The organism is Nocardioides sp., from assembly GCF_025964975.1.
Classification (GTDB): Bacteria; Actinomycetota; Actinomycetes; order Propionibacteriales; family Nocardioidaceae; genus Nocardioides.
In genome coordinates, this window is record NZ_JAOPXV010000180.1 from 1 (window position 1) to 51,486 (window position 51,486).

Annotated in this window: 47 protein-coding genes and 1 pseudogene; 21 read left to right on the plus strand and 27 right to left on the minus strand. The window is 70.9% G+C overall.

All coding sequences use genetic code 11. From position 1 onward, the window contains the following. The 8 genes from JWN68_RS13685 to JWN68_RS13720 form a co-directional block, all read right to left on the minus strand. A partial coding sequence (locus tag JWN68_RS13685) for a DUF1295 domain-containing protein (RefSeq protein ID WP_297739822.1) occupies positions 1 to 395 on the minus strand: 395 nt, incomplete at its 3' end. Between the two features lie 21 nt (positions 396 to 416). Then, positions 417 to 1,718: a cyclopropane-fatty-acyl-phospholipid synthase family protein gene (locus tag JWN68_RS13690; RefSeq protein WP_297739824.1), complete on the minus strand. Its 1,302-nt coding sequence runs from the start codon at positions 1,716 to 1,718 to the stop codon at positions 417 to 419. Then, the gene (locus JWN68_RS13695) at positions 1,715 to 3,127 is read right to left on the minus strand and encodes a cyclopropane-fatty-acyl-phospholipid synthase family protein (RefSeq protein WP_297739826.1); all 1,413 of its coding nucleotides are present in this window, start codon (positions 3,125 to 3,127) and stop codon (positions 1,715 to 1,717) included. The genes JWN68_RS13690 and JWN68_RS13695 overlap by 4 nt, the downstream gene beginning before the upstream one ends. Then, positions 3,124 to 5,127, minus strand: a complete 2,004-nt coding sequence (locus JWN68_RS13700; protein WP_297739828.1) for an FAD-dependent oxidoreductase — start codon at positions 5,125 to 5,127, stop codon at positions 3,124 to 3,126. Before JWN68_RS13700 ends, JWN68_RS13695 begins: the two co-directional genes overlap by 4 nt. Continuing rightward, positions 5,124 to 5,834: an anti-sigma factor gene (locus JWN68_RS13705; protein WP_297739830.1), complete on the minus strand. Its 711-nt coding sequence runs from the start codon at positions 5,832 to 5,834 to the stop codon at positions 5,124 to 5,126. The genes JWN68_RS13700 and JWN68_RS13705 overlap by 4 nt, the downstream gene beginning before the upstream one ends. Then, positions 5,831 to 6,457, minus strand: a complete 627-nt coding sequence (sigK, locus tag JWN68_RS13710) for an ECF RNA polymerase sigma factor SigK (protein ID WP_297739832.1) — start codon at positions 6,455 to 6,457, stop codon at positions 5,831 to 5,833. The genes JWN68_RS13705 and sigK overlap by 4 nt, the downstream gene beginning before the upstream one ends. A 35-nt stretch (positions 6,458 to 6,492) precedes the next feature. Further along, positions 6,493 to 7,176: a fasciclin domain-containing protein gene (locus tag JWN68_RS13715; protein ID WP_297739833.1), complete on the minus strand. Its 684-nt coding sequence runs from the start codon at positions 7,174 to 7,176 to the stop codon at positions 6,493 to 6,495. Positions 7,177 to 7,380: 204 nt separating this feature from the next. After that, positions 7,381 to 8,889: a molybdopterin-dependent oxidoreductase gene (locus JWN68_RS13720; RefSeq protein ID WP_297739835.1), complete on the minus strand. Its 1,509-nt coding sequence runs from the start codon at positions 8,887 to 8,889 to the stop codon at positions 7,381 to 7,383. Between the two features lie 69 nt (positions 8,890 to 8,958). On the opposite strand from JWN68_RS13720, the gene JWN68_RS13725 reads away from it, so the two are divergent. Next, a complete protein-coding gene (locus JWN68_RS13725; protein ID WP_297739837.1) occupies positions 8,959 to 9,705 on the plus strand; it encodes an enoyl-CoA hydratase-related protein in 747 nt (248 codons plus the stop codon). 116 nt (positions 9,706 to 9,821) lie between these two features. Here the strand turns inward: JWN68_RS13725 and JWN68_RS13730 are convergent, their stop codons facing one another. Beyond that, on the minus strand, positions 9,822 to 10,250 hold the full coding sequence (locus JWN68_RS13730) for a hypothetical protein (RefSeq protein ID WP_297739839.1): 429 nt from the start codon (positions 10,248 to 10,250) through the stop codon (positions 9,822 to 9,824). A gap of 473 nt (positions 10,251 to 10,723) precedes the next feature. On the opposite strand from JWN68_RS13730, the gene JWN68_RS13735 reads away from it, so the two are divergent. From JWN68_RS13735 to JWN68_RS13755, 5 genes are all read left to right on the plus strand, one after another. After that, entirely contained in the window at positions 10,724 to 12,901 is a 2,178-nt protein-coding gene (locus JWN68_RS13735) for a UvrD-helicase domain-containing protein (protein WP_297739841.1), read from the plus strand. A gap of 160 nt (positions 12,902 to 13,061) precedes the next feature. Then, the gene (locus JWN68_RS13740) at positions 13,062 to 14,993 is read left to right on the plus strand and encodes a chorismate-binding protein (protein ID WP_297739843.1); all 1,932 of its coding nucleotides are present in this window, start codon (positions 13,062 to 13,064) and stop codon (positions 14,991 to 14,993) included. Between the two features lie 86 nt (positions 14,994 to 15,079). Continuing rightward, entirely contained in the window at positions 15,080 to 16,807 is a 1,728-nt protein-coding gene (locus JWN68_RS13745) for a sulfatase-like hydrolase/transferase (protein WP_297739845.1), read from the plus strand. A gap of 25 nt (positions 16,808 to 16,832) precedes the next feature. Beyond that, positions 16,833 to 17,393, plus strand: coding sequence for an aminodeoxychorismate/anthranilate synthase component II (locus JWN68_RS13750; RefSeq protein WP_297739847.1), 561 nt, complete (start codon positions 16,833 to 16,835; stop codon positions 17,391 to 17,393). Positions 17,394 to 17,460: 67 nt separating this feature from the next. After that, the gene (locus JWN68_RS13755; protein WP_297739849.1) at positions 17,461 to 18,738 is read left to right on the plus strand and encodes an anthranilate synthase component I family protein; all 1,278 of its coding nucleotides are present in this window, start codon (positions 17,461 to 17,463) and stop codon (positions 18,736 to 18,738) included. 23 nt (positions 18,739 to 18,761) lie between these two features. Here the strand turns inward: JWN68_RS13755 and JWN68_RS13760 are convergent, their stop codons facing one another. Together JWN68_RS13760 and JWN68_RS13765 are read right to left on the minus strand one after the other, a co-directional pair. Next, the gene (locus JWN68_RS13760; RefSeq protein WP_297739851.1) at positions 18,762 to 20,150 is read right to left on the minus strand and encodes a HAMP domain-containing sensor histidine kinase; all 1,389 of its coding nucleotides are present in this window, start codon (positions 20,148 to 20,150) and stop codon (positions 18,762 to 18,764) included. After that, positions 20,150 to 20,839, minus strand: a complete 690-nt coding sequence (locus JWN68_RS13765) for a response regulator transcription factor (protein ID WP_297739853.1) — start codon at positions 20,837 to 20,839, stop codon at positions 20,150 to 20,152. Before JWN68_RS13765 ends, JWN68_RS13760 begins: the two co-directional genes overlap by 1 nt. A gap of 104 nt (positions 20,840 to 20,943) precedes the next feature. Here JWN68_RS13765 and JWN68_RS13770 point away from each other — a divergent pair, with 104 nt between their 5' ends. The 6 genes from JWN68_RS13770 to JWN68_RS13795 all read left to right on the plus strand — a co-directional run bounded on the left by JWN68_RS13770 (position 20,944) and on the right by JWN68_RS13795 (position 26,758). Continuing rightward, positions 20,944 to 21,624, plus strand: a complete 681-nt coding sequence (locus tag JWN68_RS13770; RefSeq protein ID WP_297739855.1) for a GAF domain-containing protein — start codon at positions 20,944 to 20,946, stop codon at positions 21,622 to 21,624. A gap of 197 nt (positions 21,625 to 21,821) precedes the next feature. Continuing rightward, entirely contained in the window at positions 21,822 to 23,060 is a 1,239-nt protein-coding gene (locus JWN68_RS13775; protein ID WP_297739857.1) for a glycosyltransferase, read from the plus strand. Beyond that, positions 23,057 to 24,124 (plus strand): glycosyltransferase family 4 protein, encoded by a 1,068-nt coding sequence (locus JWN68_RS13780; RefSeq protein ID WP_297739859.1) that lies wholly within the window; start codon positions 23,057 to 23,059, stop codon positions 24,122 to 24,124. Before JWN68_RS13775 ends, JWN68_RS13780 begins: the two co-directional genes overlap by 4 nt. Beyond that, positions 24,121 to 25,152 carry a glycosyltransferase gene (locus JWN68_RS13785; protein ID WP_297739861.1) on the plus strand — a complete coding sequence of 344 codons (1,032 nt, stop codon included), beginning with the start codon at positions 24,121 to 24,123 and terminating at the stop codon, positions 25,150 to 25,152. Before JWN68_RS13780 ends, JWN68_RS13785 begins: the two co-directional genes overlap by 4 nt. After that, positions 25,149 to 25,985 (plus strand): galactosyltransferase-related protein, encoded by an 837-nt coding sequence (locus tag JWN68_RS13790; RefSeq protein WP_297739863.1) that lies wholly within the window; start codon positions 25,149 to 25,151, stop codon positions 25,983 to 25,985. Before JWN68_RS13785 ends, JWN68_RS13790 begins: the two co-directional genes overlap by 4 nt. Before the next feature lie 302 nt (positions 25,986 to 26,287). Beyond that, the gene (locus JWN68_RS13795; protein WP_297739865.1) at positions 26,288 to 26,758 is read left to right on the plus strand and encodes a hypothetical protein; all 471 of its coding nucleotides are present in this window, start codon (positions 26,288 to 26,290) and stop codon (positions 26,756 to 26,758) included. Between the two features lie 45 nt (positions 26,759 to 26,803). Here JWN68_RS13795 and JWN68_RS13800 read toward each other — a convergent pair whose 3' ends face one another. From JWN68_RS13800 to JWN68_RS13815, 4 genes are all read right to left on the minus strand, one after another. Next, on the minus strand, positions 26,804 to 27,667 hold the full coding sequence (locus JWN68_RS13800) for a fructosamine kinase family protein (RefSeq protein ID WP_297739867.1): 864 nt from the start codon (positions 27,665 to 27,667) through the stop codon (positions 26,804 to 26,806). After that, positions 27,664 to 28,161, minus strand: coding sequence for a low molecular weight protein-tyrosine-phosphatase (locus tag JWN68_RS13805; RefSeq protein WP_297739869.1), 498 nt, complete (start codon positions 28,159 to 28,161; stop codon positions 27,664 to 27,666). The genes JWN68_RS13800 and JWN68_RS13805 overlap by 4 nt, the downstream gene beginning before the upstream one ends. Before the next feature lie 2 nt (positions 28,162 to 28,163). Beyond that, entirely contained in the window at positions 28,164 to 28,550 is a 387-nt protein-coding gene (locus JWN68_RS13810) for a phage holin family protein (protein WP_297739871.1), read from the minus strand. A 486-nt stretch (positions 28,551 to 29,036) separates the two neighbouring features. Further along, positions 29,037 to 29,660 (minus strand): UdgX family uracil-DNA binding protein, encoded by a 624-nt coding sequence (locus JWN68_RS13815; RefSeq protein WP_297739873.1) that lies wholly within the window; start codon positions 29,658 to 29,660, stop codon positions 29,037 to 29,039. Between the two features lie 63 nt (positions 29,661 to 29,723). On the opposite strand from JWN68_RS13815, the gene JWN68_RS13820 reads away from it, so the two are divergent. Together JWN68_RS13820 and hisC are read left to right on the plus strand one after the other, a co-directional pair. Continuing rightward, a complete protein-coding gene (locus JWN68_RS13820; RefSeq protein ID WP_297739875.1) occupies positions 29,724 to 30,269 on the plus strand; it encodes a VanZ family protein in 546 nt (181 codons plus the stop codon). Positions 30,270 to 30,279: 10 nt separating this feature from the next. Continuing rightward, entirely contained in the window at positions 30,280 to 31,353 is a 1,074-nt protein-coding gene (gene hisC / locus JWN68_RS13825; protein WP_297739877.1) for a histidinol-phosphate transaminase, read from the plus strand. A 32-nt stretch (positions 31,354 to 31,385) separates the two neighbouring features. On the opposite strand, the gene JWN68_RS13830 is transcribed toward hisC, so the two are convergent. Together JWN68_RS13830 and JWN68_RS13835 are read right to left on the minus strand one after the other, a co-directional pair. Then, positions 31,386 to 32,675: an MFS transporter gene (locus JWN68_RS13830; protein ID WP_297739879.1), complete on the minus strand. Its 1,290-nt coding sequence runs from the start codon at positions 32,673 to 32,675 to the stop codon at positions 31,386 to 31,388. Beyond that, the gene (locus JWN68_RS13835; protein WP_297739882.1) at positions 32,672 to 33,232 is read right to left on the minus strand and encodes a helix-turn-helix domain-containing protein; all 561 of its coding nucleotides are present in this window, start codon (positions 33,230 to 33,232) and stop codon (positions 32,672 to 32,674) included. The genes JWN68_RS13830 and JWN68_RS13835 overlap by 4 nt, the downstream gene beginning before the upstream one ends. 129 nt (positions 33,233 to 33,361) lie before the next feature. On the opposite strand from JWN68_RS13835, the gene JWN68_RS13840 reads away from it, so the two are divergent. Then, entirely contained in the window at positions 33,362 to 34,336 is a 975-nt protein-coding gene (locus JWN68_RS13840; protein WP_297739885.1) for a glutathione S-transferase C-terminal domain-containing protein, read from the plus strand. 109 nt (positions 34,337 to 34,445) lie between these two features. On the opposite strand, the gene JWN68_RS13845 is transcribed toward JWN68_RS13840, so the two are convergent. Continuing rightward, entirely contained in the window at positions 34,446 to 35,696 is a 1,251-nt protein-coding gene (locus JWN68_RS13845; protein WP_297739886.1) for a family 43 glycosylhydrolase, read from the minus strand. A gap of 193 nt (positions 35,697 to 35,889) precedes the next feature. Further along, complete coding sequence (locus JWN68_RS13850) at positions 35,890 to 36,933, minus strand: family 43 glycosylhydrolase (protein WP_297739887.1); 1,044 nt, start codon at positions 36,931 to 36,933, stop codon at positions 35,890 to 35,892. Between the two features lie 160 nt (positions 36,934 to 37,093). Here JWN68_RS13850 and pdhA point away from each other — a divergent pair, with 160 nt between their 5' ends. The 3 genes from pdhA to JWN68_RS13865 are packed head-to-tail and all read left to right on the plus strand — an operon-like array spanning position 37,094 to position 40,753. Beyond that, positions 37,094 to 38,263 (plus strand): pyruvate dehydrogenase (acetyl-transferring) E1 component subunit alpha, encoded by a 1,170-nt coding sequence (gene pdhA / locus JWN68_RS13855; RefSeq protein ID WP_297739889.1) that lies wholly within the window; start codon positions 37,094 to 37,096, stop codon positions 38,261 to 38,263. Continuing rightward, positions 38,263 to 39,249, plus strand: coding sequence for an alpha-ketoacid dehydrogenase subunit beta (locus tag JWN68_RS13860; RefSeq protein ID WP_297739891.1), 987 nt, complete (start codon positions 38,263 to 38,265; stop codon positions 39,247 to 39,249). Before pdhA ends, JWN68_RS13860 begins: the two co-directional genes overlap by 1 nt. A gap of 1 nt (position 39,250) precedes the next feature. Beyond that, positions 39,251 to 40,753 carry a dihydrolipoamide acetyltransferase family protein gene (locus JWN68_RS13865; RefSeq protein WP_297739893.1) on the plus strand — a complete coding sequence of 501 codons (1,503 nt, stop codon included), beginning with the start codon at positions 39,251 to 39,253 and terminating at the stop codon, positions 40,751 to 40,753. Between the two features lie 58 nt (positions 40,754 to 40,811). Here the strand turns inward: JWN68_RS13865 and JWN68_RS13870 are convergent, their stop codons facing one another. From JWN68_RS13870 to JWN68_RS13885, 4 genes are all read right to left on the minus strand, one after another. Continuing rightward, the gene (locus JWN68_RS13870; RefSeq protein WP_297739895.1) at positions 40,812 to 41,780 is read right to left on the minus strand and encodes an NAD-dependent epimerase/dehydratase family protein; all 969 of its coding nucleotides are present in this window, start codon (positions 41,778 to 41,780) and stop codon (positions 40,812 to 40,814) included. A 74-nt stretch (positions 41,781 to 41,854) separates the two neighbouring features. Next, entirely contained in the window at positions 41,855 to 42,301 is a 447-nt protein-coding gene (locus JWN68_RS13875) for a MarR family transcriptional regulator (protein ID WP_297739896.1), read from the minus strand. 256 nt (positions 42,302 to 42,557) lie between these two features. After that, complete coding sequence (locus JWN68_RS13880; RefSeq protein WP_297739898.1) at positions 42,558 to 44,078, minus strand: M1 family metallopeptidase; 1,521 nt, start codon at positions 44,076 to 44,078, stop codon at positions 42,558 to 42,560. 17 nt (positions 44,079 to 44,095) lie between these two features. Continuing rightward, positions 44,096 to 44,641, minus strand: coding sequence for an RNA polymerase sigma factor (locus tag JWN68_RS13885; protein WP_297739900.1), 546 nt, complete (start codon positions 44,639 to 44,641; stop codon positions 44,096 to 44,098). A 20-nt stretch (positions 44,642 to 44,661) separates the two neighbouring features. On the opposite strand from JWN68_RS13885, the gene JWN68_RS13890 reads away from it, so the two are divergent. Further along, entirely contained in the window at positions 44,662 to 46,089 is a 1,428-nt protein-coding gene (locus JWN68_RS13890) for a serine/threonine-protein kinase (protein WP_297739902.1), read from the plus strand. Between the two features lie 17 nt (positions 46,090 to 46,106). On the opposite strand, the gene JWN68_RS13895 is transcribed toward JWN68_RS13890, so the two are convergent. Beyond that, the gene (locus tag JWN68_RS13895; RefSeq protein WP_297739905.1) at positions 46,107 to 46,739 is read right to left on the minus strand and encodes a hypothetical protein; all 633 of its coding nucleotides are present in this window, start codon (positions 46,737 to 46,739) and stop codon (positions 46,107 to 46,109) included. A gap of 42 nt (positions 46,740 to 46,781) precedes the next feature. Between JWN68_RS13895 and JWN68_RS13900 the strand changes: the two genes are divergently transcribed. Beyond that, on the plus strand, positions 46,782 to 48,677 hold the full coding sequence (locus tag JWN68_RS13900) for a penicillin-binding transpeptidase domain-containing protein (RefSeq protein WP_297739907.1): 1,896 nt from the start codon (positions 46,782 to 46,784) through the stop codon (positions 48,675 to 48,677). Positions 48,678 to 48,686: 9 nt separating this feature from the next. Here the strand turns inward: JWN68_RS13900 and JWN68_RS13905 are convergent, their stop codons facing one another. Genes JWN68_RS13905 through JWN68_RS13915 form a run of 3 tightly spaced genes read right to left on the minus strand, consistent with a single transcriptional unit; the run spans position 48,687 to position 51,030 of the window. Beyond that, on the minus strand, positions 48,687 to 49,568 hold the full coding sequence (locus JWN68_RS13905) for a sucrase ferredoxin (RefSeq protein WP_297739909.1): 882 nt from the start codon (positions 49,566 to 49,568) through the stop codon (positions 48,687 to 48,689). Beyond that, positions 49,565 to 50,815: a cupin domain-containing protein gene (locus JWN68_RS13910; protein ID WP_297739911.1), complete on the minus strand. Its 1,251-nt coding sequence runs from the start codon at positions 50,813 to 50,815 to the stop codon at positions 49,565 to 49,567. Before JWN68_RS13910 ends, JWN68_RS13905 begins: the two co-directional genes overlap by 4 nt. Continuing rightward, positions 50,815 to 51,030, minus strand: coding sequence for a hypothetical protein (locus tag JWN68_RS13915; RefSeq protein WP_297739913.1), 216 nt, complete (start codon positions 51,028 to 51,030; stop codon positions 50,815 to 50,817). The genes JWN68_RS13910 and JWN68_RS13915 overlap by 1 nt, the downstream gene beginning before the upstream one ends. A 151-nt stretch (positions 51,031 to 51,181) precedes the next feature. Between JWN68_RS13915 and JWN68_RS13920 the strand changes: the two are divergent. Next, positions 51,182 to 51,486: pseudogene (locus JWN68_RS13920) on the plus strand (amidohydrolase); the annotation flags it as partial.

Consider the following 51,486-nt stretch of genomic DNA (forward strand, 5'->3'; position numbering starts at 1 on the left):
CGGACGTCGTACGACGCAGCGGTCTGCAGCGGCAGCGACACGACCACGACGGCGAGCCCCTGCACCACGAAGACCTTGCGGATCACCGTGCCGAAGCCGGCGTCACCGAGCATCTCGGCGTAGCGCGGGTCCTCGCCGTGGCCGCGCGACCGGCGCTGGATGTGGAGCGCGAGGCGACCGCCCCCGATCGTGACCAGCACGGCGAGCAGCCAGGAGAGCCGCTGGCCGGAGACGACGGCGAGCACGAGGGCGACGGCGACGAAGGCCAGTCCCCATGCCACGTCGACGACCGAGACACGGCCCACCCGCCAGCTGACCCATGCGGTGAGCCCCATGGCCACGACACAGGTCAGCAGGCCGATGCCGGCAGCTGCGGGCCAGCCGAGATCACCCACGTGGGGATCCCGTCATGCCGTTCACCAGCTCCGCTGGGCAGGCAGCGAGTGTGCAGCGCCCGGGCGCACGGCGAGGATCTGGTCGACCCTCATGCGCCCGTCCCGGAAGGCCATGGAGCCGCCGACGAGGTAGAGCCGCCACACGCGGACGACCTCCTCGCCGACCAGCTCGGTCAGCCGCGGCACGCTGGCCTCGAAGCGCTCGAGCCAACCCGCCACCGTGAGGACGTAGTGCTCGCGCAGTGCGTGCACGTCACGGACCTCGAGCCCTCCCCGCTCCAGGTGCGCGACCGTCTCCCCGACGGGGCGCATGTGCATGTCCGGAGCGATGAACGACTCGATGAACGGGCCGCCCCCGGGGTGCCGGCCGGTCCGCGACATCTGCTGCACGAGGACGCGGCCTCCTGGCCGGACCGCGCCCTGCAGCACCTTGACGTAGGTGGGGTAGTTGGCCTCACCGACGTGCTCGCCCATCTCGAGGGACCCGACGGCGTCGAAGTGCCCGCGCTGGGGGACTTCGCGATAGTCCTGGAGCCGGATCTCGACCCGGTCGCCCAGCCCGCGCTCGGCGATGCGGGCGTCGATGAACTTCTTCTGCTCCGCGGCGATGGTCACGCCGACGACGTTGGCCCCGAAGTGCTCGGCCGCGTGCAGGGACAACGAGCCCCAGCCGCACCCGACGTCGAGCATCCGCATGCCCGGATCGAGCCCGAGCTTGGTGCACACCAGGTCCAGCTTGGCGCGCTGGGCGTCCTCCAGGGTGGTGTGCGCGTTGTCGTGGTAGCCGCAGCTGTAGGCCATCGACGGGTCGAGGATCGCGGCGTAGAACTCGTTGCTGAGGTCGTAGTGGTGGCTGATCGCGCGCCGGTCGCGGATGGCGCTGTGCAGCCGGCCCTTGACCCGCGCCTGGCTGGCAGGAAGCTTCGGCGGAGCGCCGAGCACCCCCAGGCCGGCAGCGGTGCGGAGCGCCTGCACGAGGGCGAGCGGCGATCGGCGTACGCCCTCGAGGCCGCGCGCCTTGCCGACCGCGAACGCGTGGGTCAGCGCCGAGTCGAGGTCCCAACCGTCCTGCGCGGGGACGTCGAGGTCGCCGGTGACGTAGGCCTGGGCAGCGCCGAGCTCTCCCGGGTGCCACAGCAGCCGACGCAGGGCGTCAGGGCTACGGAGCACCACGAGCGGCGCATCCTCGGGGCCGGCGACGGAGCCGTCCCAGAGCTGCAGCCGCACCGGGAGGTCGCCGCCGATGAACGGACGGGCCGCCTCGGCGAGGCGTTGCGCGATGCCGACCGAGGTCAGGGTCGGACGCTGGCTGGTCGCGGTCACCGGTCGCCCCTGATGTCAGCCTTGACGAAGGTGAGCTGCTGGACGTTGATGTAGCCGCTGGCGAAGCCGGCTCGGGAGTACTCGAGGTAGAAGTGCCACATCCGCATGAAGAGGTCGTCGAAGCCGAGGGCCAGGACCGCCTCGCGCTGCGCGAGGAAGCGCTCGTCCCAGCGGCGCAACGTCTCGGCGTAGTGGCTGCCCATCTCGAGCAGGCCGGTCCGGCGCAGGGACGTCTGCTCCGAGGTGATCTCGTCGATGACGTGCACGCTGGGCAGGAAGCCGCCCGGGAAGACATATTTGTTGATCCACGTCTCGGTGCCCTGCGTCGCCAGCATCCGGTCGTGCGGCATCGTGATCGCCTGGATCGCGACCCGGCCGCCGGGGGCCAGTGCGTGGTCGAGCGTCTGGAAGTAGGTGCCCCAGAACTCGTGTCCGACGGCCTCGATCATCTCCACGCTGACGATGGCGTCGTACGCCGAGGCGAACTCCGGCTCCGCGAGCGCCCGATAGTCCTGGAGCTCGATCCGCACGAGGTCCGAGCAGCCGGCAGCGGCCACGCGTCGCTCCGCGAGCTCGAGCTGCTCCACGGACAACGTGATGCTGTGCACCGTGGCGCCCCGTCGTGCTGCCCGGATGGCGAGCTCGCCCCAGCCGGTGCCGATCTCCAGCAGCCGGGTGCCGGCGGTGACGCCGGCCTCGTCGAGGAGGCGGTCGATCTTGCGGCCCTGGGCCTCAGCGAAGTCGGCACCGTGCCCGGTGCCCTGATCGACCACCATGTCGCCTGCCACCGGGGGAATGGCAACCCGACCACTGGAGCCGTCCACGACCGGGGTGTCGAACAGCGCCGACGAATAGCTCAGCGTCTCGTCGAGGAAGAGGGCGAAGAGCTCGTTGGACAGGTCGTAGTGATGCGCGATGTTGGCCTGGGTGTTGTCGGTGGTGCCTCGGTGGTGGCCGGGGGTCCGGTGCGTCACGTAGGCGCGGGCCCGCTGCAACGGTTCCGGGACGAGGGTCGCGATCCGCGCGGCCGGGATCGTCAGGAACTCGGCGAGGTCGTCGGCGTCCCAGGCGCCCGTGAGGTAGGCCTCCCCGAAGCCGATCAGGCCGTCCCGACCGACGCGCGCATAGAACTCGTCGGGACGGTGGATCACCATGCGCGGGCCGCCGCGGCCGAAGATGCGGCCGACGCCGCGACTGTTGGGTGCCTCTTCCACGCTGACGTCCAGGTGACGGATGGCGGCGGTGAAGAGCCGGCGCGCGATCACGGCGGAGACGGCGGTGCGGGCGCCGGTGCGCACGGGTTCGAGTGCCGGCACGCGGGACGTGGCCCCGTCGCCGATGAGGTCGGCGTCCGTGTGGGCGGCGAGACCCGTCATGGGCTCGCTGGGGCGTGACTGCAGAGTGGTCATCGGACGCCTTCTTGCTGGTGATGTGGACGGGGGTGGACGGGAAGCCGGCGCAGCCACAGCCAGATCCCGTGGGCTCGGATGAACGCGCTCCCGCGGAGGGCGGTGCCGGCGTTGCCCCAGGTGCTGGGGTCTTCGACGCGTTCGCCGCTCACCCGCGCGCTGAACGGCTGGCCGTCCGCCGTGTGCAGGGTGACGGTGATGTCGATGCGGTCACCGGGAATGGGCACCGCCATCTCGTAGTGGCCGTCGACGCCATGGAACGGCGAGACGTACATCGCCTTGTCCGTGCGCGCACGACCTTGCCCGTCGGGGTGGACGAGGTAGGCGTGGCGGTCGCCGTACGTGTTGTGGACCTCGACGACGACCGCGGCTTGCGCACCCGTGGAGTCGAAGCACCAGAACACCGAGATGGGGTTGAAGGAGTAGCCGAGCGAACGCGGGTTGGCCGCCATCAGGATGCGGCCGCCGCCGAGGTCGACTCCGCTCGCTGCGAGGAAGGCTTCGACGTTGGCGCGGATCGAGATGTCCGGCGACCCGAGGTGGTCGCGGGCCTCGAAGCTGGCGAGCGGGGTGCCCTTCGGCAGGTCGTCGAGGTCGACGAGCCACAGGTGCGACTGGTGCTCGAAGGTGCGCTTGAAGGGCGTACGTCGCGTGTGCCTGACCGTGGTCCGGAACAGTCCCGGCTCGACCCGCTCGGCGGCGGACCCGGCCGTCGGCCAGGTGAGCCCGAGCCGGTTGATGGCCGCCAGCCCCGACCGCGCGCCGTCCTCGTGGAAGCCCCACCCGTGGTAGGCGCCGGCGAAGGCGATCCGGTCGGAGCTGATGGACGGGAGCCGTTGCTGCGCGGCAACGGAGGCCGGGGTGTAGAGCGGGTGCTCGTACTCCATCCGGTCGATCACGGTCGCCGGGTCCACGAGGTCCTCGCCGCCCAGGGTGACGAGGTAGTGCGTCTGCGTGGGCAGCCGCTGCAGGCGGGTGAGGTCGTAGGTGACGGTGACCTGCCCGGTCGGCGACGCGGGTCGCTGGAAGTTCCAGCTCGACCGCGCGTTGGCGGCGCGCGGCAGGAGGGAGGTGTCGGTGTGCAGCAGGGCGGTGTTGGCCGAGTAGGGCAGGGCGGACAGCACCTCGCGCTGGTCGGTCGTCGGCGACTCGAGCATCGTGAGCGCCTGCTCGGGGTGGCAGGCGATGACGACCGCGTCAAAGGTGTGGACCCCGCCGTTGCCGTCGGTGACCTCGACGCCGCACGCGCCGTCACGGACAGAGGTGACCTTGGTGCCGGTGCGCACCGACTGGATGTGGGCGGCCACCGCTGCGACGTACGTCCCGGACCCGCCGGTCACCGTGCGCCACTGGGGCGAACCGAAGACGCCGAGCATCCCGTGGTGCTCGAGGAAGGTGAAGAGGTAGCGCGCGGGGTAGTCGAGCGACGTCTCGGGGGCGCACGACCACACGGCCGCCACCATCGGCTCCATGAAGTGGTGCACGAAGTGCTGGCTGAAGCCCCCGGCGGTGAGGAACTCCCGCAGGGTCTGGTCGGTGGCCACGTCGTACGCGGCGTCGCCGGCTGACCCGCCGGAGGCAAGCACTGCCTTCGCCCGACGGTGGAAGCGGGGGATCTCGGCGAGCATCCGCCAGTGCGCAGGCGAGGTCGCGGCAGCCCTGGTCGGGAAGAGTCCCTTGGCGCCCAGTGCTCCGGCGAACTCCACGCCGGTCCCCTGGTCGGAGACCGACAGCGACATCTCGGAGGGCTGGGTGGCGATGTCCAGCTCGGCGAAGAGTCGCAGCAGCGTGGGGTAGGTGCGCCGGTTGTGGACGATGAAGCCGGTGTCGATCCGCAGCTCGCCTTCGGCTGCTTGGACGACATGGGTGTCGGCGTGCCCGCCGAGGCGGTCGTCGGCCTCGAACAACGTCACGTGCGCGGTGCGCGAGGCGACGTAGGCCGCGGTCAAGCCAGCCACACCGGAGCCGACGACTCCGATGCGGCGGTGCGCGGTGGTCATGTCGCCTGGGAGAAGTCAAAGACGGCGACGATGGGCAGGGTCGGCTCGACGTGCGGCTCACCCTCCGGCTCGACCGTGATGCCGGCAGCGGTGGCGGTGGCGGCGTCGCCCTCGAGCACGACGGTCGCGTTGGGCTCGTCGGGCATCTCGCCAGCGGGGAGCATCTGGCCCTCAGCCGACTCGAGCCACAGCACGAACTCCTGGCCGGCCGGGGCCGGGGCCATGTCCTCGGTCGTGATGACGGCCTTGCCGACCGACTTCGAGCGGACGACGGCGGCCCGACCGGCCTCGCCGAGGTCGACCTCCACCCGCTGGGCGTCGGATGCCTGGATGACTTGCTCGGCCGCGGTCAGCGATCCTTCGTCGGACGGTGCCCACGGCTGCCAAAGGGCAGCTCCGACGCCGAGAACGGCGACGAGGGCCGCGGCGACCAGAACTGGAAACCAGGCAGCTCGCCTGGGCGGAGCGACGATGGGGGGCAGCGGGCGGACCTGGGAGATGCCGGAGAGCACCGAGTCGCGCAGCGAGGGCGGGGGCATGACGATGGCGGACTCGGCGAGCATGGCCGTGGTCTCGCGCAGGCTGGAGACCTCGCTCCGGCAGTCCTCGCACTCGACCAGGTGACGCTCGAAGGCGGCCCGCTCGATGTCGTCGACCGCGTCCAGGGCGTACGCGCCCGTGAGCTTGTGAATGTCGCTGTCGCTCATGACCCAACTCCCATCGCGTCGCGCAACCGGATGAGTCCATCCCGGATGCGGGTCTTGGCCGTGCCGACAGGAACGTCAAGCATCGTTGCCACCTCTGTGTGTGTGTAGCCGCCGAAGAAGGCGAGCTCCACTGCTTCTCTCTGCACCGCGGTCAGACCGGAGACCGCTGTCCGGACCCGCTGGGCATCCAGCGAGGCGTGCACGGCTTCGACGGTCGAGTCGTGCTCGACCGGCTCGGTCTCCCGGTGGTACGCCGCGTCCCGAGCCGTGGCGGCCTCAGCTGAGCGGACCCGGTCCACCGACTTGCGGTGCACGATCGTCAACAGCCAGCCAGCGGCGCTCCCACGTGCGGGATCGAAGCGACTGCTGGTGCGCCAGGCATCGAGGTAGGCCTCTTGGACCACTTCTTCTGCCTGCGCGGGGTTGCGGACCACTCTCAGCGCCAGACCGTAGGCGCGAGCCGAGGTGGCGTCGTAGAGCTCGGCGAAAGCCGCCTCGTCTCCTCGGCTGGAGCGCTGCATCAACGAGGCGAGCCGGGCGGCTGCCCCGTCTGCGGGCTGGGAGCCCCCGGACGGGGTGCCCTCGGAGGGCACCCCGTCGGGAACGGGCTTCAGGTGATCCACGGTGTGATCCTTGCCTGCCTGGTGTCAGGGGACAATCAGGGCATCAGGACCGTGTCGACGATGTAGACCGTCGCGTTGGCCGTGGGGACGTTTCCACACAGGACTGCCGAGGTCGTGGTGCCCTTGCTGGAGACGGTGAAGTCCTCGCCGGAGCCCTTGACGTTCAGCGTGCCACCAGCAAGCGACATCTGCTTGCCGACGACGTCCTCGGGCGAGAGCTTGCCCTCGACCACGTGGTTGGTCAGGATCGTGGTCAGGAGTTTCTTGTTGGCGAGGACGGCCTCGAGGTCGGCGGCCGGGATCTTGGCGAAGGCGTCGTTGGTCGGCGCGAACACGGTGATCTCGGGAGCCGAGTTGAGGGTGTCGCCCAGGTCGGCCTGCGTCACTGCGGCAACCAGCGTCTCGAGGAGCGGGTTGGCCGAAGCGGCGGTGGCGACCGGCTCGGTGGCCATGCCGTTGAAGGAGGCTGCACCGTCCGCGGGGATGAGCTTGCAGCCCGGGCCGAAGGTGTCCGCGCCGGCGTCAGCCATGGGCTCCTCGGTCTCCTCCGTGGGCTCTGCCGACTCTGCGGTCATGGGCTCTTCGGAGGTGCTCTCGCTGGCGCTGGCGCTGGTGTCGGAGCCGGTGCCGGCCTCGTCGTCGCTGCCACAGGCAGCCATACCGAGGGACATCGTCAGGGCCATCGCGGCGAGGCCGGTGTTGCGAGCAATGCGGTTCATGGGGTGCTGCCTTTCGTGTGGGGCTCCGGAGCGGAAGCCCGGGAGTGTTTCTCTAGTCGGGAGGTGTTCGGTGCCTGCGGTGAGGCGGATTGGTCCGACTTCGAAAAAGTCGCGAAGCTGCCTGAAATCGCCGGACGGGACCGGGCTCAGACGAGAGCCCTGTCCCGATCGCGTAGATGCTCGCCGGCCTGGGGCCGGGAGCGTTCAGGTGACGGTGACGGAGATGTTCTGGATGCCGCTCGAGCCCTCGGGGAAGGTCTTCATGCGCACGTCCGTCTGCACGTTGCCGTCCTTGTTGGTCGCTCGACAGGACAGGAAGTGCTGCCCGGGCTTGGCGTCCCACTCGACGTACCACTGGCGCCAGTAGTCGTTGCCGCCGTCGGGACCCATCTCGGCCTTCTGCCAGGCCCCGCCGTCGATGGCCACCTCGACGGTGTCGATGCCGACGCCCTGGGCCCACGCCACGCCACCGATGAACGTCTTGCCGGCGTCCGTGCTCGACAGCGCCTTGGGGGTGTCGATGCGGCTGGAGATCTTGATGGGCGCGTCCGTTGCCCACTCGCGCTCGGTCCAGTAGACGTCCTGCTCGTCGTACGTCGTGAGGGTGATCTTGGTGATCCACTTGCAGGCGCTCACGAAGCCGTAGAGGCCGGGCACGACCATACGGACGGGGAAGCCGTGCTCGCGGGGCAGCGCCTCGCCGTTCATCCCGAAGACGATCATCGCGTCGCGACCGTCGGTGGCGACGCTGAACGGCGTGCCGATGGTCATGCCCTCGACATCGGTGGAGACGATCTGGTCGGCCTTGGTGTTGTCGATCCCGGCCAGGTCGAGGACGTCGGTGAGGCGGACGCCGAGCCAGCGCGCTGCGCCGACGTAGGGACCGCCGACGTCGTTGGAGACGCAGGTCAGGGTGATGTCGCGTTCGATGACCTCCAGCTCGTAGAGGTCCGCGAGGGTCAGCGTGACCTCCTCGTCGACGTCACCGTCGATGGTCAGCGTCCACGAGTCGGCGTCGACGATCGGCAGGGTGAGCCGGGTGTCGACGCGGTAGAAGTCCTCGGTGGGGGTGACGAAGGACGAGATGGCCTTGACCTTGTCCTCGAGCCCGGCCGGCAGCGGCTTGACGGACTTGGCTGCGGTGGGGAGCTCGATGTCGGTGGCCTTGAGGCGGTACGACGAGATGAACCGGCCCGCGGTCCCGAAGGCCGCCGCCGCGAAGGCGAGTCCGCCGGCCGCGATCAGGACGCCGCGACGGGTCGGTCCGGTCGCGCCGTCCTCAGAGCCGGAGACCTCGAGCCGGTGCAGCCACCACAGCGCGGCGACACCGATGAGGGCGGCGACCAGGCTCGGCAGCAGGTCGAGCGGCCCGGCGGCGGGGCGGAGCATCGCCAGGACGCCGGCTAGCGCAGCCAGGCCGGCAATCATCGCCAGGCCGACGGTGATGCGCCGCGCCGCGATGATGCCCGCGATGCCGGCGAGCACCAGCACGCCGATCATGACCGAGCCGATGAGGATCGGCTTGTCGGCCGTCCCGAAGTTCTCGATCGCCCACGTCTTGACGGGCGTGGGGGTCAGGTCGATCACCGTGGATCCCACGACCAGCACGGGGGAGGCCGCAGGCACGGTCAGCGCCGCCACCAGGTGGGCGGCGGCAACGCCGGCAAGGGTGGCGAGGATTCCCCAGGTCGCGTGGAGCAGTCGTGTGAGCACGATGAGTGTTCGACGCGGGCGGCCCGCCGGATTGGCTGGGCCGGCGCTGGGACAGGGCAGGATGCCCCCATGACCGAACTCGTCCACTGCACGGTCGCCGACGCCGTCGCCACCATCACCCTCGACTCACCTCACAACCGAAACGCGCTGTCCCGCCAGCTGGTGACCGAGCTCTTCGAGCACCTTCGGGCCGCGGCGGCCGACGACACGGTGCGGGTCGTGCTCATCGACTCCTCAGGAAAGGTCTTCTGCTCCGGCGCCGACCTCTCCGAGGCCACCGCCGACGGGATGGAGGAAGGCGCCCGGCGCATCGTGGAGCTCCAACGGCTGATCGTGTCCCTCGACAAGCCGGTCGTGGTGCGCGCGTATGGCGCCGTGCGGGCCGGCGGCATCGGCATCGTGGCCGCTGCGGACATCGCGGTGGCGAACGAGTCGGCGACCTTCGCGCTGACGGAGGTAAAGCTGGGCCTGGCGGCGGCGATCATCTCCCTGACCGTGCACTACCGGATGAACCCCCGCGCCGCCGCGCTCACCACGCTGGGCGGTGAGGTCTTCAGCGGGGCCGACGCTGCGGCGTACGGCCTCGTCACGCTCGCGGTGCCCGAGGAGGAGATCGACGAGCGCGTCGCTGCGGTGTGCCGGTCGCTGGCCTCCGGCGCTCCCCAGGGGCTCCGCGAGTCGAAAAGGATCCTCAACGCCGACCTGCTGGCGCGCATCGACGCCCGCGGCGACGAGCTGGCCGCGCTGAGTGCCCGGTTGTTCGCCTCCGATGAGGCACGCGAGGCGATGACGGCGTTCCTGAGCCGGAAGAGGTAGCTCCGAGGGGCCACACGTTCCGGGCGGGGCGTTGCTGGAACGGCGTGTCGACCATCAGGGGCCGGCGTGTCGCGGCTTGCCCACGTCGAAGCGGCCCCGGGCTGAACGGCTGGAGCTCAGCCAGCGGAGGTGAGCAGCTCCGTCACGCGGTGGTCGGAGCCGAGGTAGGACTCCTCTGGAGGAGCGCCGACCGTGGCCGCCACTGCGCCGCACGAGGTGCCGTCGATGGAGACCGCTCGCCGGGTGCCGGTGAGATCTTCGAGCACGATGACGAAGGACGGCTGAACCGTCCCGGAGCAGTCGGTGATGCCCGGTTGCGTCGCCGTGTGGAGGATCGGCTGGCGAGACCGGGGCTGTTCGTCGAACCAGCCCAGGTCCGCGGCCGACGCACCGTCGGCGGCGAGACCGGCGGGAGTGAGCCGGTCGGGACATGCCGGCCATAGCTGAGGAGTTGCGGCGGCGTACGTCGCCTGGCGACCTGTTCCGATGGACCTGACCAGGCTCGCAGCGACCCTGCTCGGGACGCACTCATCGCTCGGGGCCACGAGGGCCAGGTCCCTATCGGCTCCCAGCGTGCTGATCGTCCCGTCCGACCAACCGATCTGAACTCGAAGTTGCGTGTTGTCCGGACGCAATCCATGGTCAGGTCGTCGTCCCGCCAGGAGCCGACGAGCTCAGCGGCCGACCGACCCTCGACAACGGTGTCCGGCGCCAGCACCCAGCCGGGGTGTCCTTCGGCAGGCGGACAGAAGCGGACCCATGCGGCGGTGCCCTCCTCGAGGGCGCCGTCCACCGCCGCCGGCGATGCGTCGGCTGCACACTGGCCCTGCGCCCGGGAAGCCTCCTCGCTCCCGTCCCAGGAACCGCAGCCCAGGCCGGGCGGTCAACAGGGTAGACGTGCCTCGGAGTCCCGGGGACCTCGAAGCGGCCGGGCGTGGACCGAGTCGGTAGTCTTGGTCGTCTGCCGTTTTGCTGCGGCCAGGACCGAGACCGCGATCGAAAATGGGGGAGTGCCCGGGTGAGTGACGAGCTTGTGAAGCAGGAGGTCGCCACCGAGCAGGAGTACGTCGATCGCGTCTATCTCCAGCTCGAGGCCAGCGCCCGCAACGCCCAGCAGCTCGCCAAGGAAGGCCACGAGCGCGGCAAGCTCGAGCACGAGGGCGGGCTCGTCGAGCGCGACGCGATGGTCTTCCAGGCGGCGCGGCGGATCGCCCAGCTCGACGCGGCCCACGAGGGCTTGGTGTTCGGGCGGCTCGACCTGGTCGCCGAGGTGGACAAGGAACCCCGCTACATCGGCCGGATCGGCCTGCGCGACGCCAACCGCGACACGTTGCTGATCGACTGGCGTGCGCCCGCGGCCTCGGTCTTCTACCAGGCCACGGCCGCCGAGCCGCAGGGCGTGATCCGTCGTCGGGTGCTGAGCGCCGAGCACCGCACCGTCGTCGGCGTCGAGGACGAGCTGCTCGACTCCAACGCGGAGACCGACCTCCCGATCATCGGCGAGGGCGCGCTCATGGCCCAGCTCGGCCGCGCCCGCGACCGCTCCATGCACTCGATCGTCGCGACCATCCAGGCCGAGCAGGACAAGGCGATCCGCGCCCCGGGAAAGGGCGTCGTGTCGATCTCCGGTGGCCCCGGCACCGGCAAGACCGTGGTGGCCCTGCACCGGGCGGCCTTCCTCCTCTACTCCGACCGCCGCCGCTACGAGTCCGGCGGCGTGCTCGTCGTCGGCCCCAGCGGCGTGTTCATGCGCTACATCGAGCGCGTCCTGCCCAGCCTCGGGGAGACGGCCGTCGCGCTGCGCTCGCTCGGCGAGGTCGTTGACGGACTCCGCGCGACCCGGCACGACGAGCCCGCGGTCGCCGACGTCAAGGGCTCTGCCCGGATGGCAGAGGTCCTGCGGCGTACCGCGCGGCAGCAGGTCCCGGGCAGTGTCGACGAGTTCGACTACTTCTGGCGCGACGACCGGCTCAAGCTCGACCGCGGGACGTTGGGGCGCGTACGGCGCCAGCTGATGTCGCAGGGCGGGCGCAACCGCCAGCTCCCGCGCGTGGCCAATGCGCTGCTCGACGCCCTGTGGCGGCAGGTCCGCGGTGAGCGCGGCCGCGAGCAGGGACGGGAGTACTTCAACGACGAGCTCCTCTCAGACCAGCGCTTCGTCGACTTCGCGACCGGTTGGTGGCCGCCGCTGGACGCGCCGACGGTGCTGTCGTGGCTGCGCGAGCCGGAGTTCCTGCGCCGCGTCTCCGACGGCGTGCTGACGCCTGAGGAGCAGCTGCTGCTCACCAAGTCCTGGGGCGCCGACGGCATTGCCATCGAGGACGTCCCGCTCATCGACGAGCTGCGCTACGCCCTGGGCGACGTGCCCCTCAAGACCGACGCCGACCACGACCGCGACGACACCCTGACCGCGCTCGAGGGCGGCGTCGACCTGCAGGAGCTGACCACCGCCTCTGAGCGGGAGTACGCCCCCACCGGCCGGACCTGGACGGCCCCGACGCACCGGATCGAGGACGACGGCTTCGCCCACGTCCTGATCGACGAGGCCCAGGACCTCACCCCGATGCAGTGGCGCATGGTGGGTCGTCGCGGACGCACCGCCAGCTGGACCATCGTCGGTGATCCCGCGCAGTCGTCGTGGCCGATCCCGGCCGAGTCCGCCGCCGCGCGCGCCGAGGCGCTCGACGGAAAGCAGTCCCACGAGTTCCACCTCTCGACCAACTACCGCAACTCGGCGGAGATCTACGAGTTCGCTGCTGCCTACGCGCAGCGGGTCGGTCTCGACGCCGACCTGCCCACCGCCGTACGCCGCACCGGCACCCCGCCCCGCGAGGTCACCGCCGACGACCTCGAGCGTGCAGTCCGCGAGGCCGTGCTCACCACGGCGGGCCAGGTCTCGGGCACCGTCGGCATCGTGGTCCCGGTCGCCCGCCGTTCGGAGGTCAACGGCTGGCTGGCGTCGTGGCCCGAGCTCGCCGACGACGCCGCAGGTGCCCGCGCTGCGGTCGACTCCTCCCGCACGCCGAGCGGAGAGGACCGGGTCGTCGTCCTGACGGGGCTCGACACCAAGGGCCTGGAGTTCGACGGCATCGTGGTCGTGCGGCCGCAGGAGATCGAGGACGAGTCGGCGACCGGCCGGGCCACCCTCTACGTCGTGCTCACCCGCGCCACGCAGCTGTTGACCACCGTCAGCTGAGCACCGGCAAGTCCGTGCACAGCGTCGGCAGTTCGAGGCTTCGCCGTACGCCGTGAGCGTGCGGCAGGCGCGGAGGCGCGCGAACTGCCGACGCCGGGACGAGGACCGGAGGGCGGGAGTGGGCTCGGAGTGAGGCGCGGGGGACCGTAGGGTTCCGGCCATGACTTCCGGTGTCGACGTCCGCTCCCTCCTGGCGCAGGTCCAGGAGCAGCCGGCGTGGGCGGTCATCCGCCGCAAGGCAGCACCGACGGCCGGGATCATCGGGGGCACGCCGAGCGAGGTCGGGTCCATCCTCGACATACCCCTCGAGGACGGCATCCCCGAGCCGGGCCGCAGCGCCGACCGGCTCGTCGCGGTGCCGTTCCGCCAGATCGCCGAGCGTGGCTTCGACGCGATCGACGACGGGACGCCGCTGGTGGTCGTCGACATCACCGAGGAGCACGAGGTCCGGGTCGACGATCTCCTGGCCGCGCTGCCCGACGTGCCGATCGAGTTCGCCGACAAGGGCGGGTTCGTGATCGAGGACGACGACTACGCAGCCATCGTGGAGCGGATCATCGCCGACGAGATCGGGCAGGGTGAGGGCGCCAACCTCGTCATCGGTCGTCACTACCGCGCGGTCGTCGCCGACTGGGACACCGACCGCGCGCTCACGGTGTTCCGCCGACTGCTCGAGCGGGAGCGGGGCGCCTACTGGACCTTCATCTTCTTCACCGGGGACCGCTTCCTGATCGGTGCCAGCCCTGAGCGGCACGTCTCGGTCAAGGGGTCACGAGACGGCGCCAGCGACGTCCGGATGAACCCCATCTCGGGGACCTTCCGCGTCGGGGATGCCAGCGACGAGGAGGCGCTGAAGGAACGGCTGCTCGACTTCCTCGCCGACGAGAAGGAGATCTACGAGCTCTTCATGGTCGTCGACGAAGAGCTCAAGATGATGTGCGACATCTGCACCGAGGGCGGCCAGGTGCTGGGGCCGTTCCTCAAGCCGATGACGCACCTGGTGCACACCGAGTACCTCCTCGCCGGACGCAGCGACCGTGACCCGCGCGAGATCCTGCGCGACACGATGTTTGCCGCCACGGTCACGGGCGCCCCGGTGGAGAACGCGTGCCAGCTGATCAGCGCCTACGAGACGGAGGGCCGCGGCTACTACGGTTCGGCGCTGGCGCTCTTCGGCCGCGACAAGAACGGCAACCCCACGATGGACAGCCCGATCCTGATCCGGACGGCCGACGTCTCCACCGCCGGCGAGCTCAAGGTGACCGCGGGCGCCACCCTCGTGCGCGACAGCGTCGCGGCCTACGAGGTCGCGGAGACCCACGCCAAGGCCGGCGGCATCCTGAGCGCCTTCGGGCTCGTGCCCGCCGCGATGGGCGACGCCGACGCGGTGGCCGCGCTCGCCCGGGACGAGGACGTGGTGCTGGCGCTGGGCTCGCGCAACCAGCGGCTGAGCCGCTTCTGGCTGACCGACCAGGAAGGCGCCCCGCCCGACCCGGTGCTGAAGGGCAAGCACGCGGTCATCCTGCACGGCGAGGACGACTTCGTGAACATGCTGCGCCACCTCCTCGGCGTCTTCGGGATGACCTCAGCCGTGGTCCGCCACGAGGACTACGCGACGGGCGCCTTCGACGGTGCCGACCTCGTGATCGTCGGGCCGGGACCGGGCGACCCCCGCGACGGCGCGCACCCGAAGGTGGCTGCGTTCCGGCGAGCGGTGGACGACCTGTTGTCCGATGGCCAGCCCTTCCTCGCCGTGTGCCTGGGCCACCAGACGCTGTGCGAGCGCCTCGGGATCCCCCTGGTGTTCAAGGACATCGTGTTCCAGGGCACGCAGTCCCCGATCGACTACGACGGTCGCGTCGAGCGGGTCGGGTTCTACAACACCTTCGTGGGCCGGGTGCGCGACGGTGACGCGCTCCCCGACGGCGTGACGGTCCAGAGCGACGAGGCCACCGGCGACGTGCACCTACTGTCCGGGCCGCACTACCGCGGCATCCAGTTCCACGCCGAGTCGATCCTCACCGAGCACGGCTACGACCTCATCCACGACCTGGTCCAGGGCCTCGTCGGCGATTCTCTACTGATTAAGTAGACGTTGCCGTACGGTGAGCCGGTGACCAGCGAGCTGGTCCCATACGTCACGATCTCCGCAGCACACATCTCTGGACGGGGGAGTCCTTGTCGAACGTACGCCGCCTGGCAGCGGCCGTCTGCCTGCTCGCGCTGAGCGCGACGGGGACCGCCGTCGCAGGCACCGGCACCGCGGGCGCTGAGGCCTCGGCCGGCGGCGGCGCGACCACCCGATCCGTCGCGCTGTCGCCACCCCTGTCATCGGCCCGGGCGAAGAAGGCATCCGGCAGGCCCAACATCGTCCTGGTCCTGATGGACGACTTCTCGATGGACCTGTTGCAGACCATGCGCTCGGCCCGGGACATGAAGCGCCGCGGTGCGTCCTACTCCCATGCCTTCGTCGTGGACTCGCTGTGCTGCGTCTCCCGCGCCAGCCTGTTCACCGGCCAGTACCCGCACCAGACCGGGGTGCGCACCAACCTGTCCGGGGAGGCGCCCGGGATGCCGCTCGGCGGCTGGTCCGCCTTCGCGGGCTACGGCAACCCGGACCGGTCGTTCAACGTCGCGCTCCAGCAGGGCGGATACACGACCGGGTTCGTCGGCAAGTACCTCAACGAGTACGAGTGGGTGCCGGGTCGCGCGGTCCCGCCGGCCCCTCCGGGCTGGTCGGAGTTCAACGCGGTCTTCGGCTCCGCCTACGACGGCTGGGACTTCGCCTCGACCCGCCTCAGCAACGGACAGCTCCAGATCCGCCAGCACGACGCGCCGCCGCTGTCGGCGCCGATGGCCGAGCGTGACCGGGCGTACGCCGGCAGCGTGATCGAGCGCTATGCGATGGGCTTCATCAAGCAGCACCGGGACGACGCGGCGCCGTACTTCCTCGAGGTCTCGCCCTACGCCCCGCACAACCGCACCCAGCCGCAGCCGTACTACCCCGGCGACCCGGTCTTCCCGCCGATGTTCCGCGACCGGCCCCACGACGGCAAGCCCGGCAACTGCGGGCTGGTGGCCTGCTCCAGCCTGACCACCAAGGACCTCCCGGGCTTCGGCGACAACCGCAAGGACAACCGGCCGCTGACCCGCAAGGGCAAGCTCGCCCAGGCGTGGAACACCCGAGCCAACCCCTTCAGCCCGGCCGCCAACGTCAACGACCTCCGCGACCGCGCCATGATGACGCAGTCGGTCGACCGGACGGTCCGCAAGATCCTGCGGACCGTCGACGACAACACCTACGTCGTCCTGACCTCCGACAACGGCTTCCACCTCGGCCAGAACGGCCTGGGCCGGGGCAAGGGCACGGCTTATGACGCCGACGTCCACGTGCCTCTCCTCGTCGTCGGCCCGGGAGTGGTCAAGGGCACCCGTGCCGAGCTGACGTCGAACATCGATCTCGCGCCCACCTTCGAGGAGATCGCGGGGCTCACGCCGCGGCCCTACCGGTTCGGTGCCTCGCTGGTGCCGACCTTCGCCGACTCGGCCCTGGTGCGCCGCAACCACGTCTTCTTCGAGCACACCGCGCAGGCGCTCACCAAGAAGGACCCCGACTCGGCGCTGCGAGGCGATGAGCTCGACCGCATCCCGTCGTACGTCGCCGTGCGCAGCCGCAGCGGGTTGCTGATCCGCTACGACTTCGACAACACGGAAGACCGCACCACGTACGGCTACGAGTTCTACACCTACAAGAATCGCGTCTGGGAGAAGACCAACGCCTTCGCCAAGGCCCGCCACGCGCCCGAGGTGAACGCGCTGCTCGCGAAGCTGTCAGCCTTCGACGCGTGCGCCGGCCGGTCCGGCAACGATCCGGTCGACGGCTCCTGCCGCGGCATCACCTCCTGATCCGCGACCGACTAACGTGCGGGCTGTGCCGCCGGACGTCATCGTGGTCGACCACCACGACTCCTACACGTGGAGCCTCGTCCACCTGATCGCGGCCGTCACCGGGGTCCTGCCCAGGGTCGTCCAGCACGACGAGGTGGAGCTGGACGACGTGTTGCGCCACTCCCACGTGATCCTCTCGCCCGGGCCGGGACATCCCGACTCGCACAGCGACTTCGCCGTCGGCCGCGAGGTGCTGCTGGCGGGGACCCGGCCGGTGCTCGGCGTGTGTCTCGGCATGCAGGGCCTGGTGACGGCGTACGGCGGGGTGGTGGAGCGCGTCGCGCCCGCGCACGGCGACGTCGACTCGATCAGGCACGACGGCCAGGGCGTCTTCGCCGGTCTCCCGGCGACCTTCGACGCGGTGCGCTACCACTCGCTGGCCGCCACCTCGATCCCTGACTCGCTCGTCGCGACCGCGTGGTCGCCCGACGGCGTGGTGATGGGCGTCCGGCACGGCACTCTCCCGCTCGAGGGCGTGCAGTTCCACCCTGAGTCGGTCCTGTCCTCCCACGGGCTCGCGATGATCACGAACTTCCTCTCATGAACACCCCACGACGTTCTCCGTCTCCTCCGCTGCGCTCCACCGCCGCACACCGCCGCAGGGACCCCGCATGAGCGACCCCGTGGAGTTCTTCCACACCGTGGCGGCCGAGCAGCCCCGGTGCTTCTGGCTCGACGGGGGCGGCGCCCGCGAGTGGTCCGGCCGCCGCTCGCTGATCGGCTGGCTCGACGAGGACGACGTGTCGTTGACCTATGACGCCGCGCGCCGCGAGGTCACCCGGCACGCCGGCGGCGGCTCGGAGGTCGTCGGAGACGACATCTTCGCCGTACTCGCGCATTCGATGCGCCCCGGCGAGCAGTGGTTCGGCTACTTCGGCTACGCCTGCCGGCCCGACCTGCCCGCCCGCCCCGACCCGGCCCTGCCCGACGCCGTGTGGATGCAGGCCCGGCACGTGCGGGTCTTCGAGCACCCGGTGCCCGACGCCCGTTCGGTTCCCCCGGCTAGCCGGGGGAATGGAACGTTCACCGGTGTTGCAACACGTGTGAAGGTGACAGAACCCGGGGGGAGTCCACCCGAGGCGTACGCCGACGCGTTCGCGCAGGTCCAGGAGCACCTCCACGCCGGCAACTCGTACGAGGTCAATCTCACCTACCGCCTCACCGAGGAGACCGACCTGGAACCGGCGGCGGCCTACACCCGGCTCCGGGAGCTCAACCCTGCGCCGTACGCCGGGTTCCTCCAGCACGACGTGGCCGGCCACCGTGCGTGGCTGCTCAGCTCGAGTCCCGAGCGCTATGCGCTGATCACGCCCGACCGGACGCTGCAGACCAAGCCGATCAAGGGCACGACCCCGCGCGGGACGACCGCGGCCGAGGACGAGGAGCTCCGGCAGTCGCTGGCACGCGACCCGAAGACCCGCGCCGAGAACCTCATGATCGTCGACCTGCTCCGCAACGACCTCGCGACGGTGTGCGAGGTCGGCTCGGTCGAGGTGGCGTCGCTCATGCAGGTCGAGAGTTACGAGTCGGTGCACCAGCTCGTCTCGGAGGTGACCGGCCGCCTGCGCGCCGACGTCTCGACGATGGAGGCGCTGCGCGCACTCTTCCCCGCCGGCTCGATGACCGGCGCCCCGAAGCGACGGACGATGGAGATCATCGAGGAGGTGGAGGAGACGGCGCGGGGGGCCTATGCCGGAGCGTTCGGCTGGATCAGTGGCGACGGCCCCGCCGACCTCGGGGTCGTGATCCGCTCGGTGATGACCTCCGGGGACGGGACCTGGACGATGGGGACCGGCGGGGGGATCACCGTCCGGTCGCAGGTCGACGACGAGTGGGCCGAGTCCAGGTGGAAGGCCGCCCGGCTGCTCTCGGTCTTCGGCTCCGGCTGAGGTCTCGAACCGGCGGGACCGGTTCAGACAGGGGCCGAGGCCGTCCCGGGTATCTCCAGCGACATCCGCGCGCCCCCGCCCGGGGACTCGTCGATCTCGAGGTGGCCCTCGTGCTGGTCGACGACCTGGCGGACGATGGCCAGACCGAGGCCCGACCCGGGCATCGAGCGCGACTCGTCCGCACGCCAGAACCGGTCGAAGACGTGCGCTCGGTCGGCCGCCTTGATCCCGGGCCCCTCGTCGTCGACGGTCAGCACTCCGGCGCTGAGCCGCACCGTGATGGTCCCGCCGGGCGGGCTCCACTTAGCGGCGTTGTCGAGCAGGTTGGTGATCGCCCGCTCCAGCCCGGTCGCATCGCCCTGCGAAGGCCACGGTTCGAGGCGTACGTCGAACTCGAGCCCCGGCGCCCGGCGGCGGACCCTGGTCACAGCGCGATCGACGACCTCGGCCAGGTCGAGGGAGGAGACCGCGGCCTCCGGCTCCTCGTCGCGGGCGAGGACCACGAGATCGCCCACCAGGATCGTCAACTCCTCGATCTGGCCCCGCACGTCCTCGAGCAGTTCGCGTCGGGCGGCTTCGGGGAGGCCCTCGGCCCCCATCGGGTCGGCGCCGTCTGCCTGGGCCAGGAGGTCGAGGTTGGTGCGCAGGGAGGTGAGTGGCGTCCGGAGCTCGTGGCCGGCATCGGCGACGAGGCGGCGTTGGCGATCGCGCGACGCAGCCAGCGCGCCGAGCATCTGGTTGAACGCCGCGGCGAGGCGGGCGATCTCGTCGTCGCCCTCCACGCGCAGGGGGGTCAGGTCCTCGGTCACGGCGATCTTCTCGACCGACCGGGTCAGCCGGCGCACCGGTCGAAGGCCGTTGCTCGCTACCGCCCAGCCCGCCAGTGCCGCTGCCAGGACTCCGAGCCCACCCGAGATCAGCATGACCGTGCCGAGCTTGCGCATCGTGAGGTCCTGCGACTCCAGCGACTGGGCCAGGACGAGCGCCTCCCCGCTCCCTGCAGGAACGGTGGCGACCCGATATCGCGTCCCGCCCTCGTCGCTGAGCGTCCGGATCGAGTGTGGTTTCTCGCCCGCGGCCACTGCGAGCTCGGGCTTGCCCAGCGCAAAGGACGGGAGGTCGTCGGCCGAGAGGATCTCCCCGCGCTCGACATTGATGAAGATGATCCTGACGTCGGCGGCGCCCAGCATCCAGGCCGGCGCTCCCCGGACGGTCACCTCCGACAGGGCGCTGGAGCTCGCCGCCTGGGTGGCGCGGTTGAGGAGCGACTCGTCGAGGGTGGCCTGCATCTGGTGGCGCATCACCATGAAGGCACCGAGGGCCATCACGGCGATCGAGGCGCCGACCGCCATCGTGGTCAACAACGCCACCCGCGAGGCCAGCGAGCGCTTGTAGTGCCAGCGCCGAGCCATCAGGGGTTCTTCAAGACGTAGCCGACACCGCGGACGGTGTGGATGAGGCGCGGCTCGCCCTCCGCCTCGGTCTTGCGCCGGAGGTAGCCGACGTAGACCTCCAGGGAGTTGGCGCTGGTCGGGAAGTCGAAGCCCCAGACCTCCTCCAGGATGAAGGACCGTTCCAGCACGCGGCGCGGCCGCCGCAGGAACATCTCCAGCAGCGTGAACTCGGTGCGGGTCAGCTCGATGCGGCGACCGCCCCGGCGGACGTCGCGGGAGGCGATCTCCATCGTGAGGTCGGCAAAGGACAGCGTCTCGTCCTCCTCGCTGGGCACCACGCGACGCAGCAGCGCCCGCAGCCGGGCAAGGAGCTCCTGGAGGGCGAAGGGCTTGGTGAGGTAGTCGTCGGCACCGGCGTCCAGGCCTTCCACCCGGTCGCCCACGGCGTCTCGGGCGGTCAGGACCAGGACCGGGACGTCGTTGCCGGTCGCCCTCAGTGCGCGGGTGGTCTCGATCCCGCCGAGCCGCGGCATCATCACGTCCATCACGACCACATCGGGGTGGGAGGAGCCCAGCGTCGCCAGGGCCTCGGCTCCGTCGGCGGCCAGCGACACGTCGTACCCGTTGAACTCCAGCGAGCGCCGCAGGGACTCGCGCACCGCCCTGTCGTCGTCGACGACGAGCACGCGGGGACGGGACTGGGGCACGGGCCAAGGATGCCAGTCGCTCCGCAACTGGGGGTCCTGATGGGTGTAGTGACGGTTCGCAGGCGGGCACAGTATGGGTCGGGGAGACTAGTGAAGGAGGCCCGATGGAGTTCCTGCACCGCACGCAAGAGGCGCTGGACGAATACGTGAGCCTCAGCGAGCCCGACCTCGAGGGATCCCTCCTGACGATGGGGGACCGCGCCGAACGGATCGTCTCGGAGTGTGTCGGACTGTGCTTCACCCTGCTCGACGAGGACCTGACCTTCGCGCTCGTCGCGCCCGGTATGCCGACGAAGCCCGCGGAGCCCATCGACGACCCGGACGTCGTGCGACTGCCGACCCGGATCGTCGGCGCGCCTGCACGCGAGCTGCTGGACGAGGACCAGTGGGCGCAGATGGCCCGGGCCGACAGCGCGGAAGGTGTCGCGAGCAGCCTGTCCCTCCCGGTGCTCGACGACGGCCGGGTGGTCGGCGGCATCACCTTGTACGCCTCGTCCAAGGACGCCTTTGCCGGACACCACGACGAGCTGGCCGCAGCGCTCGGAGCCTCCGCCGAAGGCGCGGTGACCAACGCCGACCTCGGTTTCGAGGCGCGCCGGCGTGCCGAGGAGGCCCCCCGCCGCGTGCGGGACGAGCAGGTCGTGGAGGTGGGGACCGGCATCCTGGCAGCGCGCCTGGGGCTCGAGCTGGAGACCGCACGACGGCGACTTCACGAGGCAGCGCTGCAGGCGGACGTCACGGACGCTCAAGCAGCGACGGTGGTCATCACCGCTCACCGAGCCTGAGACGGCGGCATTCGCCGGTTTTCGGACGTTCCAACAATCCACCCCGTCGGAGGTAACGGACGCCTGCGCCGCGCCGATAACGTCGAAGCATTGTGGGTTGGGAGGCTCGCCATCGCTGAAGAACGACGGCCGGCCGCAGCCCGCACCCGACCACGGTGCGCCTGCGACCTGCGCCCGGGCCTTCCGCACTTGTAGCAATGATCGACAACGACTGCGTCTCGGCGATCCCGAACAGAACAGTCGTTCCTGGAGGCTGGGAGGTCGCTGTGCTGGATCGAGCTGAAGAACGTCAGGGCAGGGTCGAGGGACAGGCCCGCCTGGATGATGACAGCGTCGGTGACGTCGCGCGCCCCATCGTGGTCGCCTCGGTCCCCGCCAACCACGTCTACGTCCGGCACCTCAGCGCGGAGACCGGCAGCAACGCCGTACGCCTGCCTGACCCGGACCCCGCGGGCGGAACGGCGGCAGCGTCCCAGAAGTGGTGGCCGCCGGTGATGCTGGAGCCGAGCTGGGTCGAGACCCACGACTTCGACGTGTTCCACCTGCACTTCGGCTTCGACGCCCGGAGCGTCGCCGACCTGCAGGCGCTCGTGGCGAGCCTGCGCGAGCGCGGCCGACCCTTCGTCTTCACCGTCCACGACCTGCGCAACCCCCACCACGTCGACCGCGAGCTGCACGACCAGCAGCTCGACGTCCTGGTCCCCGCAGCAGACCGACTGATCACGCTCACCCCGGGTGCTGCCGACGAGATCAGGCGCCGGTGGGGCCGCGAGGCGGTCATCCTGCCGCATCCCCACGTGGTGCCCTTCGAGACCATGGGTGCTGCCAGCGCCAGGAGGTCGGTGCGCCGCAGCGGCCGTCTCCAGTCCGACTTCCGGGTCGGCGTCCACGTCAAGAGCCTGCGCGCCGGCATGCACCCGCACCCGCTCGTGCCGACGCTGGTCGAGACGCTGAGCGAGCTGACCGGCGCCGTGCTGCAGGTCAACGGTCATTGCGACGTCCTGGATGAAGGCGGAGCGCGCTACGACGCCGAGCTGGCGACGCTCCTGCACGACTACGCCGAACGCGGGCTGCTCGACCTGCGCGTGCACGACTACTTCACCGACGACGAGCTGTGGCGCTATCTCTCCTCGCTGGACGTCTCGGTCCTGCCCTACCGCTTCGGCACGCACAGCGGCTGGCTGGAGGCGTGTCGGGACCTCGGGACCGCGGTCATCGCTCCGACGTGTGGCTACTTCGCCGACCAGGCGCCCGTGCTGAGCTATCAGCACGACGAGTCCGGCTTCGACCCCGAGTCGTTGGCTCGGGCGGTCAGGACGGCGTACGACGGTCATGCCGTCGCTGCGACGAGCGTCGAGGAGCGTCGCCACCAGCGCAGCGTCGTGGGGTCGATGCACGACCGGCTCTATGCCGAGCTCCTCCGGACGTCGGCATGAGGATCTGCCTGATCGCCTCCAGCCGCTACCCCATCCGCGAGCCGTTCGCCGGTGGTCTCGAGGCGATGACCCACACGATGGTGCGCGGGCTCGCCGCCCGGGGGCACGACGTGACGCTGTTTGCGGGCCCGGGCTCGGACGCCAGCCTGCCCGCCCGGGTCCTGCCGCTCAAGACCTTCACGCCGAGTGCAGCCGCCCTGGCCGATCGCAACGCACCGCCGCCGGCATGGTTGGCGGACCACCACGCCTACCTCGGGCTGATGCTCGAGCTGGCGCGCACGGGTGCTGACGACTACGACGTCATCCACAACCACAGCCTGCACCCGCTGCCGCTCGCCATGGCGCCGGCGGTCGGGGTGCCGATGCTGACCACGCTGCACACGCCGCCGCTTCCGCTGATCGAGTCCGCCATGAGCCTGGGCGGTGACCGCTCCTCGTTCGTCGCGGTGAGCGGCTGGACGTCACGGGCCTGGAGCCACGTCGTTCCGAGCCGGGTCATCACCAACGGCCTCGACCTGGCTGCCTGGACACAGGGCCCCGGCGGGGGTCCTGCGGTGTGGTCGGGACGCCTGGTGCCCGAGAAGGCGCCGCACCACGCGATGGAGGCGGCCCAGCGAGCCGGACTTCCCCTCGTGCTGGCCGGGCCCGTCCAGGACGAGAGCTACTTCGCGCGCGAGATCGCGCCCCGGCTCACCGACGACGTCACCTACGCCGGCCATCTCACCCAGGAGGAGCTCGCCGGCCTGGTGCGCGGCGCCTCGGTCACCGTCGTCACCCCGATGTGGGACGAGCCCTACGGTCTCGTCGCCGCGGAGTCGATCGCCTGCGGGACCCCGGTCGCGGGCTATGCGCGCGGCGGACTGCCCGAGGTCGTGGGCGACGAAGGCGGCTTCCTGGTCGCTCGGGGCGACGTCGACGCCCTCGCGGATGCCATGCACGCGGCTCGCCGGCTCGACCGTGATGCCGTACGCCGACATGCCGTGCGCACCTGCGGGGCCGAGGCGATGATCGACGCCTACGAACGTCTCTATCTCGCCTCGTTGGGCACCGGCGCGGCCGCGTGATCGGCTACTACGTCCACCACGTCGGCCGGGGGCACCTCCATCGCGCCCAGGCGCTCGCCGGGGAGCTCGAGGCCCACGGTGAGCAGGTGACCGGCCTCTCGTCGCTGGGGCGTCCCGCCGGGTGGCCCGGTGAGTGGATCCTGCTTCCCCGCGATGACGAGGGCCCCGGTGCCAGTGCCCGTGACGTCACCGCCAACGGCCGCCTGCACTGGGCGCCCCTGCGGGACGAGGGGCTCCGGGCGCGGATGGCTGCGGTCTCAGCCTGGATCGGTCTCGCCCACCCCGACCTGATGGTCGTCGACGTGTCGGTGGAGCTGGTGCTGCTGTCGCGGCTCCACGGTGTCCCCACGCTGGCGGTGGTGCTTCCGGGGCGACGTGACGATCCGGCACACACCCTCGGCTTCGAGGCGGCGGACGCCCTCGTCTCGTTCTGGCCGGCGGACGTCACCGGCATGACGCACGGACTCTCGGCCACCGCCCTGGAGCGCCTGGTGCCGGTGGGCGCGATGTCGCGCCATCCCGTCCGGTCAGAGGCCCTGCCCGTATGCCGCAGCGTTGGGCGACGGCGGGTGGTGGTCCTGCTCGGGGCGGGCGGGCATGACATCAGGTCCGCCGACGTCGAACGAGCCCGACGCATGACCCCCGAGTGGGACTGGACGGTCCTGGACGGCAGTCCCGGCACCTGGGTGGCCGACACGTCGGCGGTGCTCGCCGCGGCGGACGTCGTCGTCACCCATGCCGGACAGAACGCCATCGCCGAGACGGCCAGCGCCAGGCGCCCCGCAGTGGTGATCCCCCAGTCGCGTCCGCATGACGAGCAGCAGGTGACGGGATCGGTGCTGGGCACCGGTTGGCCGGCGGTGGTGTGCGCCACCTGGCCGGCGACAGGCTGGCCCGACCTCCTCGATCGCGTGGCGGCCCTCGACGGCCAGGAGTGGTCGCGCTGGTGCGACGGACTGGCCGGCGCTCGCTTCGCCGAGCTCGCCCTCAGGGTGCGCGGTGAGATCGCCGTCGGGGCCCGGTCATGACGCGGGTCGGCGTGGTCACGCTCGCCCACGGTCGGCACCAGCACCTCGCCGGACAGCACCGTTCGCTCGCTGCAGGCTCGCGGGCGCCCGATGTCTACGTCGCGGTCGCGATGGGAGACCCCAGCATCGAGCCATCCACCGTCGGCGGGGTCACCCGACAGGTGGTCCACGTGCCCATCGACGACGGTGAGCTCCCGCTGGCGGCTGCCCGCAACCGCGGAGTCCGCGAGGTGGTGGAGCAAGGGGTCGACGCCGTGGTGCTGCTCGACGTGGACTGCCTCGCCGGCGGTGAGCTCGTTGCGGCGTACGCCGACGTCGTCAGCCAGCGCCCGGAGTCCATCTGGTCCGGGCCGGTCACCTACCTCCCCCCGCCGCCCCCGGAGGGCTACCCCGACGCCGACCCGGAGGCGCTGGCGCGCCTCGACGCCCCGCACCCGGCCCGTCCGGCGCCGCCGGCGGGGGAGACGCTGTCGTCCGACGATCCCGACCTCTTCTGGTCGTTGTCCTGCGCCGTCGCTCCGGAGACGTGGGCCCGGACCGGCGGGTTCTGCGAGGACTACGTGGGGTACGGCGGCGAGGACACCGACTTCGGCAGGGCTGCCCTCGCTGCGGGGGTCGGACTGGGCTGGGTCGGCGGGGCATGCGCCTACCACCAGCACCACCCGGTCAGCAGCCCGCCGGTCGAGCACCTCGACGCGATCCTGCGCAACGGACGGCTCTTCAGCAGTCGGTGGGGTCACTGGCCGATGGCCGGCTGGCTCGAGGCGTTCGAGCAGCAGGGGCTCGTGCATCGCGTCGGCGGCGACTGGGTGCGCTCTCCAGCGTCTCTCTAGCGTGCCTGGAGGGCATCCCTTGTGCGCCTGGCTGGAATGCCAAGCTCACACTCTCTTCTGCCCTGGGTGTGCAAGACCTCTTGCCTTGATCTTGCAAGGGGTCTAGACTTAGTCTGGTGAAGCGAACCGATCTGATGAAGAAGTTGAGGAAGACGCGAAGGCGTCCCGCCTCGACATGGTCGTGACCGGAGGGGGCAGCCACACCAAGGTCGTCATCGGCGAGAAGCGCACCGTGTTGCCCGCCACAACGAGATCAACGAGATCACGGCGAAGGCGATCCTCAAGCAGATGGGAGTTGAGAAATGAAGGTGACCGCGAAGGTCCAGCGCTCAGGCGACTGGTGGGCGATCGAGGTCCCCGAGATCGAAGGCGTCTTCACCCAGGCGAAGCGGCTGGACCAGGTCGCGGACACGGTGACCGACGCCGTCCGCACGATCCTCGACCTTGACGGATCGGCGGCCATCGAGGTCGAGGTGCTGCCAGAGATCGACGACGCCCTGAAGCGCATGGTTGACCAAGCCGTACTGGCGAGCGCTCAGGCATCTGCGGCTCAGGACGAGGCCTCGAAAGCGACGCGCCATGCGGTGGCTGTGCTGCGCGACCAGGGTCTGCCTGTGCGTGACGTGGCCGAGCTGCTGCACGTGTCGCACCAGCGGGTGTCCCAGTTGAGCAAGCCGGCGCCGAGCGGCAACTACCGCGCGTCGGTCACCTACACGCGAGCCGATGTCGGAAAAACTAGCCGTGCCGGGAAGCCGGAGTCGAAGGACGCGTGACGCCCGACGCGGAGGTGTCCACGCCGGCTTGAGCCGGTCGACCAGTCAGCCGAAGCGCGCCGCGACGGCGGCGGCGCGGGCGCCGTACCCGCCACCGAACATGCACGCGTGGACCAGCAGCGGGAAGAGCTGGTGCAGGGGCAGGCGGTCCTCCCAGCCCTCGGCGAGCGGGTGGGCCTCGTCGTAGGCCTGCATCACCCGGGGCAGGTGGGGCAGGCCGAAGAGGTGCAGCATCGCCAGGTCGGCCTCGCGGTGCCCGCCGTGGGCGGCCGGGTCGATGACGTGGACGGCACCGTCGAGCCCCCACAGGCAGTTGCCGTTCCACAGGTCGCCGTGCAGACGCGCGGGCGGCTCGTCCGGGATCAGCTCGGCGAGCCTGCCGATGACCGACTCGACGGTCGTGGCCTCGTCCTCGGTGACGGCGCCCCGGTCGCGCGCGAGCTTGAGGTAGGGCAGCACGCGGCGTACGGCGTAGAACTCCGGCCACGTGGCGCACGCCGTGTTGGGCATGGGCAGCCGGCCGATGAAGCCGTCGTGCTCGAAGCCGAACGACGCGGCGCCGGCCCGGTGCGTGGCCGCCAGCGCCTGGCCGAAACCGCTCGCCGCCTCGGCATGGTGCTTCGGGGTGGGCTCGACCCAGGCGAGGATCACGCAGTCGGCGCTGGCTGCCAGCACGTCGGGGACGCGGACGCCCTCGGGGACCTCCGCCAACCAGCGCAGTCCCGCCGCCTCGGCCTCGAAGAAGCCCTCCGGCGCGTGCGCGACCGTCTTCATCAACGCCGTCTGTCCGCTCGAGAGACGCAGCCGCGTGGCCGTGGCGATGTCGCCCCCGGCAACCGGCGCGGTGGACACGACGGCAGACCCGAGGAGCTCCTCGGCGCGTCTGGCGACCAGCGGCTGGCGGGTCATGAGGGCGAGAGGACTCGCTCGATCCGGGGGACCAGGGCGCGGCACGTGCGCTCGATCATGTCCAGCACCTCCTCGAAGCCGTCGGTGCCACCGTAGTAGGGATCTGGTACTTCCACCCCCGGAGTCTCCGGATCGAAGTCCCCGAAGAGCCGGACCCGGTCACCGCCACCCAGCCGCAGGAGGTCACCGCGGTGGCTCTGGTCCATCGCGAACAGCACGTCGTCGCGCTCGAACCACCCGACCTGCACCTGTTGCGCGCGGTGCCGGGAGGAGTCATAGCCACGCCTGCTGAGGGCGCTCGCCGAACGCTCGTCCATCGGGTTGCCGACGTGCCAGTCGCCCATTCCACCCGAGGCCACCTCGACCCGGCCTGCCAGGCCTGCCTCCGCCAGCTGGTGGGCCAGCACGACGTCGGCGCTCGGGGACCGACAGATGTTGCCCGCGCAGATGAAGGAGACGCGATAGCGCCCAGCCACCTGCGGCGGGGGAAGCACGCTCAATCGTCGCCCAGCGCGAGGTCCGCGATCCAGCCCACGATCGTGACGATCACGGCACCGATCCCGGCGGAGTAGTAGTTCTCGACCTGGAAACCGAGCCCGACCTCCTCGGCGACCGCTGCGGTGAGCAGCAGCATCAACCCGTTGATGACCAGCATGAACAAGCCCAGCGTCACCACGAGCAGCGGGAACGAGAGCGCCTTGATCACCGGCCGGACGACGCTGTTGACCACGGTCAGGATCAGTGCGACGCCCAGCAGCGGGAGCAGCTTCCCCTCGAGCTCGCTGTTCTGATCCAGGGGACCGATGAAGTAGATGCCGGTGAGCAGCCAGGCGGCGATGGCCAGACCTGCGGCGTGCGCAAGCAGCTTGAGCAGGAATCCCATGGGCTCAGAGTAGGGGTCGGTGGCGGCAAACGCGGGACGGTCTCTCCCAGCCGGTGGCGGGGCCCACGGCCGGTCGGGTCTGCGGCGCGATCGGGCGTCAGCGTCCGTGGAGGAAGCCGATCACCATGGCGCCCCACCAGCCCAGCTGCGACACCGATGCGGTGGCGGCGCAGATACACCGGAGGCGTAGCCGGCCGGGGTCCCGGCTGAGCCGAGCGTGTAGCCAGGTCGCGAGCAGGCCGTTCCAGCCGATCAGCAGGACCAGGCCAAGCTTCGCCTGGGTGAGGGGACTGGTGATGTCAGGCTCCAGCAGGGGGGCGAGCGCTGCGGCAACGGGCGTGGTGGCGAGGGCGACGCGGTGCAGGAAAAGCGTCCTTCGATAGGGGTTAGTCAGGTACCCCTGACCTACTTTCCAGCGATGCGCAACAGGGCTCCCCGGGCCCTGAGACAAGCGCTGTGGCTCGCTCGGCGGGTGCCGGACCGGGCTCAGGCGTACGGCGCCGCGAGCCGCAGGTCGTTGACGAGCTCGCCGAAGGCCTCGTCGTACCCGCCCCTGCCGCGCAACCGCAGCACTGCCGACGGGTGGGAGGTGATGATCGCCGACCGCTCCTGCGTCAGGTCCAGGAGCCGACCGCGGGATTCGCCGATCTTCATCGTCCGGCCGAAGACCGCGCGCGCAGCGGTCGCACCGAGGGCGACCACGACGCGGGGCTGCACCGCCTCGAGCTCGGCGTCGAACCACGGGTGGCAGGCGTTGACGTGCCGGAGCTCCGGCTTCTGGTGGATCCGTCGCTTGCCGCGCTGCTCGAAGCGGAAGTGCTTGACGGCGTTGGTGAGGTAGACCGCCCCCCGGTCGATCGCCGCAGCCGAGAGCGCGTCGTCGAGGACCCGTCCCGCAGGACCGATGAACGGCTCGCCCTGCCGGTCCTCCTGGTCGCCGGGCTGCTCGCCGACGAGCATCACGCTCGCGGAGCGAGCCCCGGAGGAGAAGACGACCTGCGTCGCCGGCTCCCACAGCTCGCAACCGCGGCACTCGTGGGCCGCGGTCTCCAGGTCCGCAAGGTCGCGCGAGGGAGGGACCCACGGGCTGGCGTCCTGGTGTCCGGCCATGCGTCAAACCTGCCAGCCCGGGCGGTCTGGGTCACCACCCATCGGGGTCGCTACCCTCGCCGGGTGACGATCGGCGGGACGGGCGTGATGCTCGTGGGTTCGCTGGCCACCCTCGCCGCCTTCGCGCTCATCGCCCAGGCCCTGGCGCCCAGGCTCGGCGGCGTCACGGCCATCGCGCTGTCGGGCTGCGCGTGGACGGTCGTCGCGATCGGCATCCTCACGCTGCTGCCGGCGCAGTGGGACACCGGCATCGTGCCTGCGGATGCGCGCCCGGACACGTGCTCCATGGACTACGGCGGCCCGGCGCCCGACGGGTTCTGGATCTTGTCCGGTAGCCAGCGGATGCTCAACGTCGCTGTCTTCGTGCCGGCTGGCGCGCTCTGGGTGCTCGGCGTCGCGCGGTGGCGGCGAGCCTGGGTCCTGGCTCCACTGGGCCTGGCCGCGCTCGCCCTCTACAGCTTCGGCATCGAGGTGCTCCAGTTCGAGCTGGCCCGCATCGACCGGTCGTGCGACGTCACCGACGTGGTCGACAACATCACCGGCGCGCTTGTGGGCGGCGTGATCGGCCTCGTCCTTGCCCTGCTGCTGCGCCCGTGGGGGCAGCGCTAGCCTGCTCGACATGGCCCAGACTCCCCAGCCCCGCAGCAACGTCGCGCAGATCCCGACGTACGTGCCGGGCAAGCCGCCGACGCCGCGCCCCGGCCTCACGACGTACAAGCTCTCCTCCAACGAGAACCCCTACCCGCCGCTCCCCGGGGTCGTGGAGGCAGCCACCCGCGCCGCCGAGGCGATGAACCGCTATCCCGACATGGGCAACACCGCGTTGTACGACGCACTGTCGGCCAATCTCGGGGTGCCGGTCGAGGACATCGCAGCTGCCACCGGCTCGGTCGCGCTGATCTACCAGCTCTTCAACGCCTTCTGCGACCCCGGCGACGAGGTCGTCTACGCGTGGCGTTCCTTCGAGGCCTACCCGATCGCGGCGACCGCGGCCGCGGCGACCTCGGTGCAGGTGCCGGTGCTCGAGGACGGTCGCCACGACCTGGACTCGATGGCAGCGGCGGTGACCGACCGCACCAAGGTCGTCATCGTCTGCACCCCCAACAATCCGACCGGCCCGGCCGTCACCCAGTCCGAGCTCGACGCCTTCCTGGCCAAGGTGCCGCCGCACGTGCTGGTCGTCGTCGACGAGGCCTACCTCGAATTCGTCCGGATGGACGACCCCATCGACGGGATCGCGACCTACCGCACCCACTCCAACGTGGTGCTGACCCGCACCTTCTCCAAGGCCTACGGCCTCGCGGGCTTCCGGGTCGGCTACGCGGTCGGACCGGCCGAGCTGGCGGGGGCCCTGCGCGCGGTCTCGCTGCCCTTCGGTGTCTCGTCCGTCGCCCAGGCCGCGGCGATCGCGTCGCTGTCCGCCACCGATGCCCTCTTCGAGCGGGTCGACGCCCTCGTCGCCGAGCGCGCGCGTGTCCTCAGCGCCGTCCGGGACGCCGGCTGGGAGCTCCCCGACGCGCAGGGCAACTTCATCTGGTTCCCGCTGGGCGAGCGGACGATGGAGTTCGCCGCTGCCGCCGACGAGCTCGGCATCGTCGTCCGGCCCTTCGCGGGCGTCGGCGCCCGGGTCTCCATCGGGGAGGACGAGGGCAACGACCGGCTGATCCAGCTGGCGCAGACCTTCCCGCGCTGAAGCCACGTGGACACGCGGACCTGGGTCCCTGGTCAGGGCGGCCCTATGCGGGGCCGACCGGGTCGGTGGCGACCAAGGTCCGCGTGTCCACGACGTCGGCCCGGTCCATGACCCGGAAGCTCGGCACGCGGGTGGGCGCCATCGTGGTGATCGCGTAGGCGATGCCGGCGACGAGGAGGGCGGGGGACAGGCCGAGCGCCGTCACGGCGAGCACGCCGAGCACACCGCCGAGCGGCATCAGGGACCAGCACAGGGCAGTGTTGAACGAGGAGACCCGTCCGAGGAGCGGAGCCGGGATCCGCTCGAGGATGACCGCCCCGAGGATCGGGTTTGAGGAAGCCCGCCGCGACGCCGGCGACCGCGGTCACCACGAAGACGGCCCACACCGGCGACTCCGAGGCCATCACCACGAACCGCGGTGCGCCTGCGACCAGGAACGCGATGACGTAGGTCCGGTAGCGCGGCAGCGTCTCGCCCCACTTCGCCGCCGCGAGCGCCCCCAGCACCGACGCACCGCTCATCACCGCGAAGAGCGCACCCAGCACGGCCACTCCCGCCCCCGACTCCTTGGCCCACACGGGCGCGAGCACCGCGGCGTATGCCTGGTCGATCAGGTTGGTCGTCGCCACCATCGCGCACACCGCCACGAGGACGGGGTCGGTGCGCAGGAACCGCCAGCCTTCACGCAGTTCTTGGGTGTACGTCGACGAGTCGGCCGGCCCCGTCGGAGAAGCCGACGGGACGGGTCGGCCCAGCGCGGTCGTGGCCAGCGCGAAGACGACGAACGAGACGAGGAAGGACAGCGCGTCGGCGTACAACGCGTTGGCCGCACCGACCCCCGCGACGAGCAGCCCGGCGAGCGCAGCCCCGGCCATGGTCGACGTCCGCTCGACGGCGCTGGCGAGCCCACTGACGCGCTCGAAGGAGATGCCGGCCACCCGGGCGATCTCGGGAGTCATGGCGGCCTTGCCCGCGTCGCCCGGTCCCCGCAGAGCACCCGTGACCGCGACGAGGACGAGGAGCAGCGCGAAGCTGAGCAGGCCGAAGTGGTGCAGCAGCGGAATCGTCGCGACGGCGAATGCTGACGCCAGGTCGCAGGCGAGGGTCACCCGACGCGGGCCAACCCGGTCGAGGAGCGGTCCGCCGAGCGCCTTGAAGACGACCAGGGGCGTGATCTCGACGGCCGCGACCAGGCCCGTCTGGGTCGCCGAGCCCGTGGTCGACAGGACGAACCAGGGGATCGCGATCATCGAGACCCGGGTCCCGACGAAGGAGATGCCCTCGGCGACCAGGCCGCCGACGAGCGGCCCCCGCCGGCTCACTCGCCCGTTCCGAGGGCCCCCGGCCGGGGGAAGGCGTTGAGCTTGACCGAGAACGGCGCGGCGCCCTCGTCCTCGCTGTCGGGGGTCTGCTCGATGATCGCGGTGAGCTTCTCGACCAGGGCCTCGGCATCGGCGGGGGTCAGGGAGCGTTCCCAGTCGCTGAGGGTGCCGACCGTGCGCCACTCGTCCGGCAGGAAGCGCATCTCCGCGGCCCCCGCGCGCAGCCGGTCGCCGTACACGAGGGCCACGGTGGAGAGGTAGGCCTCGACGTCCTCGTCGTCCTGCTGCTGCTCCTGGAAGTCGGCGCGCGTGCTGTCGTGGGTCGCGCGCCACCAGCGGTCGCGAGCGTTGCCCCGGTCGGTGTCCTCGGTGATGAAGCCGTGCTGGGCGAGCTGACACAGGTGGTAGGAGGTCGCACCGGTGTTGAGGTCGAGCCGTTGGGCGAGGGTCGTGGCGGTGGCCGCGCCCTCGGTGCGCAGGAGGCCCAGCATCCGCAGCCGGACGGGGTGGCTCAGGGCGCGGAGACCAGCGATGTCGGGGGTGACGGAGGAGGGCATGAGGCCGACCCCAGACTGCAGAGAGTTATTTGCAAACAGTTCTTTGGCAAAGTGCTGAACTCTTTGCACGTAGGAGGTGCGTTGCTGGGGCATCTCGATCGATGTGGTTGAAACCGGCATGATGGACCCATGGCCGACACTGCGACGTACACCGACAAGGGCAAGCCGTTCGAGCGCGACATGAACTACCTGCCCGACCGGGTCCTGGCGGGCTCGACGCCAGCAGATCCCCTCGAGACCGAGTACGGCGCCAACCCGGACGCCCCCGTGTGGCCGGTCGAGCCCGGGCGCTACCGGCTCGTGGCGGCCAAGGCGTGTCCGTGGGCCAACCGGGCGATCATCGTGCGCAAGCTCCTCGGCCTCGAGGACGTCATCTCGCTGGGGATGCCCGGCCCGACCCACGACGCCCGGAGCTGGACCTTCGACCTGGACCCGGGCGGCGTCGACCCGGTGCTCGGCATCGAGCGGCTACAGGAGGCCTACTTCAACCGCGTGCCCGACTACGAGCGCGGGATCACGGTGCCGGCCATCGTCGAGATCGAGACCAGGAAGGTCGTCACCAACGACTTCCCCTGGATCACCCACGACCTCTTCTTCGAGTGGCGAGAGCACCACCGGCCGGACGCGCCCGACCTGTGGCCCGAGGACCGCCGCGAGGAGATGGAGTCGGTGATGAAGCGCGTCTTCACCGAGGTCAACAACGGCGTCTACCGGTGCGGCTTCGCCGGCTCGCAGGAGACCTATGACGCCGCCTACGAGCGCCTGTTCACCGCGCTGGACTGGCTGGAGGAGCGGCTCACCGACCGGCGCTACCTGATGGGGGACTCGATCACCGAGGCCGACGTGCGGCTGTTCACCACGCTCGCGCGGTTCGACCCGGTCTATCACGGGCACTTCAAGTGCAACCGCAACAAGCTGAGCGAGATGCCGGCGCTGTGGGGGTATGCCCGGGACCTCTTCCAGACGCCCGGCTTCGGCGAGACGATCGACTTCGACCAGATCAAGCAGCACTACTACGTCGTCCACACCGACATCAACCCGACCGGGATCGTCCCGCAGGGCCCCGACCTCGCGGGCTGGCTCACGCCGCACGGGCGCGGGTAGCCGTCCAGGCAGGCGCCGGACACGCCGCCGAGCGGTGACACAGCCACATTCGGGCGACCCAGAAGGTGGCTCACGCACTGCTCTGGCATCGCGAGCAGGGCTTCCTCGATCAGTTCGTCGGGCTCGGCGACACTGTCGTGGACGGCGGGGGCGACGGCGGCCCAGGGCTCGGCGGGAAGGTCGTCGGGGTCGGCGTGGGTGTCGGCGTCGCGGTCGGGGTCGGCGTCGGGACGGGCTCGAGTCCCTGGACGAACTCCGAGAGCATCGGGCCGTCCTTGGTCCACAGCAACCGGGCGGCGTACAAGGCACGCTTGCCGACGTCCTCGTAGTCCTGCGCTCCCTGGTAGCTCTGGTAGCACGGGAGGTTGGTGCCCTTGCAGACCCAGCCGTGGAAGAACAAGCGGTTGGCGTGGGTGCTCGTCGCCTCGACGTAGTCGGCGCCGCCCGGGCCGCAGACCCCGGAATTCTGCCGGTTGACGAGCGCGTGGCCGGGGGTGCCCTGCCAGCCCTGGTGGCGGAACTTCGAGCGGCGCCAGATCGTGCGGTAGCGGCAGTCGCCGTAGCTGCCGCGGGAGGTGATCAGGTAGTGCCACTCACCGTGCCTGACCATGACCGGGTTCTCCAGGACGCCCACGTCGCGGATGAGCTCACGGCTGAGGCCGAAGGTGCCGGTGCCGGCGGCGTTGAGCCGGATCATCCGGATCGTCGACGGGGTCCCCTGGGTGCGGTAGAGCAGGAAGCGACGGCCGTCGGGAGCGACGTACGACGATGGGTCGATCACGCCCCGGCGCGGGAGACCCACGCGACCGCCGACCGGGTCGAAGGCGGGCTGCGTCGTGGAGTAGTCGGGGCACACGAGCGGTCGGTTGCTGACCGGGGTGAACGTGTCGGACAGCGTCGGTGCCGTGGCGACGCCGATGCAGCGGTCCTGCTCATGGGGGAGGCCGCGCGAGGGCATCGTGTAGTAGGCGAGCCAGCCGGCGGGGCCCTGCTCGATCTCCGGGCCCCAGACGCCGGCGAACTTCGCCCACGCCGGCCTCGCGTTGAGCAGGTCGCCCGTCGGGTTCCACGCCGCGTAGTCCTGCTCCGCGCTCGAGCCGCGCCCGCGGAAGCCGGTCGCTGCGCCGAACCACCGGGTGCCGTCGTAGACGACCGTCGGGTCGCCGAAGTCACGTGTCCAGACGAGGGGACGCGGCGCGGGGGCTGCCCGGCGGGCCCGGTCCGCACTGGTGGGTGCCTCATCGCCTGCGCCACTGGCCGGGATCGAGATCGGCGAGAGGGCGAGCAGGACAGGAAGAGCGGCCAGCGCGGTGATCGCGCCGGCCCGGCGGACGAGGTGTCCACTGTGGCGTGTGTTCATGGTGGGGCCCCCTTGGACGTCACCACCTTGATACCCCGAGGTGAGGGGGTCAACGCAAAACGCCGCCCATCCCCTACCGACTCGCGGGATATCCATGGGCGAGATGGCTGGAGATCAACCGGGCTCACAGCCGTTTCGCCCATGGATATCCCCCGAGAGAGGAGGTGACCGCGAACCGACGGGCGTCGGGCCCCTACAGGAACCCGGCGATCACCGGGACGCCGTCGACCCAGTCGAGGTCGGCGGCATACATCGGCCGGACGGCCTGCGACCGCCTCCTGACCCGTTCCTTGCGGATGACCGGACCGCACGGGGTGGTGGTGCCGTGGCAGGTCCAGGCGTGGAAGTAGATGCGCAGCCGCTTCGAGTGGGGCATCGGGGTCACGTCGGCGCCGCCCGGTCCGCAGAGTCGGCTCGAGGAGTCGAGGAGCACGCCCGTGGTCGCCTCGGTCCAGTTGAAGATCGACGTCGATCGGCGCCAGATCGTCCGGTAGGAGCAGCCGGTGAAGTCGCCCTGGGAGAGCAGCATCACCCAGCCGGCCGGGCGCTCGATCAGCACCGGGTTCTCCAGGACGCCGTCGTGCCGGAACAGCTCCACGCTGGGCGAGGCGGCGTGCTGGCCGTTCTTCGTCAGCGGCAGCAGCCGGATCGACGAGGGGATCCGGTCGGTCTTGTAGACGAGGTGCGGCCGACCGCCGGCCATCACGTGCGACGGGTCGATCACGCCGGCACGGGGCAGGCCGGGCAGGGCGATCGGAACGGCGTCGTCGGCGGCCGGCACGTCGACGAACGACGGACACACGAGGGGCTGATCGCCGACCGGCTTGAAGCCGGTGACGGCGGAGCGGGACCGTGCGACGCCGATGCACCTGCCGTACTCGCCGAGTCCCCGCACGGGGGCAGCGAAGTACAACACCCACCAGCGGCCGACCCGGGCGATGTCGGAGGCCCAGATGTCGCCGTCGTCGTGCGACCAGGACGGCAGGCGCATCAGGGCGGAGCCGGTCGCGCGCCAGGACGCGTCCGGGCCTGCGGCGTACGCCCGCGGGACCAGGCTGCCGGTGGAGAACCCGACGAAGCCGTCGCCGCGCACCGTCACGGTCGGGTCGGCGAAACCTTCTGCCAACACCGGGCGGGGGATCCGCTCCGCGCTCGCGGGGCCACCCGCCACGACGACTCCGAGCAGCATGGGGCCCAGGAGCAGGCTCGAGACGGCCAGTCGGAGTCGGAGGTGCACGGCCGACAACCTAACCCGGGCCGATTCGCCCCGGGGGTGGCGTGGCGGATAACTTTGGCGCCACCATGTGCTCGGGGTCACACACGCCCACGAGAGCATGGGCACAGTCAGCCATCGGCGTGCAGGAGACCCCGCGCAGCCGCCAGCGAAATGGAGTGTCATGAACGACACCACAGGAGTCAGCTCAGGAGCGTTCGGCCCGGATCTCGTGGAGGTCTTCGGACCATCGCAGCGAGACGGCGGACCCGACCTCGTGCAGCTGCTCACACCCGAGGGCGAGCGGGTCCACCACGCCGAGTTCGACTACGACTTCTCCGCCGAGCAGCTCCGCGGCTTCTACCGCGACATGGTGCTCACCCGGCGCATCGACACCGAGGCGACGGCCCTCCAGCGGCACGGCGAGCTGGGCATCTGGGCCCAGCTTCTCGGCCAGGAGGCCGCGCAGATCGGCGCCGGTCGCGCGCTGCGCCCCCAGGACTACGTCTTCCCGACCTACCGCGAGCACGGCGTCGCCTACTGCCGCGGTGTCGACCCGCTCGACCTGCTCGGGCTCTTCCGCGGCGTCGACCAGGGCGCCTGGGACCCGGCCGACAACAACTTCGGTCTCTACACGATCGTCATCGGCGCGCAGGTGCTGCACGGCGTGGGCTACGCCATGGGCATCCAGCGTGACGGGGCCGTCGGCACGGGCGACGCCGAGCGCGACGCGGCCGTCATCGCCCACTTCGGCGACGGCGCGTCCTCGCAGGGCGACGTCAACGAGGCCTTCATCTTCGCGGCCTCCTACAACGCCCCGGTGGTCTTCTTCTGCCAGAACAACCAGTGGGCCATCTCCGAGCCGATCGAGCGCCAGACGCGCATCCCGCTCTACCAGCGCGCCCTCGGCTTCGGCTTCCCCGGCGTCCGCGTCGACGGCAACGACGTGCTCGCGACGTACGCCGTCACGCAGGCCGCCCTCCAGCGCGCACGCGACGGCCAGGGCCCCACGCTCGTGGAGGCCTACACCTACCGCATGGGTGCGCACACCACGACCGACGACCCGACGCGCTACCGCCTCTCCGACGACGTCGAGCACTGGAAGCTCAAGGACCCGATCAAGCGGCTGGAGGTCTACCTACGCCGCAACGGCCTCGTCGACCAGCAGTTCTTCGACGAGCTCGACCAGGAGGCCAAGGACCTCGGCCACCACCTCCGTGAAGGCTGCAAGGCCCTGCCCGACCCGAATCCGATGAGCGTCTTCGACCACGTCTACACCGAGATGACCGACGAGCTCGCCGCCCAGCGCGACCGCTACGCCACCTACCTCGCGTCCTTCGAGGAGTCGCACTGATGAGCACGACGCAGAAGATCACCCTGGCCAAGGGCCTCAACATGGGCCTGCGCAAGGCCATGGAGGACGACCCCAAGGTCCTCATCATGGGCGAGGACGTCGGCAAGCTCGGCGGCGTCTTCCGCATCACCGACGGCCTGCAGAAGGACTTCGGTGAGGACCGCGTCATCGACTCCCCGCTGGCCGAGTCCGGCATCGTCGGCACCGCGGTCGGGATGGCCCTGCGTGGCTACCGGCCCGTCGTCGAGATCCAGTTCGACGGCTTCGTCTACCCGGCCTACGACCAGATCGTCTGCCAGGTCGCGAAGATGACCTTCCGCTCGCAGGGCAAGTCGAAGATGCCGATGGTCATCCGCATCCCCTTCGGCGGCGGCATCGGCGCGGTCGAGCACCACAGCGAGTCGCCGGAGGCGCAGTTCGCGCACACCCCCGGCCTCAAGGTCGTGGCGTGCTCCAACCCCGTCGACGGCTACTGGATGATCCAGCAGGCCATCGCGTGCGACGACCCGGTCATCTTCCTCGAGCCCAAGCGGCAGTACCACGCCGACAAGCTTGAGCTCGACGAGTCGGCGACGCCCGACCCGCTCTTCACCTCGCGCACCGTCCGTGCCGGCACCGACCTCACCGTCCTCGCCTACGGCCCCACGGTGAAGACCGCGCTCAAGGCCGCCGAGGCTGCTGCGACCGAGGGCAAGTCGCTCGAGGTCATCGACCTCCGCACGCTCTCCCCGCTCGACATGGCTCCGGTGCTGGAGTCCGCCCGACGCACCGGCCGCGTCGTGGTCATCCACGAGGCGCACGTCAACCTCGGCATGGGTGCCGAGCTGTCGGCCCGCATCACCGAGGAGTGCTTCTACTCCCTCGAGGCCCCGGTGCTCCGCGTCGGCGGCTTCGACACGCCCTACCCGCCCTCGCGCATCGAGGAGGAGTGGTTGCCGGACCTGGACCGCGTCCTCGACGCCGTCGACCGCTCCCTGGAGTTCTGAGATGGCTGACTTCAAGCTGCCCGACGTCGGCGAGGGCCTGACCGAGGCCGAGATCGTCTCCTGGAAGGTCAAGGAGGGCGACGTCATCGAGATCAACGACATCATCGTCGAGATCGAGACCGCCAAGTCGCTGGTCGAGCTGCCCTCGCCGTACGAGGGGACCGTGCTCGCCCTGATGGTCGCCGAGGGCGAGATGGTGCAGGTCGGGACTCCGATCATCTCGGTCGGCTCCGCGTCCGACGCCGCCGCTCCCGCTGCTGCGGCCCCGGCGGCCGCTGCGCCCGAGGTCGACCTCTCCGACATGGACCTCTCCAACCCGGCCGCCTCCGGTGGCGGTGAGGGCGAGTCGCTCGTCGGCCGCAACAAGGCCGAGCGCGGACCTCAGCGTCGGGCCCGTCGCGGCCCGGCGTCGCCGTCGACCGCGGCCGGTGCCCAGGCACAGATGCAGGTGCAGGGTTCCTTCGCTCCTGGTGGCGCACAGTCCGAGGAGGTCGCGGCCGCCGACGAGCCGGCCGTCCCCGCGACGTCCGCCCGTCCGGCACCCGCCGCCGCGCCCGCCGAGGCGCTGGTGCCCCCCGCCGCGCAGTCCCCGAGCGAGGTGCGCGCGCTGGCGAAGCCGCCGGTGCGCAAGCTCGCCAAGGACCTCGGCATCGACCTCAAGACCCTCACCGGGTCCGGTCGCAACGGTGTCATCACGCGAGCGGACGTCGAGGCCGCGACCTCGACGGCCGCGTCCGGGACTGCCCAAGCTGCTCCGGCTGCGACGGGTGTGCTCCAGGTGGCTCGCCCGGGCGAGCGGGAGACCCGCGAGCCCATCAAGGGCGTGCGCAAGATGATGGCGCAGGCCATGAGCCAGTCGGCCTTCACCAGCCCGCACGTCACCGAGTGGATCACGGTCGACGTGACGGCCACCATGGAGTTCGTGGCGCGGTTGAAGAAGCGTCGCGAGTTCAAGGACGCCAAGGTCAGCCCGCTGCTCGTCCTGAGTCGCGCGGTCATGCTGGCGATGAAGCGCACCCCCGAGATCAACTCCTTCTGGGACGACGCCGCCCAGGAGGTCGTCTTCAAGAACTACGTCAACCTCGGCATCTCCGCAGCGACCCCGCGGGGACTGGTCGTGCACAACATCAAGGACGCCGACCAGCTCTCGATGCTCGGGCTCGCCGGAGCGCTGGCCAGCCTGACCGCCACCGCCCGCGAGGGCAGGACGCAGCCGGCCGAGATGGCGGGCGGCACCTTCACGATCACCAACGTGGGTGTCTTCGGCGTCGATGCTGGTACGCCCATCATCAACCCGGGCGAGGCTGCGATCCTGTGCTTCGGCGCGGTGCGCAAGCAGCCGTGGGTCGTCTCCAAGGACGGCGTGGACGAGATCGTCGTCCGCGACATCACCACCTTGGCGCTCTCCTTCGACCACCGGCACATCGACGGCGAGAAGGGCTCGCGCTTCCTCGCCGACGTCGCCGGGATCCTCGAGGACCCGGGCACGGCGCTGCTCTTCTGAGAGCGACCGTGTGGTTTCCCTGTCATCCGATGACCCGGAAGCCACACGGTCGGCTGCGTCAATCGCTCTCGGCGGGCGATGCCTCCCGGGTGTGCCAGGCGGCCAGGACCTCGGCCTCGCGCTCGGTGCTGATGCCGACGGCCGTCTCCCCGAGGGTGTCGCGGGCGGTCTCCGCGATCGGCCGCAGACGGAGTCCGGCAGCCAGCGCGGGCTGCGGGGAGTGGGACATCATGCCGTCGTACTCCGCTCGCGGCAGCCACAACGGGACCGACCCCTCGCCGGCCCAGGGCTCCACGCCCTGCTCGGTCAGGAAGTCCGAGTCCACCCAGGTGAACGACGGCTCGGCTGCCACGCCGTCAGCTGCCTGCGACAACAGGTCCCGCAGCGGCATCAGCTCACCGACGGCGTCGAAAGCGCCGGTGGTCCGCGTCTCGCACGCCTCGAGGATCCACGCAGCCAGGTCGCGTACGTCGATCACCTGGACGACGTCGTCAGGCGACCCCGGCGCCAGCACCTCCCCGCCCCGGGACAGCCGGTCGGGCCAGTAGGAGAACCTGCCGCTCCCGTCGCCGGGACCGACGATCAGGCCGGGCCGCACGATCATCGACGTGCTGGCGCCGGCCGACACGATCTCCTCGCAGGCGACCTTCATCGGTCCGTAGGCCTCCGGGTCCTCCGTCAGGTCGACGTCGGCGGTGACCGGTTCGACGAGTGGCCCCATCGCCGACGAGCCGTTGTCGGCGTAGACGTTGATCGTCGAGACGAAGACCCAGTGGGCCTCCGTGACGGCTTCGACTGCGCGGCGCACGTGCGAGGGCAGCCGCGCGACGTCGACGACCGCGTCCCACGTGCCCTCCCTCAGCTCGGCCGGGGCGTCCTCGGTGCGGTCCCACGGGAGGTGGGTCGCGCCGGCAGGCACCGGGGACGAGCCGCGGCAGGCGCAGGTGACGTCCCAGCCGCGCTGGACCGCCTGCTCCGCCACAGTGCGGGAGAGGAACCTGGTGCCGCCGAGGACGAGAAGTTGCATGGCGCCACCTCACCTTGCCCGCGCGCCCGGGGCAAGGGGGGGTTCACTCTGGGCGGAACGTGCGTCACCCCTCCCTACCAGGCTGGACGCAGCGGACCGGGCACGCCGATCACCCGCAGCGCCTCCTGGAGGTGTTCGAACTGTGCGGGCGTCAGCTGGTCACGCCACCGCTGCAGGGTGTCTGCCGCGGCGGCGTCGGCGGCCTCCGTGCAGGCCCAGCCCTTCTGCGTCAGCACGAGCAGCCGGGACCGTCGATCTGCCGGGTCGGTCTTGCGACGGAGGTAGCCACGCTCGACCAGGTGGTCGGCCAGCTGGGCCGCCGCCTGCTTCGTGACCCCCAGATGGGCGGCGAGCTCGGATGCCGTGGCCGGGCTCCCGCTCAGCCGGGCGAACGCATAGCCATGGGCGGGGCGGACATCGGTGAAACCCCTGGCCGCCAGTCCCTGCTGGATGCCGTCCACGAGCTGGCTGGCGACCCGGAGGACCGCTGCGGCCAAGGCAGGGTCGTTGTTCGTCGTCATGGGTCCATCGTGAGACGATGGACAAGAAGCTTGACTATATAGACACGTTACTTGGCTATATAAGGCATCGTGCCTGTCATTCGTCCGACCGACGCCGTCCCGGAGACGTCGTCCTGGTCCCGGCAGGCAGTGAGCTCTGCGTGGACGCCGGACCGCAGGGAGCGACGGCGTGGGTGACCACGACCCCGGGCCTCGAGGCTGTGATGTCGGACGGCACTCGGCTCAGCCCGCCGTGGGTCCGCTGACCAAGGATTCCTCAAACGCCCGGCGCTGGCGTGGTCGTCCCCAGGATCCACGCGTCGAAGAAGGCGGACAGCTCGAGCCCGGTCTCCTTCTCCCAGTGCTCGTAGATGTCGTCGCGGGTCACGGACCTGTTGTCGTTGGCCGTCAGCCACGAACGGGCGATCGCGAAGAACTGGTCGTCGCCGAGCTCGAGGCGCAGCTCGTTCCACATCAGGGCCGGCGAGTAGTAGACGTTCGACCCGGCGAACTGGGTCGGGTCGTAGGCGCCCGGAGGGCCGTACTCGTCGCGCAGCTGCTGGTCGATGCCGCGCCAGCTGTCGGTGGTCGCGCTGATCTTGGCGCCGTCGTGGTCGGCCTCCCACAGCCCCTGCATCAGCATCGTCATGCCCTCGTTGAGCCACACGTCGCTCCAGTCCGCCGGCGAGACCTGGTCGCCGTACCACTGGTGGACGAGCTCGTGCACGATCACCTCGGGTTCCCGGACGTACTCGTTGTTGCCGATCGTGACCAGCGTCTGGGTCTCCATCGCGGACTGCGAGTCGGTCGCGACGATGCCGGCCGAGCTGAACGGGTAGGGCCCGAGGCGGGACTCGATCCAGTCGATCGCAGCGCCCCCGGCCCGCATGGCGTCGACCACGAGGGGCTGGCCACGGGGATACCAGTAGTCGAGGGTCACGCCGCTCTTCGACGTCTGGGCGGCGTGCGCGTAGTCACCGATCGCGAGGGTGACGAGGTAGGACGCCGCGGGTTCGTCGAGCTGGAACTCCGTCGTGCGCCGGCCGTCCTCGGTCGTGTCGCCGACGAACCGTCCGTTGGCGACGCCGGTCCACGGCTCAGGGACAGTGACGGAGATGTCGTAGAGCGCCTTGTCGGCCGGCTGGTCGTTCACGGGGTACCAGCTGTAGGCGCCGTACGGCTCCTGCATCGTCCACACCTCGCCCCGGTCGGTGACCGTGAAGCCGACGGTGGAGAAGTCCCTGCGCGTGGTGGGGGCCGGCACCGGGCGAGGCTTGCCCGCGTAGGAGACCACCAGCTCGTGCCGGTCGTCGGTGACGATCGGCGCTGTGACGACGAGGTTCTTGCCGCGATGGGTGTACGCCGCCTCCTGCCCGTCGAGGGTGAGGCTCTCGACCTCCAGGAACGGGGAGAAGTCGAGACCGAACTTCTTCGCGTCCCGAGCGGCGCGGAAGGTGATGGTGGAGGTGCCGGTCAGCGACCGTTTCGTCGGGTCCCACGACAGGTCGAGGTCGTAGAGCAGGGCGTCGACGTCGGGCCCGCCGACCGCCGGATAGACCGAGTCCTCGACGGGGGCGCTCAGGGCGAGCAGAAGGTCGGGCTCGGTCCGCTCGTTCAGGGCCGGGGTCCCAGCCGGTGCGGACTCGCCCCCGGTGTCGGTGGGGGTGGAGGGCGCGGGGGCGGCCTCGGACGAGGACGCAGATCCTGGCTCGCGCTCGTCGTCCTTGTCGGAACCGGAGCCGCCGGCCGAGCACCCGGCGAGCAGGCCGGCTGCGACGGCGAGCGCACATCGCCTCATCCCCCGTCGCGTCATCATCACTCGCCCCGGAGCAGGGGTCGCGCGAGCTTCCGGCCGTGGTGGATCTGCGCCTTCACCGTCCCGAGGGGCACGTCGATGAGCTGCGCGATGTCCTCGTAGGCCATGCCGTAGACGTCGCGGAGGAGCAGCGGCTCGACGTATTGCGGGTGCTCCTTCTCGATCGTCTCCATGGCGTCGAGGAGGTCCAGCCGGGTGCCCGCGATGACCGAGGTGGTGCGCGGATCGGGTCGGTCGTGCTTGCCACCCTCGAAGTCGGTGGGCACGGCCTGGTTCTTCAGCTTGCGGTAGGTCGTGCGCGCGCTGTTCAGCGCCACGACGTGCATCCACGTGGTGAAGCGGCCGCGGCCGTTCCACGAACCGATCTTCGTGGCGACGTTGAGCAGCGCCTCCTGACAGGCGTCCTCCGCGTCGCCGGAGTAGGGGAGGACCCCGCGGCAGACGTTGAGCGCACGGGGGCGAACTGCCTCCAGAAGGCTCTCCAGCGCAGCACGGTCACCCTCGCGGGCGCGCCGCGCGAAGTCATCGATGTCGTCCGGAGTCACGCCTGCAACATAATGCAGGTGTGTCCGTCCCCTCCCGTCTTGGTCGCTACCCCGTGCGGCGTCGCATCGGGGCGGGCGCATTCGCGACGGTGTGGCTGGCCTACGACGAGCAGCTGGACTGTCCCGTCGCGATCAAGGTGCTCGCCGAGAACTGGACCGAGGACCTTCATGTCCGCCAGCGCTTCGTCGAGGAAGGCCGCTTCCTGCGCAAGGTCGAGTCGCCCCACGTGGTGTCGGTCTACGACGCCGGCGAGCTGGAGGACTCCCGTCCGTTCCTGGTCATGTCGTATGCCGACCAGGGCACGCTCGCAGACCGCCTGGACGTCGAGCCGCTGACCGTCCCGCAGGCGCTCCATGTCATCGGGCAGATCGGCGCCGGGCTCCACGCCCTCCACCGGCGTGGCGTGCTGCACCGCGACGTGAAGCCCGCCAACGTCCTGTTCCGCACCGTCGAGGTCGATGGGGCGCGGCAGGTCAGCGCGATGCTCGGCGACCTCGGTCTCGGCAAGGCGATGGACATGTCGTCGCGACTGACGATGATCGGCGGCACCCCGTCCTTCATCGCTCCTGAGCAGGCCCAGGGCGAGCCGCTCGATGGGCGTGCCGACCAGTTCTCCCTTGCTGCGCTGGCCTACCTGATGCTGGCCGGGCGGGCGCCGTACGACCATGCGTCGCTCAGCGCTGCCGCTGATCCCGGTCCGTTGCCTCCGCTGGACAACGGGCTGCCCGACGACGCGGAGAAGGTGCTCGCGACCGCCCTCTCGAAGGACCGGGCCGGGAGATATCCCGATGTGCCCAGTTTCGTCGAGGCCCTGAACAGCGCCCTCGTCGACCACGCCGAGGAGTCGCCGACCTGGATCCCGGTGGATGAGGACCTGACCAAGCCGGCGCCACGACCCGTCTTCACCCTCACGCCGCGTCGAGCGAAGCGGATGCTGGTGGCGGTCGGGGCCGCGGCCCTCCTCGTCGGTCTCGGGACGGGCTTCGCTGCCCAGCGCCTGCTCGACACCGAGCACACGATCTCGAGCTCGACGGGCAGCATCTCGGTCACGGTTCCCGACGACTGGACGCGAGCGGTCGACGCCGAGTCCTGGCGACCACCCGGTGGGGCAGGCGACGAGCCGTCGGTCTCGGCGGGGGACGCCGTGGGGTGGAACGAGAACCAGGAACCCGGAGAAGGCGTCTTCATCGGGGTGCTTCCCGGTGACTCGCTGCCGACCAACCTGCCGCGGCATCCCGAGTGCGAGGTCCAGCTCGGGGCCAGGGACGACCAGTACCTCGGAGACCAGGCCACCACGGTGGAGTTCACCGGGTGCACCGACGGTGGGATCACCATCGAGCGGGTCGTGCAGGTCAATGACGACCAGCTGCTGTGGGTGCAGGTGCGCGCCGCTGACCGCGTCGTCGCCTACGACGTCATCGAGTCCATCGAGACGTCCGGACTCTGAGGTGGACGTCACGGGCGTCAGTTGGTCCTGATGCCCCGGATGACCTTCGCCAGGAGCTCGCTCATGCCGGTGAGGTCCTTCTCCCGGCCCGTCACCGCGATCTCCGCCTCTGCCTGGTCGGAGTCGCTGACGTCCATCCAGGTGAGGAAGCCGAACCGGCGGTAGCCCTCGTAGAGGTAGTTGAACTCCAGCGAGTCATAGGTTCGTCGCGTCAGCTTGAAGTCGTCGAAGTCTCGGTCGAGCTCGGCGAGGGTGTCCTCGACGATGTCGGGGATCGCCTCGTGCTGCGACTTCACCTGCTCCACGCGGAGGACGAAGGTGTTGCCCGGGTAGCCGGACATCTTGTACTTCACCTCGTTGGAGCCGGACTCGAACCGGCTCCAGTCCACGGGCGCCGGGAAGACGAAGGCGTTGCGCCCCGACCCCACCATGACGTCCTCCATCACCAGGTCCGTCGGTAGGGCAGGCTCGGTCGGATCGTCCTGCAGGGCTGCCGTCGGATTGCCGGGGATGCTGGGGCTCGGCGCTGCCACCGGGGTGGGAATGCCAGTGGAGTCGGGATCCGCGGCGAGGTAGGAGGCAGCAACGAAGCCGCCGACGATGCCCGCCGCCAGCAACGCCACGATTGCGACGAGTCCCCGCAAACCCATGGGAGGCAATCTAGCCCTGCGGTCTCCCACTAGCGTGAGCGCATGCGTTCTCGGCTCGCTGCCCCTGTCCTCGCCCCTGTCCTCGCCACTGTCCTCGCGGCCCCGCTCGCGCTCACCGGTTGTCAGCTCCTCGGTGACGACGAAGGCCCGGGGGCGACGCTCGCTGCACTGCAGGACGGACTCACCTCGGGGGACCTCAGCGCTGTCGCCTTCACCTCCGCCGACCCGACCGACGACTACACAGTCGTTGTGGAAGGGCTCGGCGAGGTGGAGCCGGACGTGGAGGTGGGCGACGCCGAGGTCGCAGACGACACCGCGAGCGCGGAGGTGAGCTGGACCTGGGACCTGGACGGTGAGTCGTGGACCTACGCCACCTCCGCCGACCTGACGCGGGTCGAGGACACCTGGCAGGTGGCCTGGGCGCCGTCGCTGGTCGAGCCGTCGCTGGTCGAGGGGGAGCGGCTGGCCCTGCAGCGCACGAGCGCCGAGCGGGGCCGGATCACCGGGGCCGGGGACCGGGCGATCGTCGCGCCCCGGGACGTCGTCCTTCTCGGGCTGGACAAGACCAAGCTGACCGCCGACCAGGTGGCCGACGGCCAGGTCGCGATCTCCGCGCAGGCGATCGCCGAGGCGCTGAAGGTCGACGCTGCGGCGTACACCGAACAGGCCGAGGCGGCGGGGGAGAAGGCGTTCGTCCAGGCGCTCGTGCTGCGCGCGGAGGAGGCGACGACGCTCGTCCCGCCCCGCTACGCCGAGATCCCGGGCGCCGTCTCGCTCGCGACCCAGCAGGACCTTGCGCCGTCGCGCGGGTTCGCCGCCCCGATCCTCGGCAGCGTCGGCGAAGCCACTGCGGAGCTCATCGAGGAGTCGGCCGGTGAGGTCGAGGCAGGCGACGTGGTGGGTCTGTCGGGCCTCCAGGCACGGTACGACGACCAGCTCGCCGGCACCCCCGGTCTGACCGTCATCGCGGCCGGTGCGGACAACGACCGCGCCGTGCACGAGGTGCCCGCCGTGGCCGGAGCAGACCTGCGCACGACGCTGGACATCGACCTGCAGACCAAGGCGGAGTCCGCCCTCGCCTCGGTCGGGCCCCCCAGCGCGGTCGTGGCGATCCGCCCCTCGGACGGGGCCATCCTGGCCGCGGCCAGCGGACCCGGGAGCAAGGGCCTCAACACCGCGACGTACGGGCAGTACGCGCCGGGCTCGACCTTCAAGGTGGTCTCGTCGCTGGCGCTGCTCCGGACCGGTCTGCGGCCCGAGGGGCCCGTGCAGTGCCCGGCCAGCACCGTGGTTGACGGCAAGACGTTCAAGAACTACGACGACTACCCCGCGTCCGGGCTCGGCACGATCACGCTCCGCCAGGCCGTCGCCAACTCGTGCAACACCGCCTTCATCACCGCCCGCGACCGGCTGCGCGACGGCGACCTGGCCGAAGCTGCTGCCGCTCTGGGCTCGGGCGTCGATCACGACCTCGGGTTCCCCGCCTACTTCGGGCAGGTGCCGGCCCCCGAGGGGGAGACCGAGGCCGCGGCCGACCTGATCGGCCAAGGCAAGGTGCTGGCGTCGCCGATGACGATGGCGACCGTGGCGGCCTCGGTGGCCGCGGGTCGGGCCGTGCTGCCCGTGCTGCTGCCCGACCACGAGGTGACGCAGACCGCCCCGGCGGCGCCGTTGACGCCTGCGGAGGCCGGCGACCTCAGGGCGCTGATGCGGGCGGTCGTGACCGAGGGGTCGGCCTCGTTCCTCGCTGACCTGCCTGGCGAGGTGGGAGCCAAGACCGGCACCGCGGAGTACGGCTCGCCCGACGCGTCCGGCTCGCTGCCCACCCACACCTGGATGATCGCGACGCAGGGCGACCTCGCCGTCGCCGTCTTCGTCGAGACCGGGGAGTCGGGCTCCCGGACCGCGGGGCCCGTCCTGGAGCGCTTCCTGTCCTGAGCGGTCGCGTCATCCCGACTTGAGCGAGACCACGTCCCACTGGAGCGCCTGCGTCTCGCGGGGGGCCCGGCAGGTCAGCTGCGCCTGTGCTCGCCGGCTGCTCGTCACGAGCACGCGGACATCACGTGGCAGGGGCGCCGTACCGACGACCTCGACGGTCCACGTGCCCGCGTCGACGGTGCCGGTCTGCTCCACCAGCGCCGGCAGCGCGCTGGTGACCGGAGCCGGACCCCACCGCCGCAGCACTGCGGCCTGCGCCACCTGCTCGGCGGGATGCAGGCCCACCACGCCGCGCAGCCGGTCGACGTCGACGCGACCCTGCAGGTGGGCGGCCACCGTGGTCACCGACTGCTCGGGTGACATCCCCGCGTAGCAGGCGCCGTCGGGCAGCAGCAGCACGTTGGGCGCGAACCGGTCGCCGCCGAGGTGGCTGCACTCGAATGTCCCTTCCCGCCACTCCCGGGCGAGCGCTGCGGCGACGGGCCGGCCCTTGATCGCGCAGCAGACGTCGTGGACGCCGTGGGTGCACACAAGCACCAGCGGTCCGGGGTATGGCGCCCCGGCACCGGGCTCCGACGTGGCGAGCAGGTCGTCGGGGTGGTCCCACTGACCGGTCCGCAGCTCGCCTTCCACACACCTGAACCAGCGCCGGCGGGCCGGGTCGACGGACTCGCGCCGGCCCGCCTCCCGGCCGTGTGGCCGGATGAGCAGGATCCGCAGCCGAGGATGCTCGAGTCGCCGGAGGAGTGCTGTTGGCAGGTCGGTGTCGAAGGGGGCGTTCACCGGCCAGGGTCCGGGGTGCTCGACCAGCAGCCAGTCTCGTTGTGGCGGGGCAGTCCCGACGATGGGATCACCCCGCTCGAGGGCCCCGTCGGAGCAGCGGAAGGTCATCCGGCGACGACCAGTCCAGCCTCGATCAGCCGGCGTGCCGTGGTCGTCCCGAGCTCCTCGGCGAGGAGCACGGCGCCGGCCAGCAGGCGCTTGAGCACCGCCTCCGGCACGTCTCCCACCGGCACGGTCCCCGCCCGGGTGCGCAGCAGACGGTCGGCGCCAGTCGCGTCGAGGTCGGCATCGAGGTGCTGGCGGAGCCTGAGGGCCGTCGGCCCGGTCAACGCCGTGGCCAACGCGTGCTGCGCGAGGGGCCCGATCGGTTCCGCCCGCTGAGCAGCCCGGCGCTGGGCTCGCAGCCGGGCCGCGACCTCCGCCGGGTCGAGCTCCTCGAGAGCATCTCGGATCTTGGCAGCGACGAGCTCTGCGTCCAGCTGCTCGGGAGCCAGCGTGGTGCCGAGGTCGAGCGACGCCCGGGCGTCGGGGTCGTCGGCGAGAACCTCGAGGGCCATCGCGACGAGCTGCTCGGCCACGGAGTAGCGCGTCCAGCTGTGGACGCCCAGCGTCAGGTGGACGGTGACACCGCCCAACGCCGTGGCGGAGTGCAGGTAGCCGCGCGGGAGGTAGAGGACGTCGCCCGGCTCCAGCACGACGTCGATGACCGGCGCCTGCTCGGCGGCCGACGCGACCTCGTCGCGCCGGTCGGTCCACGGCTGGTCGCGCAGGGGCGACGGCAGCACCGGCGGGTGGATCGACCACCTCTTGCGCCCGCTGACCTGGAGGACGAAGACGTCGTGGACGTCGTAGTGGTCCGCGAAGCCCTGGTTGTCGGGAGGCGTGACGTACGCGTTGGCCTGGACGGGGTGTCCCAGGTCGGTGGCGAGCTGCTGGCAGAAGTCGATGACGGGCGGCCACGTGCGGTGGAGTCCCTGCAGGACGAGCGTGGAGCCGCCCGCGAAGAGAGCTGCGAGTTTATCGTCGCTGACCTGGTCGGCGATGCCTGCTCCCACGCCCCCTGGGGCCGTGAACGCCGTGTTGCCCAGGGTGGTGCCGTCCTTGGCGACGCGCAGGAAGGGCGTGCGCAGTCCCCGACGGCCGAGCAGCTCATCGACCGAGTCCTCGCTGAGCAGGTCGGCGAAGCCGGCAGGGTCCGCTGCGGCGTACGACGTGGCCTCGCGAGCCCACGTCGCCTGCGCGAACGACCCCACGTCACCGACGAGGCGCGCCAGCGCCGGCCGCTCGCCGAGGGTCGAGCCGGCGGGCCCGGGGTCGTCCCCGGGCCCGCCGTCATCAACGATCTCCTGCTGCATCAAGAAGTGCTGTCGGCACCGCTGTCAGCGCCACCATCAGCGCCGCCTGCGCCGCCTGCGCCACCGTCGGCCCCGCCGTCCGCGCCGCCATCGGCCCCGCCGTCAGCGCCACCGTCAGCGCCACCGTCAGCGCCACCGTCTGCCCCGCCGTCACCGCCCGGAGCACCGCCTTCGGCACCGCCGTCGGCCGGTTCTTCGATCTGGGAGTCAGTCATGTCGTCCTCCATTCACGTCGTGGCCGCGAGGGCCGTAAGTGCGACGCCGTGCAGCGCCGTCTCCCTCTGTATAGCGGGAACCGGTCGGCCTGCCCACCCCCCGAGGGAAGGCGCCGAGCTCCGCCCATGGCTACGCATCTAGCGTGAGCGCATGCGGTTCGAAGCAGTGCACCTCGTCTCCCTCACCGACCCCGCACCCGACGGGCCGGTCGACGTGACGCTCACCGACGGCGTCGTGAGGGCGATCGGGCCCGCAGCCGACCCGAGCGCCGACGGCGGATGGTTGATGCCGGGGCTGTGGGACCAGCACGTCCACCTCGGCCAGTGGTCACTGACGTCCGCACGGCTCGACCTGGCGCCGGCGAGGTCGAGCGCGCACGCGGTGGAGCTCGTCCGCGAACGGCTGGCCGAGTCCCCCGACCTGCCCGTCATCGGCTGGGGGCATCGGCCCACCGC

What these genes read in the sequence shown, in the direction of transcription:
- JWN68_RS13865 (WP_297739893.1), top strand. Translation starts at nt 39,251, where the DNA reads ATGGCTGACTTCAAGCTGCCCGACGTCGGCGAGGGCCTGACCGAGGCC.
- JWN68_RS13775 (WP_297739857.1), top strand. Translation starts at nt 21,822, where the DNA reads ATGATCGACAACGACTGCGTCTCGGCGATCCCGAACAGAACAGTCGTT.
- JWN68_RS13755 (WP_297739849.1), top strand. Translation starts at nt 17,461, where the DNA reads ATGAGCGACCCCGTGGAGTTCTTCCACACCGTGGCGGCCGAGCAGCCC.
- JWN68_RS13835 (WP_297739882.1), bottom strand. Translation starts at nt 33,232, where the DNA reads ATGCCCTCCTCCGTCACCCCCGACATCGCTGGTCTCCGCGCCCTGAGC.
- JWN68_RS13815 (WP_297739873.1), bottom strand. Translation starts at nt 29,660, where the DNA reads ATGGCCGGACACCAGGACGCCAGCCCGTGGGTCCCTCCCTCGCGCGAC.
- JWN68_RS13845 (WP_297739886.1), bottom strand. Translation starts at nt 35,696, where the DNA reads ATGAACACACGCCACAGTGGACACCTCGTCCGCCGGGCCGGCGCGATC.
- JWN68_RS13895 (WP_297739905.1), bottom strand. Translation starts at nt 46,739, where the DNA reads ATGGGTTTGCGGGGACTCGTCGCAATCGTGGCGTTGCTGGCGGCGGGC.
- JWN68_RS13905 (WP_297739909.1), bottom strand. Translation starts at nt 49,568, where the DNA reads ATGACCTTCCGCTGCTCCGACGGGGCCCTCGAGCGGGGTGATCCCATC.
- JWN68_RS13915 (WP_297739913.1), bottom strand. Translation starts at nt 51,030, where the DNA reads ATGACTGACTCCCAGATCGAAGAACCGGCCGACGGCGGTGCCGAAGGC.
- JWN68_RS13695 (WP_297739826.1), bottom strand. Translation starts at nt 3,127, where the DNA reads ATGACCACTCTGCAGTCACGCCCCAGCGAGCCCATGACGGGTCTCGCC.
- JWN68_RS13700 (WP_297739828.1), bottom strand. Translation starts at nt 5,127, where the DNA reads ATGACCACCGCGCACCGCCGCATCGGAGTCGTCGGCTCCGGTGTGGCT.
- JWN68_RS13795 (WP_297739865.1), top strand. Translation starts at nt 26,288, where the DNA reads ATGAAGGTGACCGCGAAGGTCCAGCGCTCAGGCGACTGGTGGGCGATC.
- JWN68_RS13760 (WP_297739851.1), bottom strand. Translation starts at nt 20,150, where the DNA reads ATGGCTCGGCGCTGGCACTACAAGCGCTCGCTGGCCTCGCGGGTGGCG.
- JWN68_RS13875 (WP_297739896.1), bottom strand. Translation starts at nt 42,301, where the DNA reads ATGACGACGAACAACGACCCTGCCTTGGCCGCAGCGGTCCTCCGGGTC.
- JWN68_RS13910 (WP_297739911.1), bottom strand. Translation starts at nt 50,815, where the DNA reads ATGCAGCAGGAGATCGTTGATGACGGCGGGCCCGGGGACGACCCCGGG.
- JWN68_RS13715 (WP_297739833.1), bottom strand. Translation starts at nt 7,176, where the DNA reads ATGAACCGCATTGCTCGCAACACCGGCCTCGCCGCGATGGCCCTGACG.
- JWN68_RS13790 (WP_297739863.1), top strand. Translation starts at nt 25,149, where the DNA reads ATGACGCGGGTCGGCGTGGTCACGCTCGCCCACGGTCGGCACCAGCAC.
- pdhA (WP_297739889.1), top strand. Translation starts at nt 37,094, where the DNA reads ATGAACGACACCACAGGAGTCAGCTCAGGAGCGTTCGGCCCGGATCTC.
- JWN68_RS13705 (WP_297739830.1), bottom strand. Translation starts at nt 5,834, where the DNA reads ATGAGCGACAGCGACATTCACAAGCTCACGGGCGCGTACGCCCTGGAC.
- JWN68_RS13880 (WP_297739898.1), bottom strand. Translation starts at nt 44,078, where the DNA reads ATGAGGCGATGTGCGCTCGCCGTCGCAGCCGGCCTGCTCGCCGGGTGC.
- JWN68_RS13780 (WP_297739859.1), top strand. Translation starts at nt 23,057, where the DNA reads ATGAGGATCTGCCTGATCGCCTCCAGCCGCTACCCCATCCGCGAGCCG.
- JWN68_RS13860 (WP_297739891.1), top strand. Translation starts at nt 38,263, where the DNA reads ATGAGCACGACGCAGAAGATCACCCTGGCCAAGGGCCTCAACATGGGC.
- JWN68_RS13770 (WP_297739855.1), top strand. Translation starts at nt 20,944, where the DNA reads ATGGAGTTCCTGCACCGCACGCAAGAGGCGCTGGACGAATACGTGAGC.
- hisC (WP_297739877.1), top strand. Translation starts at nt 30,280, where the DNA reads ATGGCCCAGACTCCCCAGCCCCGCAGCAACGTCGCGCAGATCCCGACG.
- JWN68_RS13810 (WP_297739871.1), bottom strand. Translation starts at nt 28,550, where the DNA reads ATGGGATTCCTGCTCAAGCTGCTTGCGCACGCCGCAGGTCTGGCCATC.
- JWN68_RS13870 (WP_297739895.1), bottom strand. Translation starts at nt 41,780, where the DNA reads ATGCAACTTCTCGTCCTCGGCGGCACCAGGTTCCTCTCCCGCACTGTG.
- JWN68_RS13800 (WP_297739867.1), bottom strand. Translation starts at nt 27,667, where the DNA reads ATGACCCGCCAGCCGCTGGTCGCCAGACGCGCCGAGGAGCTCCTCGGG.
- JWN68_RS13725 (WP_297739837.1), top strand. Translation starts at nt 8,959, where the DNA reads ATGACCGAACTCGTCCACTGCACGGTCGCCGACGCCGTCGCCACCATC.
- JWN68_RS13900 (WP_297739907.1), top strand. Translation starts at nt 46,782, where the DNA reads ATGCGTTCTCGGCTCGCTGCCCCTGTCCTCGCCCCTGTCCTCGCCACT.
- JWN68_RS13740 (WP_297739843.1), top strand. Translation starts at nt 13,062, where the DNA reads ATGACTTCCGGTGTCGACGTCCGCTCCCTCCTGGCGCAGGTCCAGGAG.
- JWN68_RS13840 (WP_297739885.1), top strand. Translation starts at nt 33,362, where the DNA reads ATGGCCGACACTGCGACGTACACCGACAAGGGCAAGCCGTTCGAGCGC.